This window comes from Hydrocarboniphaga sp. FW305-C-57 (assembly GCF_058783045.1).
On sequence record NZ_JBYSYG010000020.1, the window covers coordinates 1 to 57,671 of the forward strand.

Annotated in this window: 42 protein-coding genes and 1 pseudogene (1 of these 43 running past the window's edge); 26 read left to right on the top strand and 17 right to left on the bottom strand. The window is 66.9% G+C overall.

Features of this window, described 5'->3' with window-relative positions; translation table 11 throughout:
• Positions 1–276: 276 nt before the first annotated feature.
• The 3 genes and pseudogenes from AC3WUM_RS24395 to AC3WUM_RS24405 form a co-directional block, all read left to right on the top strand.
• A pseudogene (locus tag AC3WUM_RS24395) lies at positions 277–699 on the top strand (transposase); the annotation flags it as partial.
• A 66-nt stretch (positions 700–765) separates the two neighbouring features.
• Positions 766–1,041, top strand: a complete 276-nt coding sequence (locus AC3WUM_RS24400) for a BrnT family toxin (protein WP_492413830.1) — start codon at positions 766–768, stop codon at positions 1,039–1,041.
• Positions 1,025–1,273 (top strand): BrnA antitoxin family protein, encoded by a 249-nt coding sequence (locus tag AC3WUM_RS24405; protein ID WP_492413832.1) that lies wholly within the window; start codon positions 1,025–1,027, stop codon positions 1,271–1,273. The genes AC3WUM_RS24400 and AC3WUM_RS24405 overlap by 17 nt, the downstream gene beginning before the upstream one ends.
• A 273-nt stretch (positions 1,274–1,546) precedes the next feature.
• On the opposite strand, the gene AC3WUM_RS24410 is transcribed toward AC3WUM_RS24405, so the two are convergent.
• Positions 1,547–2,590, bottom strand: coding sequence for an IS110 family RNA-guided transposase (locus AC3WUM_RS24410; RefSeq protein ID WP_492413834.1), 1,044 nt, complete (start codon positions 2,588–2,590; stop codon positions 1,547–1,549).
• 157 nt (positions 2,591–2,747) lie between these two features.
• Between AC3WUM_RS24410 and AC3WUM_RS24415 the strand changes: the two genes are divergently transcribed.
• From AC3WUM_RS24415 to AC3WUM_RS24430, 4 genes are all read left to right on the top strand, one after another.
• Positions 2,748–2,993: a hypothetical protein gene (locus AC3WUM_RS24415; protein ID WP_492413836.1), complete on the top strand. Its 246-nt coding sequence runs from the start codon at positions 2,748–2,750 to the stop codon at positions 2,991–2,993.
• A gap of 94 nt (positions 2,994–3,087) precedes the next feature.
• Positions 3,088–3,573, top strand: coding sequence for a GNAT family N-acetyltransferase (locus AC3WUM_RS24420; protein ID WP_492413838.1), 486 nt, complete (start codon positions 3,088–3,090; stop codon positions 3,571–3,573).
• Between the two features lie 108 nt (positions 3,574–3,681).
• Positions 3,682–4,539 carry a sigma-70 family RNA polymerase sigma factor gene (locus AC3WUM_RS24425; protein WP_492413840.1) on the top strand — a complete coding sequence of 286 codons (858 nt, stop codon included), beginning with the start codon at positions 3,682–3,684 and terminating at the stop codon, positions 4,537–4,539.
• Positions 4,540–4,567: 28 nt separating this feature from the next.
• Positions 4,568–5,047 carry a carboxymuconolactone decarboxylase family protein gene (locus tag AC3WUM_RS24430; protein WP_492413842.1) on the top strand — a complete coding sequence of 160 codons (480 nt, stop codon included), beginning with the start codon at positions 4,568–4,570 and terminating at the stop codon, positions 5,045–5,047.
• Positions 5,048–5,117: 70 nt separating this feature from the next.
• Here AC3WUM_RS24430 and AC3WUM_RS24435 read toward each other — a convergent pair whose 3' ends face one another.
• Entirely contained in the window at positions 5,118–5,798 is a 681-nt protein-coding gene (locus AC3WUM_RS24435; RefSeq protein WP_492413844.1) for a TetR/AcrR family transcriptional regulator, read from the bottom strand.
• A 63-nt stretch (positions 5,799–5,861) separates the two neighbouring features.
• On the opposite strand from AC3WUM_RS24435, the gene AC3WUM_RS24440 reads away from it, so the two are divergent.
• From AC3WUM_RS24440 to AC3WUM_RS24465, 6 genes are all read left to right on the top strand, one after another.
• Positions 5,862–6,977, top strand: a complete 1,116-nt coding sequence (locus AC3WUM_RS24440) for an efflux RND transporter periplasmic adaptor subunit (RefSeq protein WP_492413846.1) — start codon at positions 5,862–5,864, stop codon at positions 6,975–6,977.
• Between the two features lie 12 nt (positions 6,978–6,989).
• Positions 6,990–10,043, top strand: coding sequence for an efflux RND transporter permease subunit (locus tag AC3WUM_RS24445; RefSeq protein ID WP_492413848.1), 3,054 nt, complete (start codon positions 6,990–6,992; stop codon positions 10,041–10,043).
• A gap of 164 nt (positions 10,044–10,207) precedes the next feature.
• On the top strand, positions 10,208–11,173 hold the full coding sequence (locus AC3WUM_RS24450; protein WP_492413850.1) for a helix-turn-helix transcriptional regulator: 966 nt from the start codon (positions 10,208–10,210) through the stop codon (positions 11,171–11,173).
• Positions 11,174–11,185: 12 nt separating this feature from the next.
• Complete coding sequence (locus AC3WUM_RS24455) at positions 11,186–12,142, top strand: MBL fold metallo-hydrolase (RefSeq protein ID WP_492413852.1); 957 nt, start codon at positions 11,186–11,188, stop codon at positions 12,140–12,142.
• Positions 12,143–12,259: 117 nt separating this feature from the next.
• Positions 12,260–13,294, top strand: a complete 1,035-nt coding sequence (locus tag AC3WUM_RS24460; protein WP_492413947.1) for an aminopeptidase — start codon at positions 12,260–12,262, stop codon at positions 13,292–13,294.
• Complete coding sequence (locus AC3WUM_RS24465; RefSeq protein WP_492413854.1) at positions 13,291–13,779, top strand: hypothetical protein; 489 nt, start codon at positions 13,291–13,293, stop codon at positions 13,777–13,779. Before AC3WUM_RS24460 ends, AC3WUM_RS24465 begins: the two co-directional genes overlap by 4 nt.
• A 33-nt stretch (positions 13,780–13,812) precedes the next feature.
• On the opposite strand, the gene AC3WUM_RS24470 is transcribed toward AC3WUM_RS24465, so the two are convergent.
• The 3 genes from AC3WUM_RS24470 to AC3WUM_RS24480 all read right to left on the bottom strand — a co-directional run bounded on the left by AC3WUM_RS24470 (position 13,813) and on the right by AC3WUM_RS24480 (position 15,876).
• Positions 13,813–14,220: a PGPGW domain-containing protein gene (locus AC3WUM_RS24470; RefSeq protein WP_492413856.1), complete on the bottom strand. Its 408-nt coding sequence runs from the start codon at positions 14,218–14,220 to the stop codon at positions 13,813–13,815.
• 79 nt (positions 14,221–14,299) lie between these two features.
• Positions 14,300–15,064, bottom strand: a complete 765-nt coding sequence (locus tag AC3WUM_RS24475) for a DsbC family protein (protein ID WP_492413858.1) — start codon at positions 15,062–15,064, stop codon at positions 14,300–14,302.
• Between the two features lie 8 nt (positions 15,065–15,072).
• Positions 15,073–15,876: a DsbC family protein gene (locus AC3WUM_RS24480; protein WP_492413860.1), complete on the bottom strand. Its 804-nt coding sequence runs from the start codon at positions 15,874–15,876 to the stop codon at positions 15,073–15,075.
• A gap of 166 nt (positions 15,877–16,042) precedes the next feature.
• Here AC3WUM_RS24480 and AC3WUM_RS24485 point away from each other — a divergent pair, with 166 nt between their 5' ends.
• From AC3WUM_RS24485 to AC3WUM_RS24525, 9 genes are all read left to right on the top strand, one after another.
• On the top strand, positions 16,043–16,834 hold the full coding sequence (locus AC3WUM_RS24485) for a lysophospholipid acyltransferase family protein (RefSeq protein WP_492413862.1): 792 nt from the start codon (positions 16,043–16,045) through the stop codon (positions 16,832–16,834).
• A gap of 8 nt (positions 16,835–16,842) precedes the next feature.
• Complete coding sequence (gene zapE / locus AC3WUM_RS24490) at positions 16,843–17,934, top strand: cell division protein ZapE (protein WP_492413864.1); 1,092 nt, start codon at positions 16,843–16,845, stop codon at positions 17,932–17,934.
• A 175-nt stretch (positions 17,935–18,109) separates the two neighbouring features.
• On the top strand, positions 18,110–23,893 hold the full coding sequence (locus tag AC3WUM_RS24495) for an alpha-2-macroglobulin family protein (protein ID WP_492413866.1): 5,784 nt from the start codon (positions 18,110–18,112) through the stop codon (positions 23,891–23,893).
• 75 nt (positions 23,894–23,968) lie between these two features.
• Positions 23,969–26,134, top strand: coding sequence for a penicillin-binding protein 1C (gene pbpC, locus AC3WUM_RS24500; RefSeq protein ID WP_492413867.1), 2,166 nt, complete (start codon positions 23,969–23,971; stop codon positions 26,132–26,134).
• Between the two features lie 117 nt (positions 26,135–26,251).
• Positions 26,252–26,950: a response regulator transcription factor gene (locus tag AC3WUM_RS24505; RefSeq protein ID WP_492413869.1), complete on the top strand. Its 699-nt coding sequence runs from the start codon at positions 26,252–26,254 to the stop codon at positions 26,948–26,950.
• Positions 26,934–28,433: a sensor histidine kinase gene (locus tag AC3WUM_RS24510; RefSeq protein ID WP_492413871.1), complete on the top strand. Its 1,500-nt coding sequence runs from the start codon at positions 26,934–26,936 to the stop codon at positions 28,431–28,433. The genes AC3WUM_RS24505 and AC3WUM_RS24510 overlap by 17 nt, the downstream gene beginning before the upstream one ends.
• Before the next feature lie 136 nt (positions 28,434–28,569).
• Positions 28,570–31,785 (top strand): efflux RND transporter permease subunit, encoded by a 3,216-nt coding sequence (locus AC3WUM_RS24515; RefSeq protein ID WP_492413873.1) that lies wholly within the window; start codon positions 28,570–28,572, stop codon positions 31,783–31,785.
• On the top strand, positions 31,772–32,950 hold the full coding sequence (locus AC3WUM_RS24520; protein WP_492413875.1) for an efflux RND transporter periplasmic adaptor subunit: 1,179 nt from the start codon (positions 31,772–31,774) through the stop codon (positions 32,948–32,950). Before AC3WUM_RS24515 ends, AC3WUM_RS24520 begins: the two co-directional genes overlap by 14 nt.
• Complete coding sequence (locus tag AC3WUM_RS24525) at positions 32,931–34,403, top strand: efflux transporter outer membrane subunit (protein WP_492413876.1); 1,473 nt, start codon at positions 32,931–32,933, stop codon at positions 34,401–34,403. Before AC3WUM_RS24520 ends, AC3WUM_RS24525 begins: the two co-directional genes overlap by 20 nt.
• A gap of 98 nt (positions 34,404–34,501) precedes the next feature.
• On the opposite strand, the gene AC3WUM_RS24530 is transcribed toward AC3WUM_RS24525, so the two are convergent.
• From AC3WUM_RS24530 to fdxA, 8 genes are all read right to left on the bottom strand, one after another.
• The gene (locus tag AC3WUM_RS24530) at positions 34,502–36,025 is read right to left on the bottom strand and encodes a GGDEF domain-containing protein (RefSeq protein ID WP_492413878.1); all 1,524 of its coding nucleotides are present in this window, start codon (positions 36,023–36,025) and stop codon (positions 34,502–34,504) included.
• 208 nt (positions 36,026–36,233) lie between these two features.
• On the bottom strand, positions 36,234–36,932 hold the full coding sequence (locus AC3WUM_RS24535; RefSeq protein ID WP_492413879.1) for a GntR family transcriptional regulator: 699 nt from the start codon (positions 36,930–36,932) through the stop codon (positions 36,234–36,236).
• Positions 36,929–38,431, bottom strand: a complete 1,503-nt coding sequence (locus AC3WUM_RS24540) for an efflux transporter outer membrane subunit (RefSeq protein WP_492413881.1) — start codon at positions 38,429–38,431, stop codon at positions 36,929–36,931. The genes AC3WUM_RS24535 and AC3WUM_RS24540 overlap by 4 nt, the downstream gene beginning before the upstream one ends.
• Positions 38,428–39,636 (bottom strand): efflux RND transporter periplasmic adaptor subunit, encoded by a 1,209-nt coding sequence (locus AC3WUM_RS24545; RefSeq protein ID WP_492413883.1) that lies wholly within the window; start codon positions 39,634–39,636, stop codon positions 38,428–38,430. Before AC3WUM_RS24545 ends, AC3WUM_RS24540 begins: the two co-directional genes overlap by 4 nt.
• A 9-nt stretch (positions 39,637–39,645) precedes the next feature.
• Positions 39,646–42,813 (bottom strand): efflux RND transporter permease subunit, encoded by a 3,168-nt coding sequence (locus AC3WUM_RS24550; protein ID WP_492413885.1) that lies wholly within the window; start codon positions 42,811–42,813, stop codon positions 39,646–39,648.
• A gap of 284 nt (positions 42,814–43,097) precedes the next feature.
• Positions 43,098–46,598, bottom strand: coding sequence for a UvrD-helicase domain-containing protein (locus tag AC3WUM_RS24555; RefSeq protein ID WP_492413886.1), 3,501 nt, complete (start codon positions 46,596–46,598; stop codon positions 43,098–43,100).
• On the bottom strand, positions 46,595–49,273 hold the full coding sequence (locus AC3WUM_RS24560; RefSeq protein WP_492413887.1) for a PD-(D/E)XK nuclease family protein: 2,679 nt from the start codon (positions 49,271–49,273) through the stop codon (positions 46,595–46,597). Before AC3WUM_RS24560 ends, AC3WUM_RS24555 begins: the two co-directional genes overlap by 4 nt.
• 87 nt (positions 49,274–49,360) lie before the next feature.
• The gene (gene fdxA, locus AC3WUM_RS24565) at positions 49,361–49,684 is read right to left on the bottom strand and encodes a ferredoxin FdxA (RefSeq protein WP_492413889.1); all 324 of its coding nucleotides are present in this window, start codon (positions 49,682–49,684) and stop codon (positions 49,361–49,363) included.
• A gap of 223 nt (positions 49,685–49,907) precedes the next feature.
• Here fdxA and gshA point away from each other — a divergent pair, with 223 nt between their 5' ends.
• From gshA to ruvX, 4 genes are all read left to right on the top strand, one after another.
• The gene (gene gshA, locus AC3WUM_RS24570; RefSeq protein ID WP_492413891.1) at positions 49,908–51,212 is read left to right on the top strand and encodes a glutamate--cysteine ligase; all 1,305 of its coding nucleotides are present in this window, start codon (positions 49,908–49,910) and stop codon (positions 51,210–51,212) included.
• Entirely contained in the window at positions 51,212–52,165 is a 954-nt protein-coding gene (gene gshB, locus AC3WUM_RS24575) for a glutathione synthase (RefSeq protein ID WP_492413893.1), read from the top strand. Before gshA ends, gshB begins: the two co-directional genes overlap by 1 nt.
• A gap of 120 nt (positions 52,166–52,285) precedes the next feature.
• Positions 52,286–52,846, top strand: a complete 561-nt coding sequence (locus AC3WUM_RS24580; protein WP_492413895.1) for a YqgE/AlgH family protein — start codon at positions 52,286–52,288, stop codon at positions 52,844–52,846.
• A complete protein-coding gene (gene ruvX, locus AC3WUM_RS24585; RefSeq protein WP_492413897.1) occupies positions 52,843–53,271 on the top strand; it encodes a Holliday junction resolvase RuvX in 429 nt (142 codons plus the stop codon). The genes AC3WUM_RS24580 and ruvX overlap by 4 nt, the downstream gene beginning before the upstream one ends.
• 7 nt (positions 53,272–53,278) lie before the next feature.
• Here ruvX and AC3WUM_RS24590 read toward each other — a convergent pair whose 3' ends face one another.
• From AC3WUM_RS24590 to thrS, 4 genes are all read right to left on the bottom strand, one after another.
• Positions 53,279–54,241 (bottom strand): NAD-dependent epimerase/dehydratase family protein, encoded by a 963-nt coding sequence (locus AC3WUM_RS24590; protein WP_492413898.1) that lies wholly within the window; start codon positions 54,239–54,241, stop codon positions 53,279–53,281.
• 157 nt (positions 54,242–54,398) lie between these two features.
• On the bottom strand, positions 54,399–54,863 hold the full coding sequence (locus tag AC3WUM_RS24595) for a DUF1499 domain-containing protein (protein ID WP_492413900.1): 465 nt from the start codon (positions 54,861–54,863) through the stop codon (positions 54,399–54,401).
• Positions 54,860–55,666: a M23 family metallopeptidase gene (locus AC3WUM_RS24600; RefSeq protein WP_492413902.1), complete on the bottom strand. Its 807-nt coding sequence runs from the start codon at positions 55,664–55,666 to the stop codon at positions 54,860–54,862. Before AC3WUM_RS24600 ends, AC3WUM_RS24595 begins: the two co-directional genes overlap by 4 nt.
• Positions 55,667–55,770: 104 nt before the next feature.
• On the bottom strand, positions 55,771–57,671 hold the 3' portion of the coding sequence (thrS, locus tag AC3WUM_RS24605; RefSeq protein WP_492413904.1) for a threonine--tRNA ligase. The gene runs 19 nt beyond the window's last position; the window shows 1,901 of its 1,920 coding nt (coding positions 20–1,920); its start codon lies beyond the right edge, outside the window; its stop codon occupies positions 55,771–55,773.

Below are 57,671 nucleotides of genomic sequence, written 5' to 3' on the forward strand. Positions count from 1 at the left end.
CGTCATCTCCCTGCCTTGCAGATTCGAGTTCATGGTTCTCAGGCAACTGTTCGGGTTTCAGACCATACCGCTATCCCCAACGGCCCATGCTCTCCCGCGGATTCAGATCCAGAGGGTGGTCGGGCTCGTTGGGGGGGATAAACATACAAGGGTGGCGCGACAGCGCCGGGAGAGGGGCTTGGCGTTTGTCAGTGCACGACCCAATCAGCGATCCACCTTCCTCAATTTCACATCCCCCTGCCCAACTCCATGTCACTCGATCAAAACTCAGTGCAACTCGCCCCAAACCTCGAGTCAATCGCTGTCGCCATCCTCACAGAGGTGAAACCCCGCCACGTCATCGTCGATCTGGGTTTTCGCGGACGCAAGATCGACGGCATCGACATCCTGCATCGTGGCTTGAAGCACCTGACCCGAACACAGAAGCGCTGGCTCAAGCGCCGGCAGAGCATCGAACCCGTCATCGGCCACGCCAAGGACGATTGTCGGCTGCGCCGCTGCCACTTGAAGGGCCCCACCGGCGATGCGATGCACGCCGTGCTCTGCGCCGCCGGCTACAACATTCGCTGGCTGATGCGCTGGATCGCCGCTTTGCTGCTCGCGATTTTGGCCCTGATCGGGCGAAGGCTCGATCCTCGACGCAATGCCTGCTCCCCGATGACAGATAATCCCTTTATCGGAAACCTGGCTTCGGCTTGAGTTTCGGATTCTTCAGGGAGGACTAAGGCGCCTTGACGCCACTACATGGCGTATATACATTGAGCCATGGAGTTCACATGGTCAGAGCGGAAGCGCGCAATCAACCTGAGGTTGCATGGACTTGATTTCGTTGACGCTCCGAAGGTTTTTGAAGGCGTAACCTTCACCTTTGAAGACGATCGGTTCTTCTACGGCGAGCAGCGTTTCATAACGTTGGGGTTGCTTGCCGGAATCCCCGTTTCAATTGCGCACACCGAGAGCGAGCATGAAATCCGCATCATCTCATTCCGCAAGGCCACGAGCAGTGAAGCAGAAATCTATTTCCGTGAAGTCCAAAACTAACTGGCAGCACCTGAAGACTGGCGGTGCAGAACCCACGGCAGAGCATCCCGAGGCATCCGTCGAGCGCATCGTTCGTGGGGTGGTGCGCAGAGGCCTAAAACCGCTGCCTACAAAGGCGGCGGTGTCGCTCCGGCTGGATCAAGATGTTTTGGAGTGGTTCAAGGGGCAAGGCCCCGGCTACCAGACAAAAATCAATGCCGTACTACGGGCATTTCGTGATGCATCGGTCTAACCAGAGCTACATGGACTCCTCCCACAAGGGGCAGATGAAGTAAATCGCTGACCGTGGCGTGTGAAGGTGGTTGCAGTCGTACATTCGGCTTCGTCGATGGCCCGCGAAACAGGCCGAGCCTTCATGGAAATTCGCGCCGGGAAGGCCACACGTTCAAAACGAGCTTTTCGCTCGACCTAGTTATCGGCCTTATTTCCCGGACGGTCCGACCGTCTACGCCATGATCTGCTGTCTTCTCCTGCGCAACCGTGAGAAAGGGTTGTGCTGCTTGAATCAGGCCGCAGCCGCCGCTGCCTGATTCGGATCAAACACGGTGCCGTGCCGCCAAGTCGCCCAGGCGATGCGCGCGATCTTGTTGGCCAGCGCACACGTCGCCTTGTTGTGATTGGTTCGATCCTTTAACGCTAGTGCCCATCGTTGCAAGGCATTGAGGTCGTGTCCGGCTCGCTGCATCTGCCCGGCTCGCAGTAGTACCGACCGGGCGCCGTGGACCATCAACATGCGCACGTAGCGATCGCCACGCTTGCTGATGCCCCCGAGCTTTCGGATCGATCCGCTGGAATGCTCGCGTGGTGTCAGCCCCAGCCACGAGGCCAAATGGCGGCCATCACGAAAGTGGCTCGCGTCGTTGGCGCTGGCGTAGAGCGCCGTGGCGGTCAGAAGGCCGATGCCGGAAATCTGTCGCAGATGAGAAATCACTGGGTTCTGTCTGCTGACGGCTTCGAGTTGGCGTTCGACGGCGTCGATGCGCTGTTCCAGTTCATGAATCTCGTCGAACAGCTGGCGCAGTGTGGGCGCCAGCAGCGGAGGAAGCGCTTCGTGCTCGAGCAGTTCGGGGATTCGCAACAAGGCTGCACCGGCACCCACTGGCAGAATCAGACCGAATTCGCGCAGCAGTCCGCGCAAGGTATTGATGCGTGCAGTACGCGTCTCCATCCAAGCGCTGCGACAACGATGCAAACCCTGGATCGCCTGATGCTCAGGCGACTTCACCGGCACCGGCAGAATCTCCGAATTCTTCGCCGCCTCCAACATCGCCAGGCAATCGACCCGATCGGTCTTGTTTCGACGTCGATAGACGCAGACGTAGGGCACGGGCAGCAAGCGAACACGGTGGCCGTAGGCCTGCATCAGACGCGCCCAGTGATGAGCGCCGCCGCAAGCTTCCAGCACGAACTCGGCAGGCTCGTGTTGCGCGAGGTAATCGGCGAATGCCGCCCGATTCAGCCGCAGACGCCGGACCACCTTGCCGCGTGCCGATTCCGCCACCTCGAAAACAAGCTTTGCGGTATCCACCGCGATGAGCGTAGATTCCATATCGGACTCCTCCTGTTGCTTCCGCTGATGATCAACACATCCAGCTTGGCACTCAGATGCCGCTTAAAACAGCGGGAGGAGTCCATTCCATCATTCAACCCGACATCCCGGCCTCCGCGGCTTAAGCTCGGCTGGGCTGACAAAAGCGGAGGGAGTCATGGCGTCGAAAGAAGATCTTCAAGACTGGGTGCACCAAGCCCTGAAAGCATTAGGCGGTCGTGGCTCAATCGTCGAGATCGCAAAGCACATTTGGGCCAACCGCGAAGCTGAGCTACGCAAGTCAGGCAATCTGTTCTTCACGTGGCAATACGACATGCGTTGGGCCGGCAATGCATTACGCCGAAAATCGATTATGAAAAGCCAAGAGGTATCGCCCGTTGGCATCTGGGAGCTTGCAGAGTGAGAGCTAGCCCCAACCAGGCGCTGCAGCCGACGTATTTGCCTTCGCTCCGCTACGGCAAATCCGCGGCTGAGTTCGGGCATTAAACATCTCCCGCATGGAATCCATTGTTTTCAGAAGTGCGCGCATCGCCGATGCTGATGCTGTTTGGGCCGTTAGAACGGAAGCTATTGTGCGTGGCTGTTCCTCTCACTACCCGAAGAACATTATCGATTCATGGTCCGCTGCGGCGATGCCGGAAGGCTATGGGGCCATGCTTCAGAGGGAGGGCTTCATACTTGCTATGGAAGGTTATAGGGTCGTTGGATTTGCTGGGCTCAAGGCTGCTGCACGAGAGGTTAATGCGGTGTTTGTGCATCCGGAGGTTGCAGGCCAAGGCCTAGGTGCGCAACTGCTAGAGCGTGTTGAATCCCAAGCTCGTAGCCTGGGCCTCAGGGCGGTCATGCTGCATGCGTCACTGAACGCTTTGGCGTTCTACGGCCGATACGGGTATGTAGAGCTCGGCAGGGGGTTCCACTCAACGCGCAGCGGCCTTCAAATCGCCTGTATCCACATGGAGAAGCAGCTCGATAGCGCCGCCTAGGCATAGATTCCAGCGGACGTCCCCGCCTTCGCTATCGCTCGGCAGAGTCGCTGTTGAAGCTAGGCTGTTATGCACTTCAGGACCCAGCATGATTGACTGGCACTTCGCATGCTCGGTTCGGTCGCGGAGGCCGAAGAGGTGGTGCAGGACGCCTGGCTACGCTGGCATGAGGCGCCGCGAGCCGCGCTCGATTCCACCGAAGCCTGGCTCGTGACGGTGACGACGCGGCTCGCGATCGATCGGCTGCGTCTGGCGAAAAACGAGCGCGAGGAATATTTCGGACTCTGGTTACCCGAGCCGATGCTCAGCGATGAGCCGACGCCCGAGGAAGCCACCGAGCGCGCCGATGAGGTCTCGATCGCCTTTCTCGCGCTGCTCGAACGCCTGACACCGGATGCGCGCGCCGCTTTCGTGCTGCGCGAGCTGTTCGATCTCGAATACGACGAAGTCGCACGCTGCATCGGCAAGACCGAAGCCGCGTCGCGTCAGCTCGTAAGCCGGGCGAAGACGCAGCTGCGCGAAGGCAAGCAGCGGCAGAGCGTTTCGCCCGAAGTGCACCGCCGCCTGCTCGATCGTTTCGCCGACGCGCTCACGCGTGGAGACACTGCCGCCTTGCAGGCGCTGCTCACCGAGGATGCCGAGCTGATCGGCGATGGCGGCGGCAAGGTGTCGAGCTTCGGTCGCCCGCTGATCGGCGCCTGGAGGCTCGTGAAGCTGTTCATCGCGGCCGTGCGTCGCACGGCAGGACTGCAACGCCTGGAGCCGGCACTCGTCAACGGCGAATGGGCGCTGCTGCGCATCGTCGGCGACCGCCTGCATTCGGTCGAAAGCATCGAGACCGACGGCCAGCGCGTGACCCGCATGCTCGTGCAGCGCAACCCGGACAAGCTCAGGCGCATCGCATCGAAACTCGGGCTGAGAACGGTCGATGTCACAAACGCGGAGGCTGCCCCGTCTGGTGAGTGAAGTCCTCACTCATCAACGGAGCATCACCATGTCACAGCGCCTCAACTACATGCAGCAGTCGTCGGACCTGTTCAAGAAACTCAGCACGCTGAGCATGGGCGTCAAGGCCAGCGGCATCGAAAGCGGCATCCTGTATCTGGTCGACATCCGCGCCTCGCAGCTCAACGGCTGCGCCTTCTGCCTCGACATGCACATCAAGCAGGCCAAGATCGGCGGCGAGCGTGAACTGCGCCTGCACCACGTCGCCATCTGGCGTGAGTCGCCGTTGTTCAACGAGCGCGAACGCGCGGCGCTGGCCTGGACCGAGGCGCTGACCCGGCTCGGCGAGCACGGCGTCACCGACTCCGATTACGCCGCCGCGCTCGAGCAGTTCTCGGAGAAGGAACTGTCCGATCTGACGTTCGCGGTCGGCATCATCAATCTCTGGAACCGGCTCAACGTCGCGTTCCGCAACGTGCCGGGCTCGCTCGACAAGGCGTTTGGGCTCGACAAGGCCGAGCTGGCCTGAGCGCAGGTTATGGAAACTCCGCGAAGGTCTCGGTGCTCGTAGGTGTACGGCCGATGTGCGGGGTTTTCCGCTAACGCTTGCTGCTCACTTTCGAATACGCCCGCAAGAACACGTCGACCGAAGCGTCGATGTGCTGCCGGCGCTCGGCCGCGGGCACGGCTTCGATCGCGCCGACGAGCATCTGCAGGTGATACGGCCCCTTGATCAGGCAGAAGAACTGCGAGGCCGCTTCGGCCGGATTCAGCACCTGCAACTCGCCGCTCTCGGTGGCGGCGATCAGCATCTTCGACAACAGGGCGATAGTCTTCTCGGGCCCCGCTTGCCAGAACAGGGCCGACAGCTTGCGATGACGCTCCGGGTTGCTCGCCATGAGCCGCGTGAGCTGCAGCGAGTCCTCGCCGATGATGAGGTCGAAGAAGCCTTCGGCGATCAGCGTGAAACGTTCGCGCAGGTTCTGGCCGGCAGCGAATTCGTAATGCGTGTCGGGCGTGTGCGACCGGCACACCTGTTCGACCGCCTCGCGGAACAGCTCGTCCTTGTCAGCGAAATGGCTGTACAGCGTCACCTTCGAAACGCCCGCGAGCCTGGCGATGGCGTCCATGCTGGTGGATTCGAGGCCGTCGCGGGCGAACAGCGTCTTGGCCGATTCGAGCACGGCCAGGCGCTTGTCCTGGTCCTTGGGGCGGCCGCGCGCAGGCGCTTCGCGCTCGGGCGCAGGGGGCTTGGCGGGTGGGAACGGGCGACGTGACATTCACTTAATGTACTATCAAGTTCAGAAATGAGTGGGCGGCCGCCGGCCGCAATGGGAGACCTCATGCACCGCAGCTTCGGCCCGCAAAAAGTGGCGGCCGGTTCGAGTTTCGTGTTGGCCCTGATCCTGAGCTTGAGCGCCTGCGGCGGCAAAGAAGCCCCGCCCGCCCTGCCCCGGCCGGTCGCCGTGGTCAAGCCGGCCGCGCTCGATGCGCTCGCCGGCGAAGCCTATCCGGGCACCGTGCGCGCGCGGGTCGAATCGGCGCTGTCGTTCCGGGTCGCCGGCAAGATCATCGAGCGTCGCGCCGAGATCGGCATGCACGTCGACAAGGGCACCGTGCTCGCCGTGCTCGATCCGGTCGATGCCAGGCTCAATGTCAAAGCGTCCAACGCGGCGGTCAAGGCCGCCGAGGCCGATGCGCGCCTGACCAGGAGCGAATACAAGCGTCACGAAGACCTGCTCGCCAAGGGCTTCGTGAGCCAGTCGCTGGTCGATCTGCGTCGCAACGAGGCCGACGCCGCGCAGGCCCGGCTCGATCAGGCCAAATCGCAGCTCGCAGTGATCCGCAACCAGGCCGGCTATACGAGCCTGGTGGCCGACGCGCCGGGCACCGTCACCGAACTGCTGGCCGAAGTCGGCCAGAACGTCGCCGCCGGTCAGGCGGTGCTCAATTTCGCCCGAGATGGCGAGCGCGAGGTGCGCATCACCGTGCCCGAAGGCGGCGGAGTCGCCGCGCTGCGCAACTCGCCGGGCCTGACGATCACGCTCTGGGGTGTGCCGGACAAGCGCTACCAGGGCCGCATCCGCGAGGTTTCCGCCGCGGCCGATCCGCAGCTGCGCACGCACGAGGCGCGCATCACCATCGTCGACCCGGATGACGCCATTCGCCTCGGCACCACCGCGAGCGTGATCGTCGGCGCCTCCGCGGTCGCCGGCTCGTTCCGCCTGCCGCTGACGGCGGTAACGGAGATCGACGGCAAGCCGACGATCTGGCGCGCGCAGGGTGACCCGCTAACGGCGCAGCCCGTGACGGTCGAAGTGCTGCAGTTTCTCGAGCGCGACGCGATCGTGCGCGGCCCCTTGAAGCCGGACGATCAGGTGATCTCGGCCGGCGTGCACCTGCTGCTTCCGGGCATGGCCGTGAAGGCGATCGATCGCAGCGCGCCGGTCGGGCTCTAGGGAACCGCCGCCATGCGCTTCAACCTGAGCGAATGGGCGCTCGCGAACCGCCCGCTGGTGATCTTCTTCATGGTGCTGCTCGCAGTGATGGGCGTGCGCGCCTACACGAGCCTCGGCCAGTCCGAAGATCCGCCGTTCACGTTCCGCGTGATGGTGATCCAGACCTACTGGCCCGGCGCGAGCGCCGACGAGATGGATCGCCTGGTCACCGATCGCATCGAGGAGAAGCTGCTCGAGCTCGAAACGCTCGACTTCGTGCGCAGCTACTCGCGGCCCGGCGAATCGGTGATCACCATCATCATCCGCGACGACCTGCCGCCGTCGGCGATGCAGGAATCGTTCTACCAGGTGCGCAAGAAGATCGGCGACATTCGCGGTCGCCTGCCGGCCGGCATCGTCGGGCCGCTGTTCAACGACGAGTTCGGCGACACCTTCGGCAACATCTACGCGCTGACCGGGCCCGAGTTCAGCTACGAAGAACTCAAGGACTACGGCGACCGCATCCGCGAGCGCCTGCTGCGCGTGCCGCAGGTGGCGAAGGTGGATTTCCTCGGCACGCAGGAAGAGCGCGTGTTCGTCGATCTCGCCAACGCCAAGCGTGGCCAGCTCGGCATTCCGCTGACGAGCGTCGTCAACGCGCTGCAATCTCAGAACGCGATCGTCGCCACCGGCAGCTTCGACACGCCGCTCGAACGTATCTACACGCGCGTGAGCGGACGCCTGCAATCGGTCGACGACCTGCGCAATCTGCCGATCGCGGCCGACGGGCGCAGCGTGCGGCTCGGCGACATCGCCGACATCTACCGCGGGTACCAAGACCCGCCGGCCACGCGCATGCGCGTCAACGGCGTGAGCGCGCTCGGCATTTCGGTGTCGATGGAAAAAGGCGGGCACATCATCCGGCTCGGGCAGTCGCTCGATGCCGAGATCGAGGACATTCGCGCAGGTCTGCCGCTGGGCATGGAGCTGTCGCGCGTGGCCGACCAGCCGCGCGCGGTCACGCGCGGCATCGAGGAGTTCGTGCATGCGCTCGTCGAAGCGGTCGCGATCGTGCTCGCGGTGAGTTTCATCAGCCTCGGCGTGCGCACAGGCCTGGTGGTGGCGCTGACGATTCCGCTGGTGCTCGCGGCGACCTTCGTGGCGATGCGCCAGTTCGGCATCGACCTGCACAAGATTTCGCTCGGCTCGCTCGTGCTCGCGCTCGGCCTGCTCGTCGACGACGCGATCATCGCGGTCGAGATGATGGCGGTGAAGCTCGAGCAAGGCCACGACCGGCTCAAGGCCGCGGCCTTCGCGTACACGAGCACCGCGTTCCCGATGCTGACCGGTACGCTGATCACGGCGGCAGGCTTCCTGCCGATCGCGACGGCCGCGTCGAGCACCGGCGAATACACGCGCTCGATCTTCCAGGTGGTGACGATCGCGCTGCTGCTGTCGTGGATCGCGGCGGTGGTGTTCGTGCCGCTGCTCGGCTACTACCTGCTGCCCGAGCATGCGTTCCGCAAGTCCGAGAACGCGCAGCATCACGACATCTACGACACGCGCATGTACCGCGCATTCCGCAGGGCCGTGCAATGGTGTGTCGACGCGCGCTGGACCACCATCGCGGCCACGCTCGGCATCTTCGTCGGCGCCATCGTGTTGTTCGGCATGGTGCCGCAGCAGTTCTTTCCGTCGTCGACGCGCCTGGAGCTGCTGGTCGACCTGAAGCTGCCCGAAGGCGCTTCGCTCGAGGCGACCGACGAGGCCGCCAAGCGGCTCGAAGCGCTGCTCAAGAAGCAGGAAGGCATCGAGAATTTCGTCGCCTACGTCGGCTCCGGTACGCCGCGCTTCTATCTGGCGCTCGATCAGCAGCTGCCCGCCGCGAGCTTCACGCAGTTCGTCATCAACACGCGCGACATCGAGGCCCGCGAAGCCTTGCGAGCCAAGCTGCTCGAAGAACTGCCGCTGAACTTCCCGGATCTGCGCTGGCGCGTGAACCGGCTCGAGAACGGCCCGCCGGTCGGCTACGTGCTGCAGTTCCGCGTCATGGGCCCGGATCGTGCGGTGGCGCAGCAGATCGCCGAGAAAGTCGCCGCGATCTTCCGCGCCAATCCCTACCCGGCCGGCATCCATCTCGACAGCTACGAGCCGTCGAAGGTCATCAAGGTCAAGGTCGATCAGGACCGTGCGCGTGCGCTCGGCGTGACTTCGTCCGACATCGCGCAGACCATTTCGGGTTCGCTCGACGGCGCCCAGCTGTCGGACTTCCGCGAAGAGAACAAGCTCATTCCGATCACCCTGCGCGGCCCGCTCGCCGAGCAGAAGCACCTGAACCTGCTCGGCTCGCTGGCGATTCCGACCGCGGGCGGCTCGGTGCCGCTGGCCCAGCTCGCGCAGATCGAACAGAGCTTCGAGCCTGGCATCCTCTGGCGTCGCGATCGCATCCCGACCGTGACCGTGCGCGCCGACATCTACGCCGACGTGCAGCCGCCGGTGGTCGTCAGCCAGCTGCTGCCCGAGATCCAGAAGATCGAGTTGCCGCGCGGCTATCGCATCGAAACCGGCGGCACCGTCGAGGATAGCGGCAAGGGTTCGGCTTCGGTCAACGCCGGCATGCCGCTGTTCCTGCTCTGCGTGCTGACCTTGCTGATGATCCAGCTCAAGAGTTTCTCGCGCACAGTGCTGGTGTTCCTGACCGCGCCGCTCGGCATCATCGGCGTCGCCGTGGCGCTGCTGGTGTCGACGCAGCCGTTCGGCTTCGTCGCCATGCTCGGCACCATCGCGCTGGCCGGCATGATCATGCGCAACACCGTGATCCTGGTCGACCAGATCGAGCAGGACATCGCCGACGGCCATCCACCGCAGGTCGCCATCGTCGACGCCACCGTGCGCCGCCTGCGGCCGATCGTGCTGACCGCCGCGGCGGCGGTGCTCGCGATGATTCCGCTGTCGCGCTCGGAATTCTTCGGCCCGATGGCGGTGGCGATCATGGGCGGGCTCATCGCCGCGACGCTGCTGACCCTGCTGTTCGTGCCGGCGCTCTATGCGGCCTGGTTCCGGGTGCCGCGTACCGGCACGCGCTAGTTTTTCGTGCTGGCCCTTCGATCCGGCGGGCACGGATTCGTGCGTGGTCTGTGGTATATCTAACGGTATATCTACGAATTGACCATCAGACGCCCGAAGAGCTTGGTTTAGCGCCAGTTTCGGGCGACCCGGTCTTCGAGCCACCCGCCATGCATGGACTGCAGATGAGCACGCCCGAGAACATCAGTGAGCCTCGTTTCGACGAACTGATCCACGACTTCTACGGCCGGGCCATCACCAGCGAGTGGTCCGATTTTCGTGACGGTGGCCTGTCGGCGCTGTGCGAGTGGGCCGGTGCCGCCGGCGCGGTCTGGATCACGCTGTCGCACAGCAGCGTGATCGGCGAGTTCACCGAGTTCCCGGCCGAACTCGGCATCAGCCGCTCGGCCGTGACCAGGCTCACCAAGTCCGGCGACTTCGCCGAAAAGCTGCTCTCGCCGGTGCCTTCCGAACTGCAGTCGCCCAAGCTCGCGGATGCCACGAGCGTACAGGTGCAGCGCTATTCGCATCGCAAGACCGCGCTCGACAGCGTGGTGCTGGTCTACTTCCGCGGCAACGCGCAGCCGACCGCGCTGCTGAGCCGCGCGGTCGGGCATCTGGTCGAGGCCGGCAGCCTGTCGCTGCACCAGTACATCCAGCGCGACGAGTGGCTGCTCGCGCTCGGCCGCAGCAACCGCGGCACCGCCGCGGTCATCGATTCGGGCGGCGTGATCTACGCGGCGAGCAAACGCTTCCGCGATCTGGTCGCCGCCGAGGACGGCTCGCCCGATTTCACCGAGCTGCCGTTCGCGATGCCGAACCTGGAACTCGACGGCACCGCCGATTTCGTCCACGGCCCGCTGCATTTCCGCGTTTCGCCGCTCGGCGGCGTGTTCCAGATGTATGCGCGCAAGCCGCTGCCGCTCGACGGCCTGTCGCCGCGCGAACAGCAGATCGCGCGCGCGCTCGGCAACGGCAAGACCTTCAAGAGCGTCGCGCGCCAGTACGACATCGCGGTGTCGACGGTCGCCAACCATGCCTCGCGCATCTATCGCAAGCTCGGCATCTATCGCCGCGAAGACCTGGTCGACCTCGTGCGCCGCCCGGCCGCCAACAGCGAAGTGGCGCCGCCGGCCGCCGCCGCGCGCTGAAGCCCGGCCACCATGGACCTGTCGGCGATTCGCGAGGCCGAAGACCTCGGCCACGGCATTCGTTGCATCGACACGCTGCAGGACAGGCCCGGGCTCGCCTGCTGCTATCTGGTCGAACACCAGGGCGTCGCGGCGCTGATCGAATGCGGCACGTCGCCCGGAGTTCCCGGCCTGCTCGCAACGATCGAATCGCTGGGCCTGCGCCGCGAGCAGATCCGCTATCTGATTCCGACCCACGTCCATCTGGACCATGCCGGCGGCGCCGGCCTGCTGATGCGCGAACTGCCGCAGGCCCGGCTCGTCGTGCATCCGCGTGGTGCCCGGCACCTGATCGATCCGTCGAAGCTCATCGCCGGTGCGACCGCCGTCTACGGCGACGACGTGGTGCGCGCCATGTACGGCCAGATCCTGCCGATCGAGTCCTCACGCGTGATCGAAGCGGCCGACGGCGCTCGCATCGCACTGGGTGACCGCGAGCTGCTGTTCGTCGATACGCCCGGGCACGCGCGCCATCACTTCTCGGTCTGGGACGCGCAAAGCCGCGGCTTCTTCGCGGGCGATACCTTCGGGCTGTCGTATCGCGTCTTCGACGGCCCGAACGGCGCGTATCTGCTGCCGACGACGACGCCCGTGCAGTTCGAGCCCGACGCCTGGGAGCAGACGCTCGACCGCTATCTGTCGTTCGATCCGCAGCGCATGTACCTGACGCATTACGGTTGCGTCGAGAATGTGGCGCAGCTCGCCGGCGAACTGCGGCAAGGGCTGCGCGACTACCAGGCCCTGGTCCGCAAGATTCCGGCCGGCGATGCGCGTCATCAGGCGCTCGCGGCCGCCCTGCTCGATTACAGCCTCGAGGCCCTGCGCGCGAAGCGCTCGCCGGCCACCGAGGCCTTCGCCCGCGACTGGCTCGCACTGGACATGGACCTCAATGCCCAGGGCCTCGAAGTCTGGCTCGACAAGGCTGGCTGAGCGGTCCAGGCAGGTCGGCGGTCGCCGTTACGATCGGATGCCCAGGCCCTGCGGCCGCCGGCTAAACTGCCGCCCATGCGTTCGTTCCTCGTCGCCGGCCGACTGGCCCTCCACTTGATGGTGGCCATGACCCTCACCGGCTGTACCACCGCGGGTTACTACTGGCAGCTCGCGCGTGGGCAGGTGCAGCTGTTGTCGAGCCGCGAATCGATCGCCGGCATCGTCGGCGATTCCAGGCGCGACCCCAAGCTGCGCGAGCGCCTCGGCCAGCTCCAGCAGGCTCGCCGCTTCGCCTCCGAACACCTGCATCTGCCCGACAACGGCAGCTATACGCTGTACGCCGACCTCAAGCGTGACTACGTGGTCTGGAACGTGTTCGCGACGCCGGAGTTCTCGCTCGCGGCGGTCGAGTCCTGCTTTCCGATCGCGGGCTGCCTTGCGTACCGCGGCTACTTCTCCCGGGCCGGAGCCGAGGCGCAGGCCGCCAAGCTGAAGCGCGAGGGCTACGAGGTCGAGGTCGGTGGCGTGCCGGCCTACTCGACGCTCGGCTGGTTCGACGACCCGGTCATCAACACCATGATGCGCTGGTCCGATGCGCACCTGATCGGCACGCTGTTCCACGAGCTCGCGCACCAGCGGCTCTACGTGAAGAACGACACCGCGTTCAACGAATCCTTCGCGAGCTTCGTCGAGCAGCAAGGCCGTCGCGACTATCTCGCGCTCAACGAAGTGCCCGGCATCGACGAGGCCGCCGAGCTGCGCCGGGAGCAGCGCAATCACCAGTTCGTCGAGCTGATCCTGGCGACGCGCGAGCAGTTGCAGGCGCTCTATGCCCAGCCGCTCGAAGCCGATGCGATGCGCCAGGCCAAGCAGGCCGTGTTCGACGACCTGCAGGCACGCTATCGCGTGCTGCGCGACGAGACCTGGAGCGGTTACGCGGGCTACGACGACTGGTTCGCCGAGCCGCTCAACAACGCGCGCCTGCTGCCGTTCGGCCTCTACGATCAGTGGGTGCCGGCGTTCGCCGCGCTCTGGCGCGAGCAGAATCGCGACTGGGCCGCGTTCTACGAGGCCGCCGCGCGCCTCGGCGCGCTGGCGCCGAACGAACGCCAGGCCAGGCTCGAAGCCCTGAGCGCGGAGCCTTCCGCATGAGCAAGCGCGGCAGCTTGCTGCTGCTCGTTCTCGTCGTCGTCGCCACCAGCGGCTTCGGCAGTCGCGACTCGACGTCGGAGGCGCGCCGCGACGCCAACCGCTTCGTCCTCGAAAAGCTCAATCGCCAGAGCGGCGAAGGCTGGAGCCGCAGCGGGCGTTATTTCCTGTGGAGCTATCGTTTCTCGCGCAACGGCTGCGATCTGGAGATTCGTCGCGAGGCGATCGAAGGCGGCCAGGTGGTCAGGCAGGAAGTTCCGCTGGCCGACGTGATTCCGCTCTGGATGGGCAGCGGCTCGCTGGGCCTGTACTGCCAGTCGCGGCTCAACTGCATCGACATGCAGGTAACCAACCCGGGCGATGTCGTGAGTTCGAGCAAGCTCAGCGAAACACCCGTGCTCGCGCCCGAGCCGGACGATCTGCCGAAGCTCAAGGATGCCTTCGACGAACTGCACCGGCTTTGCGACGACGCCTACGGGGCGCGCTGAGCGCAGCACGGCGCAGCCGCGCAAGCCCGGCCGTCAGCTCGCGAAGAAGAACCAGAGTCCCGCCAGCGCGCACAGCCCCACGAGGAGCAGCGCGAGCGCCCCGAGCGCGATCCGCGCGCCCGTGCCGCGCCGCTTCCACCAGGCCAGCGCACCGAGCACGATCGGCCGCAGCTTGACTTCGGAAGCGTCGAGCAGCCTGGCCACCACCAGCGATTCATGCGCGAGCATCACGAGCCCGAACGCGGTGATCAGCGTCCCAGGGCCTGGCGCCGGCATCGCAATGATGCCGACCACGGTGACGACGATGCCAGCTCCGAGGCGCAGCACGCGGCCGAAGGCGCTGCTGTGCGCCTCGCGCCGTGCTGCATGCTGATCCTGAAAGCGGTGCCCCGGCTCGCTTTCCTTGAAGCGCCGCAGGCGGTCCTTGATCCGCTCCATCATCGTCTCGTCCCCTCCGTTGCCGAACCGTAGGAGAGACGCAATGGCCGGCGACTGAATCGCCGATCGCTGCGGCCCGCGCTCAGCGCGCCGGATGCTGGTCGACCTGCTTGACGAACTCGCGCGCCTTGACGAAGCCGTACAGCACGCTGCCGTCGGGCAGGATGGTGGCGGGCGTGCCGCGCAGGCCCATCGCCTTGGCGAGTTCGTATTGGCTCTCGACCGGGTTCGGGCAACCGCCGACGGCCCGGCGCGGCAGCTTGCCGGTCAGCAGTGCGGTGCTCAGCACGCCCTGGCGATCGACGTCGCACCACACTTTCTGCGCCTCGTCGAAAGCCTCGGACGGCTTGCCGTCCTTGGAGAAGAACAGGTAGCGAACGCCGATCCCGGCGTCGTTGATGGCATCGATTTCCTTGTGCAGCAGCTTGCAGTAATGGCAATCGACGTCGGTGAAGATCGTCACCCACTGCCGCGCCTGGCCCGGCGGCGGAGCGAACACGATGGCGTTGCCGGCCTGGTCGAGCACGCTTTGCAGGCGCTCCTGGTTGCGCCGCTGATCGGTCAGGCGCGCGCCCGACTGCATGTCGATCAGGTCGCCCGACACCAGATAACGCCCGTCGGCCGTCACGTAGCCGAAGGCATGCGCCTGATGGATTTCGAACAGCCCCGGAGCCGGCGAGCGCACGATGTTCTGGCGCTGCACGTCGGGCAGGCTTTTGGCGAGCTTGTCGCGAATCTGCTCGAGCTCGGGATCGGGCTGCTGCGCCGAGACGCTCGCGCCGAGCAGCACGCCGAGCAGCACGATCGCAGGCCGCAGCCCGCCGCCGAGTCGATGCATCGTCGGCATGCCGGGAATCAGCCGGCCGGCGTCGCCTCGGAAGCCTGCAGCAGCTTGAGCAGTTCGGCCGGCTGGCGATAACCCGGAACGAGGTCGCCGTTGGCGAGGATGATCGACGGCGTGCCGCGCAGGCCGAGGTCACCGGCGGCCTGCAGCTGCTCGGCGACCGGGTTCTTGCACGAGCGGTCGCCGGCGATCGGCGCGCCGAGCTTGGCCTGCGTGAGCGCGTTCTTCTGGTCGGCCGAGCACCACACCTGCTCGGCCTTGTAGAACGAATCGGTATCGGCACCCGAGCGCGGGAAGAACACGTAGCGCACCGCGATGCCCTGATCGTTGTATTCCTTGATATGGCTGTGCAGGCGGCGGCAGAAGCCGCAATCGATGTCGGTGAACACGGTGACCGTGTATTTGGCCTTCTTGGCTTCGGGCGCGAATTCGATGAAGCCGTCCTTCTCGAGGTTCGACACCAGCGTGGCGCGCGCCACGCGGCGCGAATCCTCGGTGATCTCCTTGCGCGTCTGCAGATCGGTCAGGTCGCCCGCGATCAGGTAGCGGCCGTCGGCCGTCACGTAGCCGAAATTCATGTCGATCTGGATCTCGTAGATGCCCGGCAGCGGGGTGGCGCGCACGTGCTCGGGGTCGAGGTCCGGGACATGCGCCTTGATCGCGGCGCGCACGGATTCGATGTCTCCCGTCGTCGCCGCCGGCGCCGCGTCGATCCGATCGTCGGTGGCTTGCTGCTTGCCGGCTTCGGGCGCCGGCGGAGCGCAGGCGGCCAGGGACAGAATCAGGAGCGACAGGCAGTAGCGGAGTTTGATCACAGCACGATCCATCTGGGTGGGACGGCAAAGGGTCGGCAGCAGCCGCCGGAAGGCGGAAATGATGACACCAAACAAGCTCCGTTGTTCACGGCGATCTTTCTGCATCATCCGCGACGCCGGCCCTCGCAACGTGAGCCCGCCGGCCTTGAACCTATAATGACGCCCCATGCGCCAAGCCCCCCCGTCCCTGTTCGGCCCGCTGTTCGGGCTGGTCCATAGTGTCTACGCGGTCCTGGTGTTCTGCGTCGTCACCTTCGTGCTGATCTGCCCGCTAATCCTGGTGGTGCCGGGCGTGGAACGCCGGCGCAGGCTCGGGGCCTTCGGCACCCGGCTCGGCCTGTTGCTGATGGGCGTTCCGTTCAGCGTCAAGGGCCGCGACAAGCTGCCGCGCACGCCCTGCATCGTGGTTTCCAACCACGCGAGCTACTACGACGGCCTGCTGATGACGGCCGCGCTGCCGCCGAGCTTCTGCTTCGTGATCCAGCACGGCGTGGCGAACTGGCCCTACGCCGGGGCCGTGCTCAAGCGCATGGCGCACCTGTTCGTGAACCGCGAGGACGCGCGTGCCGGGGCGATGCAGACCCGGCAGATGTTCAAGGCGCTGCAGCAGGGCCAGTCGCTCGCGATCTTCGTCGAAGGCACGTTCAAGGCCGAGGCGGGCCTGCTGCCGTTCAAGAACGGCGCCTTCCTGCTCGCCAGAAAGGCCGGCGTGCCGGTGGTACCGGTCGCCATCCGCGGCTCGCGGCGCCTGCTCGGCGGCGGCAGCTGGCGCCCTCGCTGGAGCTGGATCGAGGTCGAGATCGGCCAGCCGATCGCCTCCGATCTCGATGTCGCCTTGCTGCGCGACGCGGCGCGCGCCCAGATCCTGTCGATGTGCGGCGAACCCGACCTGCAGCCCGCCGCCGCGGCCAGCACTCCTTCCAAAGTCCCCAAGGACGAGCCCGTCGAGCTCGTCTGAGCCTGAACATGACCGATTCGAATCTCTCGCCGCGCCAGCGCTACGAACTGGACCTCGCCAAGAGCGGCTTCGTCGCCGACGCCTCGCAAGCCGCCGCCGTCGATGCGCTCGATCAGGTGCAGCGCGCCCTGCTCGCCAATCCGCCGAAGAAGCGCCTGCTCAGCGACCGGCTGATCTGGCCGAAGGTCGAAGGGCTCTACATGTGGGGCGGCGTCGGCCGCGGCAAGACGCATCTGATGGACGCGTTCTACGACTCGCTGCCGTTCGAACACAAGCAACGCACGCACTTCCACCGCTTCATGCTCGAAGTGCACGATCGCCGCCGGCATTTCTCGCACAAGCGCGATCCGCTCAAGCTCGTCGCGCTCGAGATTTCGCACCAGGTGCGCGTGCTCTGCTTCGACGAGTTCTACGTCTCCGACATCGCCGACGCGATGATCCTCGGCAAGCTCACCGAATACCTGTTCGATGAAGGCGTCACGCTGGTCGCGACGAGCAACTGCGCGCCCGACGAGCTCTACAAGGACGGCCTGCAGCGGCAGAACTTCGTGCCGGCGATCGAGCGGCTCAAGCAGAACCTCAAGGTGCTCAACGTCGACGGCGGCGTCGACTACCGGCTGCGCGCGCTCACGCGCGTGCAGCTCTACCTCGACAGCAGCGACGCCGAGGCCGAAGCCAAGCTCGCGCAATGGTTCGGCGAAATCGCGCCCGAGCCGGGCATCGAGAACGTCACGCTGCAGATCCAGGGCCGCCCGGTGAAGGCGCGTCGCCGGGCCGACGGCGTCGCCTGGTTCGATTTCTCCGAGCTCTGCGAAAGCGCGCGCGCCGCCGCCGACTACATCCAGCTCGCCCGTGAATACCACGCGGTGATCCTCTCGCGCGTGCCGCAGCTGAGCGTCGAACACGAAGACTCCGCGCGCCGCTTCATCAACCTCGTCGACGAGTTCTACGATCGCGGCGTCAAGCTGCTGATCGCGGCCGCGGTTCCGCAGGAGCAGCTCTACACGGGCAAGAAACTGCGCTTCGAATTCAAGCGCACGCAATCGCGCCTGCGCGAGATGCAGTCGCAGGAATACCTGGCCAAGCCGCATCTGGTCTGAGGCGCGCGGCTCACCCGATCCGGCGCGCACGGCCAACACGGTCGCCCAGCGCCACGCCAAACCGCTGCCGGCGCCGGCTTGCGTGGCGCTGGCAGAGCTGGGGCCCGCCTGCCGCATACGCTATCTTGCGCTGCACGAACGAGAACCCGACAAGAACAGATTCCAGGTCAGGAACATGCGCGCAGCCCTTGCCCCAACCGCTCTGATCCTCATCGGCCTGCTGACCGGCCTGAGCCCCGCCGCCGGTGCGGCGACCGTGACCCGCGTTTCGCCGCAGGGCAGCGTCCGCGACGTCGCGCAGATCAGCATCGGCTTCGACGAAGCCATGGTGCCGATGGGCGATCCTCGCCTGCCCGCTCCGGCCGATATCCGCTGCGGCGATGCCAGGGGCAGCGGTCGCTGGGTCGATTCGCGCAACTGGGCTTACGATTTCGAAGCCACCCTGCCCGCCGGCCTGCGCTGCAGCGTCAAGCTCAAGGCCGACCTGAAGACCGAGGCCGGTGTGGCCATCACCGGCAAGCGCGAATTCGCGTTCGACACCGGCGGCCCGGCCGTGCGCCGCTCGATGCCCTACGAGGGTTCGAACGGAATCGACTCCGATCAGCTGTTCCTGCTCGCACTCGACGCGCCGGCGACACGCGAAAGCATCGAGCAGCACGCCTGGTGCGCGGTCGACAACCTGTCCGAGCGCCTTCCCGTGAAGCTGCTCGAAGGCGCCGAGCGCAAGGCCGTGCTCGATCAGCGCGAGCAGCTCGGCTACCAGTACCGGCGGCTGCTGCGCGAGAACGGCGAAGACGCCTGGACCAAACTGCCCCCCGAGCAGGCTTCCCTGCGCGAACAGCGCCTGGTGCTGCTGCGCTGCGCGCGGCCGCTGCCCGATGCCTCGGGCGTCGATCTGGTCTGGGGCTCGGGCATCGCGGCGGCCGGCGGCGCGGCGACGACGACCGACCAGGTGCTCAAGTTCGAGACGCGCTCAGCGTTCACCGCGAGCTTCTCGTGCGACCGGCTCCATCCGCAGTCCGGCTGCGTACCGGTGCTGCCGATGAGCCTGCGCTTCTCGGCGCCGGTGCCGGCCAAACTCGCGGCGAAGATTCGGATCGTCGGCGCCGGGCGGAAGATCGAACCGAAGGCTTTCGACGACGGCGAAGCGGTGGTCGAGCGCATCGAGTTCGCGGCGCCGTTTCCGGAGAATGCGAGCCTCAGCGTCACGCTGCCGGACGATCTGGCGGACGACGCCGGTCGCCCGCTGTCGAACGCCGGCAGCTTCCCGCTCGCGATCGGCACCGATGCGGCGCCGCCGCTCGCCAAGTTCCCGTCCGAATTCGGCATTCTCGAACTCAAGCAAGGCGGCGTGCTGCCCGTGACGCTGCGCGACATCGAAGACCCGGTGAACGCACTCGCCATCGGCGGCAAGAGCAAGCGCATCGACGACGAAGCGCAGATCATCGACTGGATGGCGCGCGTGCATCGCGCGGCCAATGGGCGCTGGGAAGAGCGCGCCTACATTCAGCCCGGCGTCGATTCGGTGTTCGCGGGCGACAGCGAGGTCGCGAGCTTCGAATTCCAGCGGCCGGTCGGCGGCAAGGCCTTCGAAGTGGTCGGCATTCCGCTCAAGGAACCGGGCTTTCACGTCGTCGAGATCGCGAGTCCGCGGCTCGGCGAAGCGCTGATCGGGCCGGGCAAGACGCGCTACGTCGCGACCACCGCACTCGTCACCAATCTGTCCGTGCATTTCAAATGGGGACGCGAATCCTCGCTCGCCTTCGTCACCACGCTCGATCGCGGCAAGCCCGTCGCGAACGCCGAGGTGCGCGTCGTCGATGGCTGCAATGCGAGCCCGATCTGGCAGGGACGCAGCGACGAAAACGGCATCGTGCGCATCGCCGCGACGCTGCCGAAACCGCAGACCTGGAGCAGCTGCGAGAGCAGCAGCGACAGTGCTCCACTGCTCGTCAGCGCACGTCACGACGGCGATTTCTCGTTCGTGCTGTCGAGCTGGAACGAAGGGATCTCGCCCTACGATTTCAACCTGAGCATGGGCCTCTGGGACACGCCGACCATCGGCCACACGGTGCTCGACCGCAGCCTGTTCCGCGCCAGCGAAACCGTATCGATGAAGCATTACTGGCGCCGTCACGACGCCGAGGGTTTGCGCGTTCCGGCCGAGGCTCCGGACAAGCTCATCGTCGAGCACATCGGCGGCGAGCAGCGCGTGGAATTGCCGCTCAGCTTCGATGCGCACGGCATCGCGACGAGCGAATGGAAGATTCCGGATTCGGCGCGCCTCGGCGAATACCACTTGCGGTTCGAAGGCCCCGAAAAGCCCGATGGCGAACGCATCAGCGCGGACAGCGGAAGCTTCCGCGTCGAGCAATATCGAGTGCCGCTCATGCGGGCGCTCGTCGAGCCGCCCAAGCAGCCCGCGATCGCGCTCAAATCCTTGCCGCTCGATCTCTACGTCGGCTACTTCTCGGGTGGCGGCGCGGGCGGTCTCGGCGTGAAGCTGCGCAGCCAGCTGCAGCCCAAAGCGCTCGACTTCGTTGGCTACGACGGCTATCGCTTCGGCGCGGAGCGTATCGTCGAAGGGCTCGTCGAGAATGGCGAATACGGTGACGAAGAGAACGACGAAGGCGGCAAACCTGCGAGCAGTCGCACGCAGCCGCTCGTACTCGACGCCAATGGCGCGGCACACACGGTCATCGACGATCTGCCCAAGCTCGACGAGCCCAAGACGCTCGTCACCGAGCTCGAGTATCCGGACGCCAACGGCCAGATCGCGTCGGTGCGCGGCAGCGTCGCGCTGTGGCCGGCCGGCGTGGTCGTCGGCGTCGGATCGAGCAACATCAAGGCCGGCGATGCGCTGAAGGTGCAGGCCGTGGTGCTCGGGGTCGACGGCAAACCCGCAGCCAATCGCCCGGTGTCGGTGACGCTCTACGAGCGCAAGTCGCACGGCTATCGCAAGCGCCTCGTCGGCGGCTTCTACGCGTATTCGAGCAGCACCGAAACGCGCAAGCTCGCGGCGGATTGCAGCGGACGCAGCGACGCGCAAGGCCGCTTCGAATGCAGCATCGACCCGAAGGCCACGGGCAGCATCACCATCGAAGCCGTCGCGCGCGACGACGAGGGCCGCCGCTCGCGCGCGACCAACAGCGCCTGGATATCGGGTAGCGACGACGACTGGTTCGTGCAGGGCGATTCGGATCGCATGGACGTAATTCCGGAGCAGCGCCAACTCGCACCGGGACAGAAGCTGAAACTGCAGGTACGCAGCCCGTTCCGCCACGCCACCGCGCTCGTGAGCATCGAACGCGAGGGCGTGCTCGACGCCTTCGTCACCGAAATCTCGGGCAGCGATCCGACCATCGAAGTGCCGATGCTCGACCGCTACGCACCGAACGTCTACGTCTCCGTGCTCGCGCTGCGCCCGCGCATCAGCGACTTCCGCAGCAAGCTCGCGAGCTTCCTGCGCTGGCTCGGGCTCGATCGCTTCATCGGCATCGAAGGCGGCAATCCGACCGCGATGGTCGATCTGTCCAAGCCCGCGTATCGGCTCGGCATCGCCGCCGTCGACGTCGGCTGGGATGCGCATCGCCTGCTCGTCAAGGTCAAGCCCGCGCAACCGCAGTACAAGACGCGTGACAAGGCCAGCGTGGACATCGAAGTGAAGACGGCCGACGGCAAGCCCTTGCCCGAAGGCGCCGAGCTCGCGTTCACTGCGGTCGACGAGGCCTTGCTCGACCTGCTGCCGAATCGTTCGGTCGAGGTGCTCGAAGCGATGATGCAGCGCCGCGGCATCGAAGTGCTGACGTCCACCGCGCAGATGCAGGTGGTCGGCAAGCGGCACTACGGACGCAAGTCCGCGGCGCCCGGCGGCGGCGGCGGACGCGGGGCTCCGCGCGAAATGCTCAACAGCCTGCTGAGCTGGCAGGCGCGCGTTCCGCTCGATGCGCAAGGCCATGCGAAGCTCGAAGTTCCGCTCAACGATGCGCTGACCGAGTTCCGCTTCACCGCGGTCGCGAGCGCCGGCAGCGACCGTTTCGGCGAAGGCCATGCGAGCGTGCGCACGACGCAGGACGTGCAACTGCTGTCGGGCCTGCCGCCGCTCGTGCGCGAAGGCGACGAGTACGAGGCGCTGTTCACGCTGCGCAACACCAGCGATCAGCCGCAGAGCATCGCGCTGAGCGCGTCGCTGCGAGATCAATCCGATGCCGAACTGCCCGCTCCGGCTTCGCAGCAGATCAGCCTGCCGGCGCAATCCGCGCAGCCCGTGCACTTCACGGTCAGCGTGCCTTACGGCATCAGCGGCTTGAGCTGGACCGTCAGCGCCAAGGGCGGCAGCGGCGAAACGCTCGACGCCTTGCGGGTGACGCAGCAAGTGGCGGCAGCGGTTCCGGTGCGCGTGCAGCAGGCGACGCTGCTGCAAATCGATGGCCCGCAATCCTTGCCGGTCGCGGCGCCATCCGATGCACTGCGCAGCGGCGCAGCAGAGACGCCTGCCCGTGGCGGTGTGCGCATCGCGCTGTCGCCTTCGCTGACGTCGAGCCTCGCCGGCGTGCGCGAGTGGATGCAGGCCTATCCGTACAGCTGCAACGAGCAGCAGGCTTCGCGCGCAGTCGCGACGAACAACCGCGAAGCCTGGAACACGCTCATGAGCCGCCTGCCGACCGCGCTCGACGGCGACGGCCTCGCCAAGTACTGGGCGATCGACACGCTCGAAGGCAGCGACGTGCTCACGAGCTATCTCGTGCAGCTCGCCGACACCAGCGGCTGGCCGATTCCGGACGATACCCGCGAGCGCATGCTCGGCGGCCTCGAACGCTATGCCGCGGGCCGCATCCGCCGTGGCGGCGCGATCGGCAATTCGGTGCTGGTTCCGCGCCGGCTCGCCGCGATCGAAGCCTTGTCGCGCCACGATCGCGCCAAGCCCGAATGGCTCGAATCGATGAGCTTCGATCCCACGCTGCTGCCGACCTCGGCACTGATCGACTGGATCGGCATCCTGCAGCGCGTGGACCAACTGCCGCGCAAGGCCGAGCGCCTGGCCGAGGCCAAGTCGGTGCTGCGTTCGCGGCTCGACCTGCAGGGCACGCGACTCGGGCTGTCATCCGACCGGGACTCGCTGTCCTGGTGGCTCATGGGCTCGGTCGACAGCAACGCCAATCGCGCGATTCTCGCGCTGCTCAAGGAAGCCGACTGGAAGGCCGACCTGCCGCGCCTCGTGCGCGGCGCGGTCGATCTGCAGCGGCGCGGCCACTGGGATTTGAGCACCGCGAACGCCTGGGGCTCGCTCGCGCTCGAACAGTTCGCGGGCGCCTTCGAGCGCGGCAAAGTCACGGGCAGCACGCGCGCCGAACTCGGAGCAAGCGCGCAGCAAAGCGATTGGAGCAAGCTCGCGGCGGGCGCCGATCCGGCACCGCTCGACCTGCCCTGGCCGCTCGCCTCCGCCGATTTGAAACTCACGCACGACGGCGGCGGCGCGCCCTGGGCCATCGTGCAGACGCGCGCCGCGGTGCCGCTGCGCGAACCGTTCTCGGCCGGCTATCGCATCAAGCGCACGATCACGGCCGTCGAGCAGAAGCACAAGGATCGCTGGAGCATCGGCGACGTCGCGCGCATCAGGCTCGAAGTCGAAGCCGCATCCGACATGGGCTGGGTCGTCGTCGACGATCCGGTGCCCGCGGGCAGCAGCATCGTCGGCAAGCTCGGCCGCGATTCGGCCTTGCTCGCCGCTGGCGAACAGTCCAGCGGCCAGGCCTGGCCGAGCTTCGAGGAGCGCCGCTTCGATGCCTATCGCGCCTACTACGAATACGTGCCGAAGGGGCGCTTCTCGACCGAGTACACGCTGCGCTTCAACGCCGCGGGCCGCTTCACGCTGCCGGCGACGCGCGTCGAGGCGATGTACGCGCCCGAGATGTTCGGCGAGACGCCGAATGCGATGATCGAGGTCAAGGAGCCCTAGTCCCAGTACGAAAGATCTGGCATTCCCGCGCAGGCGCGCCACACCAGCCGCTTCGTTCCGCATTTCTTCCGAACCATGCGAATTCCGAGGCTCACGTTCAAACGCTCGGCGCTCGCGCTGGCCTCGCTGCTCGCACTGATCGTGCTGCTGTTCGCCCTGCGCATCGAGCGCGACACGCGGCCCCGGCCGCTGCCCGATTTCGCGAGCCTGCGCGAGCACTACCGCTCGTCCGAGGCGCAGCTGCTCGATCGCAACGGGGTGCCGTTGCAGACGCAGCGACTCGACCTGTCGCAGCGCCGGCTCGGCTGGGTGGCGCTCGATCAGATTTCTCCGGCGCTGATCGACACGCTGATCAAGGCCGAGGATCGGCGCTTCAAATCGCATTCGGGCGTCGATGCGCTCGCGATCGCAGGCGCGATGCGCGATCGGGCGCTCGGCCGGGCCTATCGCGGAGCGAGCACCCTGCAGATGCAGCTCGTCGGCCAGCTCGATCCGGCATTGGCTTCGACGGCCCAGCGTCGCGGCCTGCTGCAGAAACTGCGGCAGATGCGCGCCGCGAGGTCGCTCGCGGCCAGTTGGTCGCGCGACGAGGTACTCGAGGCCTATCTGAATCAGGTGAGCTTTCGCGGCGAGACGCAGGGCGTCGCGGCGGCTTCGGCGCAGCTGTTCGGCAAGCCGGCTTCGGCGCTCACGCTGGCCGATTCGCGCACGCTCGTCGCACTGTTGCCTGCGCCCGGTGCGAAGGCCGAAGCCGTCGCGCGGCGCAGCTGCGCGATCGGCTCGCTGCGCGGCGACGACTGCGACGCGCAGCGGGCGCTGACCTTCGCCGCACTCGCGCGTCCGCCCGCGATCGCGCTCGAACACAATCTCGCGCCGCATCTGGCTCGCCGCCTGCTGCGCGAGCCCGGCGAACGCTTGCGATCGACGCTCGATGCGCGCGTCCAGCAGCTGTCCGTGCAGGTCTTGCAGAACCAGCTGCGCTCGCTCGTCGGCGAGCGCGTGCGCGATGGCGCGGCCGTGGTCGTCGACAACGCGAGCGGCGACGTGTTGGCCTACGTCGGCTCGGCCGGTCCGGGCAGCCGCGCGGCGCAGGTCGACGGCGCGCGTGCGCTGCGCCAGGCCGGCTCCACGCTCAAGCCCTTCCTTTACAGCCTGGCGATCGAGAAAGGCTGGCTCACGGCCGCGAGCCTGCTCGACGATTCGCCGGTCGCGCTCGAGGCCGGCGCCGGCCTCTATCGGCCGCAGAACTACGAGCACGACTACCAGGGCCTGGTCAGCGTGCGCACCGCGCTCGCGGGCTCGCTGAACATTCCGGCCGTGCGCACGCTCGTGCTCGCGGGCACCGAGGCGTTCCGCGAGCGCCTGCACGCACTCGGCTATGTCGACGGACTCACCGAATCGGGCGAGTTCTACGGCTATTCGCTCGCGCTCGGCTCGGCCGAAGTGAGCCTGCTCGAACAGGCCAACGCCTATCGCACGCTCGCCAACGGCGGCCGCTGGTCGGCGTTGCGCTATCGGTTGGACGAAGAAGCACCGCCGCCGCGCCAAGCGATGTCGGCCCAGGCCGCCTTCATCGTCCGCGACATCCTGGCCGACCGCGGCGCGCGCGCGGTGACCTTCGACCTCGAAGGCCCGCTGTCGACTTCTTACCGCGCCTGGGTCAAGACCGGAACGAGCAAGAACCTGCGCGACAACTGGTGCGTGGGTGGAAGCGCGCGCTACACGGTCGCGGTCTGGGTCGGCAACTTCGAGGGCGACCCGATGCGCACGGTCTCGGGCATCACCGGCGCGGCCCCGGCCTGGCGCGAGATTCTCGATGCGCTCGAGGCCATCGCCGCGTCGCCACGCGAGCCCGAGACGCCGCCCGCAGGCCTCGTGCACCAGCACGTGCGCTATGCGGGCGCGATCGAAGCCGAGCGCGAGGAATGGTTCACCGAGGGCACCCAGACCGCGCTGGTCGCCCCGGCGCCCGGGCTCGCGGCGCGCGCGCGCATCGTCTCGCCGGCGGCCGGCAGCTTCATCGCGCTCGATCCGGACATTCCGCTGCCGCGCCAGCACCTGCCGCTGCGCGTCGAACCGGCTTCCGCCGACCTGCGCCTGCGACTCGATGGGCGCGTGCTCGGCGACGCGGCCCGGCCACGACTGTGGACGCCGCTGCCGGGCCCGCACAGGCTCGAGCTGATCGACGCCCGCGACCGGGTGCTCGACAGCGTGAACTTCAGCGTGCGGACGCCCAGCTAGGGTGGAAACATTGACCGAGCTGCCGCTCTCTGCGTCCCGGCGCGACCGGCGTTCGCCCGGCTCGCCAAACCCGGTCGATTCGGGCTCGCTTCCGCCAGGGCCGCTATCATCCTGCCCATGATCAAGGTTCTGACGATCGAAGACGACGAGATCACGGCGCGCGAAATCATCGCCGAGCTGTCCTCGCACGGCATCAGCGTCGACTGGGCCGCCAACGGCCACGAAGGGCTGCAGAAGGCCTCGGGCACGCGCTACGACGCGATCACGCTCGACCGCATGCTGCCCGGGCTCGATGGCCTGGCCGTGGTCAAGGGCCTGCGCGAGGCCGGCGTCGACACGCCAGTGCTGATGATCAGCGCGCTGTCCGATGTCGACGAGCGCATCCGCGGGCTGCGCGCGGGCGGCGACGACTACATGACCAAGCCGTTCGCTCCGGACGAGATGGCCGCGCGCATCGAGGTTCTGATGCGCCGCCGCGGCAACACACCGACCGTGCTCGACCTCAAGGTGATGGACCTGGAGCTCGACCTCATGAGCCGCACGGCCCGTCGCGGCAGCCAGGAACTGAGCCTGCTGCCCACCGAGTTCCGCCTGCTCGAATTCCTCATGCGCAACAGCGGCCAGGTGCTCACGCGCATGATGATCTTCGAGACCGTCTGGGGCTATCACTTCGACCCCGGCACCAATCTGATCGACGTCCATATCGGCCGCCTGCGCCGCAAGATCGACCTGCCCGGACTCACGCCGCTGATCCATACCGTCCGTGGCCAGGGCTACACCTTGAGTGCGAGCGCAGCACTTGGCGAACGGCACTGAGCGCCCGCTGCGGACGCTGTTCCTGCGCGCCACCAGCACGCGCATCATCGCCGTCTACGGCCTGCTGTTCGTGCTCTGGAGCAGCGCGGTCATCAGCTTCATCTACTGGGAAAGCAGCCACTACCTACGCTCGGTGATCGACGAGATCATCGCCCAGCGCATGAGCTATCTCTCGAGCGTCGCCCCTGGCCAGCTGCCCGGTGCGATGAACGCGATCACCGCGATGGGCAATCTGACGCAAGGCGGCTTGTTCGACGAGCAGGGCCGTCATCTCACCGGCGGCCTGCGGCAGATACCCGAGGGCCTGGCGATCGACGGCAAGATCGTCGAACTCAGCAACGTTTCGACGACGGCCTATGGCAATACCGGGCCGGCCGTGATTCCGCACGTGCGGGCCGTCGCCAAGCGGATGCCGAACGGCGAACTCGTGGTGCTCGCGCGCGATGCGCGGGTGGTCGATCGCATCGGCAGCATCATCGGCGGCGCTCTGCTGTGGGGGCTTTCGCTGACGATCATTCCGGGCGTCGTCGGCGGCCTGCTGCTCGCCCGCGGTCCACGCAAGCGCATCGAGAAGATCGGCCAGACCACCGAGCTGATCATCCGCGGCGATTTCTCGAAGCGGCTGCCGGTCTCCTCGCGACACGACGAACTCGACATGCTCGCGGGCATCGTCAACCGCATGCTCGGCGAGATCGAGCGGCTGGTCGGCGAGATCAAGGGCGTCTGCGACAACATCGCGCACGATCTGCGCACGCCGCTGACGCGCCTGCGCGCCCAGCTGCACCGGCTGCGCCAGCAGACGCCGGCCGACGACGTGCGCTCCGCGACACTCGAGCGCTGCATTACCGACACCGACGCCCTGCTCGATCGCTTCCGCGCCCTGCTGCGCATCTCCGAACTCGAGTACCTGCATCGCCGCGCCGGCTTCGATGGCACCGATCTGTCGGCCACGCTGCGCCAGCTGCACGAACTCTACGCTCCGCTCGCCGAGGACAAGAGCGTTCGCTTCTCGCTCGAGATCGCAGAGCCGCTCGATGTCCGCGCCGACGCAGGCCTGATGTTCGAAGCGATGAGCAACCTCGTCAGCAACGCGATCAAGTTCACGCCGGCCGGCGGCGAAGTGCGGCTATGCGCAGCCGTCACGTCCGCCGGCGTGCGCGTCGACGTGATCGACAGCGGCCCGGGCATACCGGCCGAGGAGCGCGATTCGGTCCTGCAGCGCTTCTATCGCAGCGAGAATGGCCGCGATGTCGAAGGCTTCGGCCTCGGCCTCAGCATCGTGGCGGCGATCGTCCGACTGCACGGCTTCCAGCTCGAAATCGGGGCCGCGCACGAAGGCGGCGGAACGCGCGTGAGCCTGCGCTGCTGGCCCGAAGAGCTGGTCGGGGCGTCGCGAGCCGCCACCGAAGACGCCCGCACGGCGCTCGGCCCGCGGCTCAAGAGCGACACTTTTTCGGACCATTTCCATAACTCGTCCGAATGACCCGATAACTTCTATTTATCACGCGATCGGCATCGCATAGGCCGATCCTGCATAATAAATTTCTCTTCATGCCCGACGCCTCCGGTCGGTGCGTTAATTGCGATCCGGCAAGCTTCTTCACCGCAGGATCGGCCGCATGCTCGGCATCGTCAAGATTGCGCTGTCTCGCCCGTATACCTTCATCGTCCTGGCGCTGCTGATCCTGATCGGCGGGCCGCTGGCCTACCTGCGCACGCCGACCGACATCTTTCCGGAGATCAGGATTCCGGTGATCTCGGTGATCTGGCAGTACGCCGGCCAGCCGCCCGACAAGCTCGCGGGCTACATGACGACGGTGTTCGAGCGCTCGCTGACGACGATGGTCAACGACATCGAGCACGTCGAATCGACTTCGGTGGCCGGCTTCGGCGTCACCAAGATCTTCTTCCAGCCCGGCGTCAACATCGCGGTCGCCAACGCGCAGGTGACGGCGTCGGCGCAAAGCCTGCTCAAGAACATGCCGCAGGGCACCAACCCGCCGGCCATCCTGAACTACAACGCGGCGACGGTGCCGATCCTGCAGCTCACGCTTTCGGGCCAGGGCTTGTCCGAGCAGGCGCTCAACGACATCGGCATGCAGTCGCTGCGTCCGCAGCTCGTGACCGTGCCGGGCGCGGGCGTGCCGCTGCCGTTCGGCGGCAAGACGCGCATGATCATGGTCGACGTCGATCCCGATGCGCTCAAGGCGCGCGGGCTGTCGCCGCAGGACGTTTCGAACGCGCTCGCGGCGCAGCACCAGATCACGCCGACCGGCACGCAGAAGATCGGCGAGTTCGACTACTCGGTGCGCGTCAACAACACCGCCTCGGTGCTCGAAGAGTTCAACTCGATTCCGGTCAAGTTCGTCAACGGCACCAACGTGCTGATGCGCGACATCGCCTACGTGCACGACGGCAACGCGGTGCAGACCAACGTCGTTCACGTGGACGGTAGCCGCTCGGTGCTGATGTCGGTGCTCAAGAACGGCGCGACCTCGACGCTCGATATCGTCGACGGCATTCGCGCGCGCCTGCAGCAGATCAAGCCGCTGCTGCCCGATGCGCTCGAAGTGAACCTGATCGGCGACCAGTCGATCTTCGTGCGCGCCGCCATCGAAGGCGTGATGCACGAAGGCATCCTCGCGGCCGCGCTGACGAGCCTGATGATCCTGCTGTTCCTCGGCAGCTGGCGCTCGACCGTGATCATCGCGATCTCGATTCCGCTGTCGGTGCTCGGGGCGATCATGCTGCTGTCGGCGTTCGGCGAGACGCTCAACATCATGACGCTCGGCGGCCTGGCGCTCGCGGTCGGCATTCTCGTCGACGACGCGACGGTGACGATCGAGAACATCAACTGGCATCTCGAGCAGGGCAAGGACGTGGAGACCGCGATCCTCGACGGCGCCCAGCAGATCGTCGCTCCGGCCTTCGTCGCGCTGCTGTGCATCTGCATCGTCTTCGTTCCGATGTTCTTCCTCGAAGGCACGGCCAGGTTCCTGTTCGTGCCGATGGCGATGAGCGTGATGTTCGCGATGGTCTGCTCGTTCATCCTCTCGCGCACGCTGGTGCCGACGATGGCCAAGTACCTGCTCAGGCCGCATGCGCCACATACCGACCTGCACGGCAACGACGCCTCGCTGCCGCCCTCGCGCAACCCGCTGGTTCGCTTCCAGCGCGGCTTCGAAGCGCGCTTCGAGCGCACTCGCGCCGTCTACCAGCAGTGGCTCGCGCTGGCGCTGTCGAAGCGCAAGCTGTTCGTGCCGGCCTTTCTGGGCGTGATCGCGCTGTCGTTTCTGCTGGTTCCGATGCTCGGGCGCAATTTCTTTCCGACCGTCGACACCGGGCAGATGTTGCTGCATGCGCGCGCGCCGATCGGAACGCGTGTCGAAGAGACCTCACGCTACTTCGCGCAGGTCCAGGATGCGATCCGGCGCGTGATTCCGCCCGACGAGATCGCGGTGATCACCGACAACATCGGCCTGCCGGTCTCGCAGATCAACAACGCCTACAACAATACCGGCACCATCGGCCCGCAGGACGGCGACATCCAGATCACGCTCAAGCACGGCCATCGTCCGACCGCGGACTACATGCGCGAGCTGCGCGAGCGCCTGCCGCGTGAATTCCCGATGATGACCTTCTCGTTCCTGCCGGCCGACATCACGAGCCAGATCCTCAACTTCGGCAGCCCGTCGCCGATCGCGGTGCAGGTGCGCGGCAAGCTGCTCGAGCAGAACCTCGCATTCGCCAACGAGCTGCTGCGCAAGATTCGCCTGGTGCCCGGCATCGCCGATGCGCGCGTGCAGCAGTCGGGCAAGTATCCGACCTTCAACGTCGACATCGACCGCTCGCGTGCGCAGCAGCTCGGCATCACCTCGCGCGACGTGACCAACACGATGGTGATTTCACTCGCCGGCTCGGGCCAGGTCACGCCGCTCTGGTGGCTCAATCCGGACAACGGCGTGGCGTACCAAGTGGTCGCGCAGATTCCGCAATACAAGCTCGATTCTCTGCCAGCACTCGAAAGCCTGCCGCTCGCGACCACGGGCAAGGACACGCAAGTGCTCGGCGGCATCGGCGAGGTGCGTCGCACGATGACGCCGGCGGTGATTTCGAATCGCGACATTCTGCCGGTGGTCGACATCCTCGCTTCGCCACAGGGCCGCGACCTCGGCAGCATCGCGAGCGACGTTCAGAAGATCATCGACGAGGCGGCGAAGTCCGCTCCGAAAGGCACGACGGTGACGCTGCAGGGCCAGGTCACGACGATGAACCAGGCCTTCTCGGGCCTGCTGTTCGGTCTGCTCGGCGCAGTGGCGCTGATCTACCTGCTGATCGTGGTGAACTTCCAGTCCTGGTCCGATCCGTTCGTGATCATCACCGCGCTGCCCGCCGCGCTGGCCGGCATCGTCTGGATGCTGTTCACCACCGGCACGCCGCTGTCGGTGCCCGCGCTGACCGGCGCGATCATGTGCATGGGCGTTTCGACCGCCAACTCGATCCTCGTCATCAGCTTTGCGCGCGAACGCCTGCTCGTGGTCGGCGATGCCACGCAGGCCGCGCTCGAAGCCGGCTACACGCGCTTTCGCCCGGTGCTCATGACCGCGCTCGCGATGATCATCGGCATGGCGCCGATGGCGCTCGGCCTCGGCGAAGGGGGCGAGCAGAACGCGCCGCTCGGCCGCGCGGTGATCGGCGGCCTGATCTTCGCGACGCTCGCGACGCTGTTCTTCGTGCCGGTGGTCTTCAGCATCGTGCATGCGCGCCACGGCCGCGCCGCCGCCTCGACTCCTTCTTCAGCTCTGGCTTCAGGACATCCCCATGTCGCCCACTGACAACGCTCCCCCCAAGGCCCTGCGCAGCCTGCGCACGGTCGGCCTCGTCGCCTCCTTCGCGGCGATCGGCATCGTCACCGTCGGCGTCACCCAGCGCGCCCGCAGCAGCAACCAGCTGCGCGAATGGACCGAGGCGAACGCCATTCCGAGCGTCGTCGTCGCCGAACCCAAGAACATCGGCAGCAGCAGTGGATTGCAGTTGCCGGGCCGGCTCGAGGCCTTTTCGAACGCGCCGATCTACGCGCGCGCCAACGGCTACCTGAAGACCTGGTACGCCGACATCGGCACCGAAGTCAAAGCCGGCGATCTGCTCGCGGTGATCGAAACGCCCGATCTCGACCAGCAGCTCGCGCAGGCCCGCGCCAACCTCGTGCGCGTCGAAGCCGACGCCCGCCTCGCCGAAACCACCGCCAAGCGCTGGCAAGCGATGCTCGGCACCGACGCGGTGTCGACGCAGGAAGTGGACGAAAAAGCCGGCGACTACGCGGCCAAGAAAGCGGCCGTGATCGCGGCACGCGCGGCGGTCGACACGCTCGCGGCGACGCAGGGCTTCCGGCGCATCGTCGCGCCGTTCGATGGCGTGGTGACCTCGCGCTCCACCGACATCGGCGCGCTGATCAGCGCGGGCACCAGCAACAACGGCCCGGCGCTGTTCACGGTCGCCAACACGCGCAAGCTGCGCGTCTACGTGCAGGTTCCGCAGAGCTACATGCCGACGATCAAGGTCGGCGGCGAAGCCGAGCTCAGCGTGCCCGAGCATGCGGGCCGCAGATTCAAGGCGACCATTCAGAGCGCGGCCGGCACCGTCGATGCGCGCTCGGGCGGCGGCCTCGTGCAGCTCGTCGTCGACAACGCCGACGGCAGCCTGCTCGCGGGCGGCTACGCCGACGTCAAGCTGCTGCTGCCGGCGAACGCGAACAGCGTCGCGGTTCCGGCGAGCAGCCTGATCTTCGCGCGCGAAGGCCTGCAGGTCGCCACGCTCGGAGCCGACGGCAAGGTGCTCATGAAACCGATCCGCATCGATCGCGACATGGGCAAGTCCGTCGAAGTGACGGGCCTGCAGCCCCACGATCGTGTCATCGACAACCCGCCCGAGTCGCTCGCCGGCGGCGATCTCGTGCAGCTCGCGGCCGAGAAGAAGACCGATGTCGCCAACAAGAACTGAGCGGCTCGCCGTGCGCGCGAGCCTCGCGCTCGCGCTGTCGCTGGGCGGCTGCCTGGCTCCGCGCTACGAGGTTCCGCCGGTGGCGCTCGCCGAGCAGTACAAGGAGGCTGCGCACTATCGCGACTGGTCGCCCGCGACGCCGGCCGACGCGCTCGATCGCGGCAGCTGGTGGACGCTCTACGGCGACGCAACGCTGAGCGGCCTGGTCGCCACGCTCGATCGCAACAGCCCGAACCTCGCCGCCGCGCTCGCGCGCTTCGAGCAGGCGCGCGCGATCTACGATCGCAGCCGCGTCTCGCTGTTCCCTCGCCTGTCCGCCAACGGCCGGTACGAGCCGAATCGAGGCTCCGACCTGCGACCGCCGAACGGCTCCGAAACGCGCTACTTCGACGACAACTCATTGGGGCTTCAAGCGAGCTACGAAGTCGATCTGTGGGGCCGCGTGCGCAACACGATCAAGGCCGGCTCGGCGAGCTTCGCCGCGGCGACGGCCGATCTCGAATCCGCGCACCTGAGCCTGCGCTCCGATCTGGTCGACCAGTACCTGCAGTTGCGCGGCTACGACTACAGCGTGCAGCTGCTGCGCGACAACGTCGAGGCGTTTTCGCGCGCGCTCAAAGTCACCGAATCGCGTCGCGACGGCGGCATCGGCTCGGGACTCGATGTCGCACGTGCACGCACGCAGTTGCAGACCGCCAAGGCCGAGCTGTCGACTTCGCTCGGCCAGCGCGCCGTGCTCGAGCACACGATCGCGGCCTTGATCGGCGAATCGGCGTCGAGTTTTTCGATCGCGCCGAGCATGGACAAGATCGAGCTGCCGCAGCTGCCGCTGTCGGTGCCTTCGACGCTGCTGCAGCGCCGGCCCGATATCGCCGCGGCCGAGCGACGCACCGCGGCAGCCAACGCGAGCCTCGGCGTCGCGCGCGCGGCCTGGTTTCCGAGTCTGAGCCTGAGTGGCAGCATCGGCTACCAGAGCTATCGGGGCAGCGACTGGTTCAGGGCTCCGAACCTGTTCTGGGCCATCGGGCCATCGCTCGCGCTCGATCTGTTCGACGGCGGCCGACGCGCCTCGCTACGCGATCAGGCCAAGGCCGAACTCGACGAGGCCGGCGCCACCTATCGCATGACCGTGCTGCAGGCCTTCGCCGAAGTCGAAGACCAGCTCGCCCTGCTCGATCACTATCGCGAGGCCTCGAACGAGGAAACCGAAGCCGTCGCCGCGGCCCGGCAGGCGGTCGACCTCGCGACGATCCGCTATCGCCAGGGCGCGGTGAACTATCTCGAAGTCACGAGCGCGCAGACCGCCTCGCTGCAGGCGCAGCGCGACCTCGTCACGATCTCGGTGAGCCGGCTGCGTGCGAGCGTCGGGCTGATCCGCGCGCTCGGCGGTGGATGGTCGGTCGGCGAGCCGGTAGCGACGGTGCCCACGCCGGTCGAGGCCGCCGCTCGCTGAGCCTGGCCTTCGAGGCCTGGAACCGGCGAGACGGCCTCCTCGTCGCCACGGCCCGGCGCCGGCCAGCGGGCCGCTTTACAGGCCCGGCTCTCGAATGATCAACCCAAGCGTTTGAGAATCTGCAGAGCAGGCTCGCCGACGATCGAGTCCCGGAACACCACGCAATTGCGCCCACGGCGCTTGGCTTCGTAAAGACAGGCGTCGGCATCGGCGATCAAGGCGGCCGGTTCTCCGTCCATCGCCGAGCGCAAGCAGCTGACACCGACGCTGATCGTCACGTACGAGCCCGGCGGCGGTGCTTCCAGACGCAGTTGCTCGACACCAGACCTCAAGCGCTCGGCGAACTGCGCCGCCGCTTCACCGGAGGTGGAACGCAGGAGCACGGCGAACTCCTCTCCGCCGTAACGGGCGACAAGATCGCCGCTTCGCCGTGACAGTGCCGAAAGCTCCCGTGCCACCTCACGCAATCGCCGGTCTCCCATCGGATGGCCCATTGCGTCGTTGAGTCTCTTGAAGTGATCGATATCGATCATCAGCAGCGAGAGCTTCTGTCCGCTTCGGGCTGCGCTGCGGCATTCGCGCCGAATTTCTTCATCGAAGCGGCGGCGGTTGGCGACACCGGTGAGCGCATCGGTGCGCGCCAGTGCATCGAGCTGTTCCTGCGTTTCGGACGCGTGCACCTGGGTCACCACGCTACGCGATCCGTAGCCGACGATCGCAAAGGCGAGGCCGATGATCGCCAGTTGCAGGTGCTGCCCGGCAAGCAGGGCGGAAACCGCCAGCAGGCTCAAGGGCAGCACCAGCGGACTCGCTGCCACCACGATACGAACCAACTGGCGATTCGGCTCGGGCACATCGTCGTCGCTGCGCAAGCGCAATGCCGACGCAGCCAGCAACAGAATGGGAATGTCGATCAGCAGATCCGAGTAGCCGCCATAGCCGGCGCTCTCGGACTCGAGATGGTTGATGTAGAGCGCCGTGAGGAAGTAGACGAATGAGAACTGCGTGAGCCGCCGGAAGAATTCCCGGAGCCCCGGATTCCGGCTTGAGCGCCAGCGGATGAACGAAAACAGCAGGATGTAGAGATTCTCGATGTCGAACAGCAGCTGCAGGCTGAGCACCCCTCGCGGATCGGAATCGGGCAAGGTCGCGAATGCCTGGGTATGCACCGCAAACAGCACTCCGAGCCCCAGCGCCAGAACGCCATCGATCACACGTTCGAAGCTGCGCTCGCTCGCTGGAGCCGCGAGCACGAAGGTCAACGGAACGCCGTAGAGCACGAACAACGCCAGGCTCGCCACATGGAGCCAGGCCGCGTCATGCAGCGTGGAAACAAGATTGAGCGCCATTGCGGCAGACCACAGCGCCATGCCCAGGCCCAGCGCTCTCCATTCACTCAGAGGGCCTTGTGCATGAGCCCGCCACAGACTCGAGAGACCTGCTGCCGCCGGGAGCAGCGTCAGCATCGCCAGCGAAAGATACTGTGCTTGCGCGGGAAAGAGTCCGATGAGCAGTCCATGCACGAGCAGAATCGAAACGGCGAGAAGGAACACTGGCACATCCGTCTCCTCATCCTTGTGCGGGGAGGAGCTCGCCCCTTGGCCACTCGAGCGACTCTGCAAGCCTATGCACCCCCGTTGGGCAAAAAATAGCATGTGCCCGTCGACGTTCGTTGCCGTCCGTCACCGCGTCAGCGGGCGCTCGGCGACCGAAATAGGGGCTGGGATGCCGGATCTGTCGAACGGCCGGTCGAGGCTCGAGCTGCCTGCGCAAGCCTCGATTTCTTCGATGGGGACACCGGCGATCGCTGCTGGCTCGCCAGCATGAGGGTCAAGGCGCGGAATTCGCGAGCACCTGGCGAAACGCGGACAGAAAGCTCTCGAAGGCTTCGCGAACGGCGACCATCGCGCCGGCCGTATCGCCGGCGCGCACGCGGTCGAGGATCAGCTCATGGAATCCGATGGTCGCCGAATAATCGTTGCCGCTTTCGGCGATGCGGCGCAGCAGCACGCGCGCGCGCACGTCCCAGTGGAAACTGTCCCAGGTCGCCAGAAAGGCGCGGTTGCCGCTGGCCTCGACGAGCCTGCGATGGAATGCCAGCACCGCGGGCAGATACGTATTGTCCTTTTCGGGCGAGCCGTAACCCTGGCGAATACCTTCCATGTCCGCCGCGAGCGCCTCGCAAACCGAATCCGCGAACGGCATCGCGAGTTCGATCGAACGCACTTCGATGGTCGCGCGCAGTTCGTAGGCATCGAGCATCTCGGCGACATCGGTGCTGCGCACGCGCGTTCCGCGATACGGCTCGGCGACGACCAGGCCCATGGTCTCGAGTTCGCGCAAGGCCTCCCGCACGGGCGCCTGGCTGACCTTGAACTCACCCGCGAGCGCGAGTTCCTTGAGGTGGAAACCGGCCGGATAGACACCGTCGAGGATGCGCGAGACCAGCAGCTCGCGAATGCGCGTGCGCATGCAGGCCCGATCGAGCGTGTCGCCCGTCGCCGAAGCCCGCACGCCCGAGGAACTCACGGCGTGCCGGCCTGCGGCAGGCTCGCCTGCTCGGTCGGCGCCTTGTCGAGCTGCTCGCGAGTCCAGCCGCCGCCGGTCGCGCGAATCAGATCGATGCCCGCGACCACGCGATTGACGCGCGCTTCGAGCGCGGCGCGCTGCACGTTGAGCGTGGTGGTCTGCGTGCTGGTGACCTCGAGATAGTCGGCGACGCCGGCCGCGTAGCGCTTGTTGGCGTGGAACAGCGAGCGCGAAGCCGCCTCGTACGCCGCGTCGCTGCGCTTGGCCTGTTCGGCCAGATGATTCAGCGCCGCAAGATTGTCTTCGACTTCCTGATACGCCACGAGCACGGCCTTGCGGTAGTTCGCAACCGCCTCGTCGTAGGCCGCACGCGCGCGCCGGTTGAGCGAGGAGCGCGCACCGCCGTCGATCAGCGGCAGCGCCAGCGACGGGCCGATCGACCACAGGCGGCTCGGCGCGTCGAACCAGTCGGAACTGCGCGTGGCCTCGTAGCCGCCGCGCGCGCCGAAGCTGAAAACCGGGAACCAGGCCGCGCGCGCGACGCCGATTTCCGCATTCGCAGCCGCGACCGCGCGCTCGGCCGAGGCGATATCCGGACGACGCTCGATCAGGCTCGACGGCAGGCCGATGTCGACCGCCGGCGGCTCCACCGTGAACGCGCCCGGCGCGAGCGTGAACGTCGACGCCGACTGGCCGACGAGCACCGCGATCGCATGCTCGTACTGCGCACGCTGCAGGCGCGTGGCCGCAAGCTGCGCGTAAGTCGATTGCACCTGCGTCTCGGCCTGCGCGACGTCGGCTTCGGCCGAAATGCCGCCCGAATAACGGTTGCGCGTGAGTTCGAGCGCACGCTCGAAGGCGTGCACGCTGTCTTCGAGCAGCGCGATCGTCGAATCGCTGCCACGCAGCAGAAAGTACGTCGACGCGAGCTGCGTCTGCAGGCTCAGGTCGAGCGCCGCGAGCTCGCCCGCGCTGGCTTCGACGCGACGATTCGCCGCCGCGGTCCCGTTGCGCAGGCGACCGAACAGATCGACTTCCCAGGACAGATCGAGCGTGGCGAGGAAATCGTTGCCGATCGCCGGATCGCCGCTCATTCCAGGCGCGTTGCCGGACGTGCGGGCGCGCGTGACGCCGGCGCCCGCATCGACGGTCGGAAACAGATCCGAACGCGTCTGCCCGGCCAGCGCTCTCGCCTGCTGATAGCGCGCGAACGCGGCGCGCAGATCCTGGCTCGACGAGGCGAGCTGCGCTTCGAGCGCATTGAGCTGCGCATCGCCGAAGGCTTCCCACCACGGGCCGCGCGGAGCGGCGTCGGCCGGTTGCGCGGGCTTCCAGTCGCCGGCGTTTTCCTTGTAGCCGGAAACCTCGGGCATCACCGGCGCTTCGTACTCGGGCGCGAGCGAGCAGGCCGACAGCAGCGCTGCAAGCGCTGCTGTCGAAATCGCAGGACGCAGCATGCTCAGCGCGCGAGGCGAAAAACGAGCCGTCGAGCTGCTCACGACTTCGCGTCCTTCTGCGGTGCCTGCTTCGCCTGCTGTGCATCTTCGGACTGCGTGATGCGCACCTGCGTGCTGTCGGTGATCGAATCCGGCGGCGCGACGATGACCTGGTCCTGCGTCGTCAGGCCACTGGCGATCTCGATCTCGGTGCCGAAATCACGGCCGAGCGTGACTTTCTTCATGACCACCTTGTCGCCCGAAACGGTGGCGACGCGCAGGCCGTCGCCGCTGAACAGCAGCGCATTGGCCGGCACGCGCAGCATCGAGGCCGCGCTCTCGACGCCGAGCTTGAAATGCACCTCGGCGTACGAACCCGGCAGCAGCTCGTTGTTGGCGTTGTCGACGAGCAGCTGCGCGAGCAGGGTCCGCGAGCTCGCGTCGATCGCGCTCGAGGTGCTGTCGAGCTTGGCCTTGTAGCTTTTGCCCGGACGATCGGGGAAGAACACTTCGGCCTCGAGGCCATCGCTCATGCTCGCCGCATAGGTCTGCGGAACGCGCACGTACAGGCGCAGCGAACGTGTGTCGGCGATGCGGAACAGCTCGGCGCCCGAACTGCTGCCGCTGTTGATCAGCGCACCGCGATCGGTGTTGCGCGCGGTGATCACGCCGTCGAACGGCGCGACGATGTTCTTGAAGCCCGACAGCTCGCGCAGGCGCTGCAAATTGGAGCGCGCCGCATTGGCCGATGCGAGGCTCGCGGCCGCGGTGGCGCTGCGCTCGTCGGCCTCCTGCTGCGAAACCGAATCGGTCGAACGCAGGTCGCGCCAGCGCTCGGCGGTGACCTGCGCGATCTTGAGGTTGGCTTCGGCGTTCGCGAGTTGCGCTTCGGAGGCGTGCAGCTGCTCGTCCAGATCGGGGGCTTCGATCTCGGCGAGCACCTGCCCGGCTTTCACGGGCGTGCCGATGTCGACGAGCCAGCGCTTCAGGTAACCGGCGGTACGCGCGTAGATCGGCGCCTGGTAGTTGGCCTGCACGCTGCCCGGCAGCACCAGTGCGACTTCGCCGCCCGAGGCCTTGGGCCTGACCACTTCGACCGGCAGCGCGATCTGCGCCTGGGTGTCTTCCTCGAGTCGGGCGCTCGCGCGCTGGCGCGAGAACAGGCCCCAGGCGACGAGGATCAGCGCGACGAGGCCGATGACGATGCCGACGCGCGAGAAGCCATTCTGGGCGGAAGGTTTCTGAAAAAGATGAAAGTTGGTCTTCATGACGGCCACTTAAGCGCTGGGAGTGTGGGCCGCGTGATCGCGGCCGTGCAGCATCGAGAACAGGGTCGGAACGAACAGCAGCGTCGCGATGGTGGCGAAGATCAGGCCGCCGATGACGGCGCGACCGAGCGGCGCGTTCTGCTCGCCGCCTTCGCCCACGCCGAGCGCCATCGGCAGCATGCCGATGATCATCGCGAGCGCGGTCATGAGCACCGGGCGGAATCGCGTGAAGCCCGCGTCGAGCGCGGCCTGCACGGCGCTGGCGCCTTCGGCGAGCCGCTCGCGCGCGAAGCTCACCATCAGGATCGAGTTCGCCGTCGCCACGCCCATGCACAGGATCGCGCCGGTCAGCGCAGGCACCGACAGCGTGGTGCCGGTGACGAACAGCATCCAGGCGATGCCCGCGAGCGCGGCCGGCAAGGCCGAGATGATGATGAAAGGATCGAGCCAGGACTGGAAGTTGACGACGATCAGCAGGTAGACCAGCACGATGGCGCCCGCCAGGCCGACCAGCAGTCCGGTGTACGACTCCTGCATCGTCAGCATCTGGCCGCGCGCGACGATGCGCGTGCCCTTGGGCAGATCCTGGCTGTGCTCGGCGATGATCTCGTTGATCTGCCGGCTCACGCTGCCGAGATCGCGATCCTGCACGGCGCCGTAGATGTCGATGACCGGCTGCGCATCGTATTTGCTGACGATGCTAGAACCGAAGCCGCGCTCGATCGTCGCCAGGCCGCCGAGTATCTGCGACTCACCACTGCTGCTCGCCACCGGCAGGTTCTGCAGATCCTGCAGCGTCGCGAGCTGGTTCTGCGGCGCCTGCGTCACGATCGGATACTGCGTGCCGTTGGCGAGGTTGAGCCAGAACGTCGGCGAGGTCTGCAGGCTGCCCGACAAGGTGATGAGCAGGTTGTTGGCGACGTCGCGCTGCGTCAGGCCGAGCTGCTCGGCGCGGCTGCGATCGGTGGCGACGCGTAGCTCAGGCTGGTTGAAGGCCTGTTGCACGCGCAGATCGACGAGGCCCGGAACGCCGCGCAGCGCGTGCAGTAGCTTGTAAGCCACTTCGCGATTCTTCGGGCTGCCGCCGACCACCTGGATGTCGATCGGCGCCGGCAGGCCGAAGTTGAGGATCTGGCTGGTGATGTCGGCCGGCAGGAACGCGAAGCTCGTCGACGGGAACTCCTCGGGCAGGCGCTTGCGCAGCTCGCGCACGTAGTCGGGCGTGGAGCCGTGGCCTTCCTTGAGCGCGACGAAGACGTCGGCATCGCCGACGCCGATCTGGCCCGAGTTGCTGTACGTGAGGTTGATGCCCGAGACCGGCAGGCCGACGTTGTCGACGATGCTCTCGAACTCCTCGGGCGGAATCACTTTCTTGAGCGCCGCTTCGACGTGGTCGACGAGGATCGCGGTGTCTTCCACGCGCGTGCCGGTGGCGGCGCGAATGTGCAGCTTGATCTGGCCCGCATCGATGCTCGGAAAGAAATTCTGGCCGAGCAGCGGATACAGCAACATCGACAGCAGCATGGCGCCGAGGAACACCGATACGAACACGCCGCGGCGCGCCTGCACCGACTGCAGCAGCTCGTGATAGCGGACACGGAATTTCTCGAAGCGCGCTTCGAAGCCGCGCTGGAAGCGCTGCAGCGGACCCTTGGCCGGCTGCTCGTGCGCATGCGGATCGTGCTTCTTGAGCCAGTACATCGCGAGCGTCGGTACCAGCGTGCGCGACAGGATGTACGAGGCGATCATCGCGAACACCACCGCCTCGGCCATCGGCACGAACAGGTAGCGGGCGACGCCCGAGAGCAGAAACATCGGCACGAACACGATGCAGATCGCCATCGTCGACACCAGCGCCGGCACCAGGATCTGCCGCGAGCCCTCGAGAATGGCGGCTTCGACGTCCATGCCTTCTTCGAGGAAGCGATTGATGTTCTCGATCGTCACGGTCGCGTCGTCGACGAGGATGCCGACCGCGAGCGCCAGGCCGCCGAGCGTCATGATATTGATGGTTTCGCCGAGTGCATTGAGCGCGAGGATCGAGCTGATGATCGCCAGCGGGATCGAGATCGTGATGATCAGCGTCGAGCGCCAGCTGCCGAGGAACAGCAGGATCATCAAGGCCGTGAGTGCCGCCGCGATGAGGCCTTCGGTAACCACGCCCTTGACCGCGGCCTTGACGAAGATCGACTGGTCGCCGGTATGGGCGATGCGCGCGCCTTCGGGCAGTTGCTCGCGAATGAACGGCAGGCGCTCCTTGATCGTGCTGACGATGTCGAGCGTCGAGGCCGAGCCGGTCTTCTGGATCGACATCAGCACCGCGCGCTTGCCGTCCACGCGCACGATGTTGGTCTGTGGCGGGTGGCCGTCGTGCACGTGGGCGACGTCGCGCACGTAGACCACGGAGTCGCCGATCTGCCGCACCGGCAGGTCGTTGAGCTTCTGGTAGTCGATCGGGCTCGCGTTGAGCTTCACGTTGTATTCGATGCCGCCGATCTTCTGCGTGCCGGCCGGAATGATGAGGTTCTGGTTGCCGATCGCCGTGTTGACGTCCGACGCCGACAGCCCCAGCGCACGCAGGCGCGCCGGCATCAGGTCGACCTGGATCTGTCGCGTCGCACCGCCGAACGGAAACGGGATCGAAGCGCCCGCGACGGTCGCGAGCTGGGCGCGGATGAACGAGTTACCGAAGTCGAACAGCTCGGATTCGCCGAGCTTGGTCGACGACAGGGCCAGCTGCAGGATCGGCACCGTCGACGCGTTGTACTTGAGCACCAGCGGCGGCGTCATGCCCGACGGCATGTTGCGCAGCGTGGTCTGCGCGAACGCGGTGACCTGCGACATCGCCAGGTTGATGTCGACGCCGGGCTGGAAGAACACCTTGATGACGGTTACGCCCGGATAGGCCTGCGACTCCACGTGCTCGACGTCGTTGACGAGCGTGGTGACCGGGCGTTCGAAGTTCGAGGTGATGCGCCCCGCGACTTCCTCGGGCGGCAGGCCGGTGTAGTTGTAGACCACGCCGATGACCGGAATCTTGATGTCCGGAAAGATGTCGGTCGCCATGCCCTTCTGCATCGGCGTGCCGATGACCACCAGCGCGCCGAGCAAGGGCAGCAACAGCGCCATCACGATGAAGGTGTAGGGGCGCGAAAGGGCGATTCGGACTATCCACATACGGAAGGCGTTCCTGGCCAGGGCGCGGCGCTCGAGGCTCCGGCTAACGGCTGATCGGCACTGCGATCAGTAATTAATCGATTATCGATAATTCCAGGCAGGAACCGCAACGGCAAATCACTTACAAACGCGGCCCTGCGAAATGAATTATTTTTTAGTTACTTACATGTCGGTAAAAGCATCAGGCCGACGCAGCGTAAAGCTTCGCCCCATGCCGGCGGTGCGCCGTTCCTGCAGCGTTCTTGCCTGATCCTGCCGATCGTCGCCTTCAGCGCGGCGAGCCTTCAGCCCAGCGTGATTTCCTCGAAGCGGTCGGCCTCGGCGAAATAGAGGCCCGTGCGTAGGGTTTTTCCGGGCCTCAGTTCGCGCAGCAGGCCGAAGTAGGCCCGCAGCTGGCTGCGATAGCGCTCGACACCCTCGGCCACGTAGGCCGCCACCTGCGTGGCCTCGATCGGCCGCGCCGAGGTCTTGTAGTCGATGATCCAGAGCGTGCCGTCGTCGTCCTCGAAGCAGCGGTCGATCACCGCCGCTACCCATTGCCCGCCCTGGTAGCCGGCCAGGTGGTACTCGTTGCGCGCCCAGGGCTTCGGCCCGAGCAGCCAGCGCCCGCGCGGGCTCGCGAGCGTGCGCCCGACGAGTTCGAGCACGCGGTCGACCGCCGTCTCGACCTGCGGCTCGGGCAGGCCGAGTCGCCGGAACCCCGAAGCCAGCGCACCGCGCCGCGAACGCCCGCCGTCGTTCCAGGCCGCGAAGCCTTCGCCGGCGATGCGCTCCAGTGCCTCGTGATAGAGCGTGCCGACGAGTTGCGCATAAAGATCGCCCGGTGCGGCGACGCGCTCCTCGCGCTTGTCCTCGGCCGCGTTGAGCACGCCTTCGCTCGGTTTGAGCGTGCGGCGCTCCTGCGGCCGGTAGACGAGCGCGTCGTCGGCGTCGGCCGGCGGGCTCCAAGCCAGCGGCAGGCGCGGGCTGCGCGGCGGCGGGCTCAGCGCGTCGGCGACCACCCGCGCTTGCACGGCGATGGCAGCGCGGCCTTCGAATGCCGGCGCGAAGCGCGCCCGCAGCAGGCCGGCGAACGATTCGGCCGCGAACTCCGGCCCTTTCGGCCCCACGTCCGCGCAGGCGTAGAGCGTCAGACTGCGCTTGGCCCGCGTGACCGCGACGTAGAGCAGGCGCAGCGCCTCGTTGCGGCGCTCGGCAACGTGCTGCCGGTGCATCCAGTCGTAGAGCGCGTGCGCGGGGTCGGTTTCGTCGAAGGACTCCGGCGGTCTCGGCACCAGCAGGTGACCGTCACGCTCGTGACCGCCCTCGCCGGCTCGCCAGCTGCGCAGATGCCAGAGCGGCTTGTCCTCGGCGCGCGGCTTGCGCTCGCAGCCGACCAACAGCACGTGGTCGAACTCCAGGCCCTTGGCCTTGTGCACGGTCATGACCTGCACCTGCCCGGCGCGCGGCTCGGCATAGAGCTGGGCCAGGCTGCGATCGAGCGCCGCGACGTCGGCGATGCCGTCGCCGGCCGCCTGCCGTCGCAGCAGGCGCAGCGCGGCCTGCACGTCGGCGAGCCCGTCGGCATTCACGCAGGCCGCGCCGCCGAGCGCATGCCAGACCGCTTCGGTGCGATCGGCGAGGTTCAGCCGCAGGCCCGGATTCGCCGCACTCGCGCTCAGCGCGTCCTGCAGGCCTTGCAGGCGGGCGCGGCCTTCGGAGCTCAGCGTAAGCGCGGCAGCGGGCTCGGCAACCGCTTGCGGCGCGGTGAACAGATCGCCGGTCTCACCGGCCTCCAGGTTCTCGGCCAAGGCGACCGTCTCGACCGGCTTCAGCGCCGCCTCGATCCGGTCCGGCCAGCTCCAACGCGTGCGCCCGGCCGAGATCGCGACGAGGTCGGCCCAGCTCAGGCCGACGAACGGGGCGCGCAGCAGCAGCGCCCAGTGCAGGCGATCGGCCGGATGCCAGAGCGCGCGCGCGAGTGCGACGAGGTCGCGCACGGCCGGCTGGGTCGCCAGCGGATCGATGTCCTGGCAGGCCGGCGACAGCCCGCGCGCGCGCAGGGCGCGGATCACCGGCGCCAGATGCGTGCGAGCGCGGCCGAGCACGGCGACGCGCGCACCGCTCGCGACGAGCCGCTCGGCCTGCTCGGCCGCGGCTTCGGCGGCGATGGCGCCTTCGTCGGCACCGAACGCGGCGATGTCGACGCGCCCATCCGCGGCCGGCCGCTGCGCCTCGCTAGGCGCGAACGGCACGATGCCGCGCTCGGCGTCCGCGGTCTTCGGAAACACGGCCGAGAGCGCTTCGTTGAACCAATCGACCACCGCCGCGCTGCTGCGGAAATTCGCCGACAGCCGCAGGCAGGACAGCGGCAGGCGGCCGAGCCGGCGCTCGCCCCAGAGCTGCAGGAACAGCCGCACCTCGGCCTTGCGGAACGCATAAATCGATTGCTGCGGATCACCAACGAGAAACAGCGAGCGCCCGTCGCCGTCTTCCCAGGCCGCGGTGAGCCGCAGCAGCAGCTGCACCTGCGATTCGCTGGTGTCCTGCATTTCGTCGACGAGCAGGTGGCGAATGTGTCGATCGGCCCACAGCAGGCCTTCGCCGACGCCTTCGTCGCCGGCTTCGAGCGCGATCAGCGCCGAGCGCGCGATCTCCGAGAAATCGGTCTCGCCGCGCTCGCCGAACACGGTCAGCAGATGCGCCGACAGGCGGCGCAGGCAGCGCAGCAGGGCGCGCTGGAATTCCTTGAGCGTCGGTGGGTAATGCGGGTGCGGCAGCTTGCGCAGGCGCTGGCAGGCGGCTTCGAGCGCCTCGTCGCCGGCCAGCGATTCGAGCAGCTGCTTCATGCGCTGCGTGTAGGCCTGCTTGGCGACGAAACCGCTCCTGACGTTGATGCCGCCGGCCGAGCGCAAGCGCCCGTCCTTGGTCATCAGCAGCTCGATGAGCTGGCGGAAGATCGGCAGATGCGCGATCTCGGGCGGCGGCCAGCGATCGAGCGCCTCGGCCCAGCGCAGCAGCTCGTGCTGGCTCGCGCCCTCGCGCAGCAGGGCCACGAGTTCGCTGCCGCTGGTTTCACCGAGCAGGCGATGGAAATCGCCGAGCCCCTGCTCTACGAAGCGGCTCAGCAGCGCCGCCTCGGCTTCGTCCCAGTTCGCCTGCTCGTAGCCCACGACCGGCGACAGCCATTGCTCGCGCCGCGCGAGCAGCTCGCTCAAGGGCCCGATGAGCCGGTCGATGCGATTGCCCGCGAGCCGCAGCACGAGCGCGAGCGCATCGCGATCGGCGGCCGGCAGCTCGTCGTCCTCGAGTTCGGCGAACAGGCGCATGACCGCTTCGGAATACAGCTCGCGCGCATCCTCGGCGACGCGCACCGGACCGCCGAGCCGCGACAGCAGCGGCTGCCGGCCCGCGAGCTGGGCGTTGAAGCTGTCGATGGTCAGCGCGCGCAGCCGGTCGGGCTGATCGAGCAGGTTCCAGCCGCGACGGCGATCGTGTTCGAGCAGCTCGCGCGCGGCTTCGTAAGCGGCCGGCATGTGCTCGCCGGCTTCGCCGCGCTCGGCGGCCTGCAGCAGCTCGAGCAGGCGGAATCGGATCTCGGCCGCGGCCTTGTTCGTGAACGTGATCGCGACGACCTGCTCGGGCTGCTCGCAGCGCGCGAGCGCGAGCAGCATGCGGCTCACGAGCAGGCCGGTCTTGCCCGAACCGGCCGGCGCCATCACGAGCACGTTGCGATCGAGATTCAGCGCGGCGCTGCGCTGCTCGGCATCGGGCAGGGGCTTGCGGGTCTCGGCCGGCGAACTCACGACTCGTCCTCGTCGGACTGCGCATCCGCGTCGACGAACAGCAGCAAATCCGCATAAAAGCTGCGCGCATTGACCTTGCCGATGCCGGCCTCGCCGGCCAGGAATCCGCGCGCCGCGGCGACCAGCTGATTGCGCCAGTCCGACAGCTTGTTCGCCCAGTCGTCGCGCAAGTCCTGCAACTCGCCTTCGATGAGTTTCTGCCGCCAGTCGGTCAGCGCCGACAAGGTCGGATGACCGTCCTTGAGATGGCCGAAGCAGATGCCGTCGACACGCGGCACGCCCATGACTTCGGCCGCTGCGTGGCTCGCGTAGAGCGGCAGCTGCGGCTCGGCGAGCCGGTCGGCGCTCCAGCCGCGCGGATCGGCGTTGCGGCCGGTCTTGTAGTCGAGCACGAGCCAGCGATCGCCGTCCGGATGGCGCACGCGGTCGATGCGGTCGATGCGCAGCTTCAGCGGCAGCCCGGCGAGCCGCATCTCGACCTCGGCCTCGACGTGTTCGACCGAAAACGGATCGAGCCGCCGACGCTCGTGGCGCATCCACTGGCCGAGCACGTCGGCCTGGCGCGCACGTTCGAGCGCCACCGGCACGCGGCCGTAATCGGCCGGCGGCATGTACTCGTCGAGTGCCGGATCGAGCGCCGCGGCGATGGCGGTGGCGATCGCCTCGTCGCTGCGCCCGGCCAGTTCGGCACTCGTGCGCAGGTCCTTCCAGACCGCTTCGAGTACCGCGTGCGCGACATGGCCCTGGCGCGCGGCGTCGAGCCAGCGCGAGGGCTCGCGCAAGGCTTCGATGCCGAGCCGCGAACGCGCGAACGCGAAGAACGGCGATTCGAACCAGGCCTGGAACAAGGCCGCGCCGGCACGCAGGCGGCCGAGTTCGTCGTCGCCGACGGCCGGCACCGGGTCGTCGGCCGGCCGCACGCACTGCGGACCGTGCGCGGTACGCCGGTCGAGCCCGGAGATTGGCGCGAGCGCCGGCGCATCGACCCATTCGGTCGGGGTGCCGAACAGCGGAGACGGCGTGATCTGCGCCCCGCGCTCATCAAAGGCGACGACGTGCAGCGAGACCTCGGGCGCGAGCCTGAGCAAGTCGGCCGCCAGCTCGCGCGAACGCGCGAGCAGCAGCGCCGGCGCGGCGCCCGGCACGCCGGCCGCGATCTGCGGATCGAGCGGCAGGTAATCCGAATGCGCCTCGCCCGGGCGCGGCCGGCCCGGAAAACCGTCGGCCGACAGGTCGGCCAGATAGAGCACGTCGCAGGGCAGGCCCACGGCCTCGTCGAGCCGCAGGATCAGCACCGGCTGGGTGTATTCGACGCGCGCATCGAAGCGGGCGCTGCGCGCGAGTTCGCGCAGCCAGCTCAGGGCCTCGCCGGCGCTGACCTGGGCGAGCTGCGCGTCCATCGACGAGAAGCGCGCGAGCAGGCGCTCCCATTCGCGATACAGCTGGAAACCGGCCGAATCCGATTGCGGGGACCACGGGCCCTGCAAGGTCCGCAGGCGCTGCTGCCAGTGCTGGGCCCAGGCGCTCGGCAGCGCACGCGACGGCGCGGCGGCGATCGCGTCGCGCAGGGCCAGATAGTGCGCCTTGAGCCGCTCGGGCAGCGCCGCGATCAGGCGCTCGAAGCTGATGCGCGGCCAGCCTTCGTCGCGCAGCCGGGCGTCGGCGCGGGCGCCGAGCCCGCGGTCGAATTCGTCCCACAGCGCGGACGACAGCAGCACGCGCCCGACCAGGCCGGGCGCGTTGTCGCGCAGGCGCAGCTCGGCCAGCGCGAGCGCCGCCGCGATCGGCGGCTGGTCGGCCAGCGCCCCGCCGGCCTCCCAGCGCCAGGGCTGCGGCCGCTGGTGGCTCGCCTCCAGGCCCTGCAGCCACGGAGCGAGCAGCGGCCGGAAGATCGATTCGACCAGCTCGCGCCGACCGTCCGGATCGGGCATCGCGATGACGATGCGCGGCGGTGGGCTCGCGTGATCGGCGAACGGCAGCAGCCGGCGGCGGATGTCCGCTCCGATCGCGCGGAACTGCGCCTGCGCGTCGGCATGGCGCAGGCGCAGAAGGTCGGGAGAAAAGCCCGGCGGACGCCAGCGCTCGATGCGGCTGCCGGCAGCTTCGAGCGCCGCGAGCAGTCGTCGCTCGGCCGGGGCGAGCGTAGAACCGAAGCCGGCGAGCGCGATGCGCTGCGGAGCGCGGATGCGTCCGGCCCGCAGGCCCGCGATGACCTGCTCCGGCAGATCGGCCGACACCAGCCAGCCGCGGCGCTGCAGGCGATCGCGAAACTCGGCTCGCCAGCGCGCGAAAGCCTGGTGATCCTCGCTCTGCGGGCGCGGCAGCGAGAGCTCGTAGCGGGCGACGAGCTGTTCGGCCCGGCGCGCTTCGCGGGCGGCGGACAGCGGCGCGAGCAAGGCGGCGCCCTGGGCGTCCTGCTGGACCGCGTCGCGCCAGAGCGCGAGCTCCTGGGTCGCGTGCAGCAACTGCTCGATCGGCCAGCTCGCGGTCCAGGCGTCCTGCATCCACTGGCGCAGGCTCTGGATCGCCGGAGCCTCCCAGACCTGGGCGCCCTCGCCGCGCGCGCGCAGGCTGTGGTCCTCGCGCAGGGCGCGCGCGAGCCGATCGCTCGCGGTGAGCGTCAGCGTGCCGGCATCGTTCGCATGGGAGAGATCGTCAGCCATCGGTGTCCGCATGCTTGCGGCTCCTGTGGCTACGTGCAACGGGTCGGGTGGCGGCCGCTCTCGAGGCGACGGGCGCGGCGCCCTCGACAAAAATCCGGATCAGCGCTCGAGCAGCTTGAGCTTGCCGGGCTTGCCGTCGAATTCCTTGGCTTCCGGCAGCTGGTCCTTCTTTTCGGTGATCACCGGCCAGGTCTTGGCGAGGTCGGCATTGATCTGCTTGAACTCGCCCTGGTTCTCGGGCAGGTCGTCCTCGGCGAAGATCGCCTCGGCCGGACATTCCGGCTCGCAGAGCGTGCAGTCGATGCACTCCTCGGGATCGATGACGAGGAAGTTCGGACCCTCGTGGAAACAGTCGACCGGACACACCTCGACACAATCGGTGTACTTGCACTTGATGCAGTTTTCGGTGACGACGAAGGTCATGGCGGCGGCTGAGATTTCGTGAGTACAAAAGAGAAACAAAAAAACGGCCGGCATTGTACCCGATTGAATTTGCATGGGGTCGCCCGAGGCCACACTCCGGCCATCATCGGTCTGGATGATCGCCGGCAGGCTCGCCCGGCCTTGCAATCGGGCCGACGGTCCCCAACTGCGAATGACGCTACCATGCCCCCACCCGCCCTCGGGCCGGACCACAGGACGATTTATGACTGGAACTGCCCCCTCGCTGAGCACCGGCAACACCGCGCCGCTGCTGCGCTTCGAAACCCAGCTGCTGCAACGGTCGGCCGATATCGAGGCCTGGTTCCGCAGCCAGTGGCACAAGACCGCCCCGCCGTTCTACTGCTCGGTCGACCTGCGCAACGCGGGCTTCAAGCTCGCCCCGGTCGATACCAACCTGTTCCCGGGCGGCTTCAACAACCTGAACCCGGAATTCGAATCGCTCTGCGTGCAGGCGATCCAGTCGGCCGTCGAGCGCGTGTGTCCGGACGCCAAGAGCCTGCTGCTGGTTCCCGAGAACCACACGCGCAACAAGTTCTACCTCGAAAACGTGGCGACGCTGTTCGACCTGATCCAGAAGGCCGGCTTCCACGTGCGCATCGGCTCGGTGATTCCGGATCTGCGCGAGCCCACCGACCTGACGCTCGAAATCTCGGGCCGCACGCTGCACCTGGAGCCGCTGCAGCGCAGCGGCAATCGCGTGCATCTCGCCGATTTCGATCCCTGCGTGGTGCTGCTCAACAACGATCTGTCGGCCGGCATTCCGCCGATCCTCGATGGCGTCGAACAGCAGGTGCTGCCGCCGCAGGCGCTCGGCTGGCATGCGCGGCTCAAGTCGCAGCACTTCGGCTTCTACCGCGAGGTGGCGCGCGATTTCGGTGAAGTGGCCGGCATCGATTCCTGGCTCGTCGACCCGCTGTTCCGCAACTGCGGGCAGATCAACTTCCTCAAGCGCGAAGGCGAGGAATGCCTGATCAGCAACGTCGAGCTGCTGCTCGAGGACATCAAGGCCAAGTACAAGCAGTACGACATCAAGGAAGAACCCTTCGTCATCGTCAAGGCCGACGCCGGCACCTACGGCATGGGCGTGATGACGGTGAAATCGGTCGACGACGTGCGCGAGATGAACCGCAAGGCGCGCACGCACATGGCGAGTGCGAAGGAAGGCCGCGACGTCACCGGCGCGATCATCCAGGAAGGCGTCTACACCTTCGAAACCTGGGGGCCGGAGCATCACACGGCCGAGCCGGTGGTCTACATGATCGATCGCTTCGTCGTCGGCGGCTTCTACCGCGTCAACGAAAAGCGCGGCAACCAGGAGAACCTCAACTCGCCGGGCATGTCGTTCAAGCCGCTCGCGTTCGAAAGCTGCTGCAGCCATCCCGACCGCACGCTCGCTCCCGATGCGCTGCCGAACCGCTCCTACGCCTACGGCATCGTCGCGCGCCTGGCCTTGCTCGCGGCCGCGCGTGAAGTCGCCGCGAGCCGCATGCTCGCCAAGGCCGCCTGATGAGCGCGCGTCGGCTCGGCGTGATCATGGACCCGATCGGGTCCATCAAACCGTACAAGGACACCACGCTCGCGATCATGCTCGCTGCGCAGAAGCGCGGCTGGCAGCTGCTGTACTTCGAGATGGGCGACCTATGGCTGCGCGACGGCATCGCCTGGGGCCGCGCGCGCCCGGTCACCGTGTTCGACGACAAGAAGCACTGGTACGAATTCGGCGGTGAGGCATTCACCGTCAAGCTCGGCGAGATCGATGCGATCGCGATGCGCAAGGACCCGCCGTTCGATCTCGAATACGTGACCACGACCTACCTGCTCGAACGCGCCGAAGCCCAGGGTGCGCTCGTGGTCAACAAGCCCGAATCGCTGCGCGACTGCAACGAGAAGATGTTCACGGCCTGGTTCCCCGAACTCGTGCCGCCGACCCTGTTCGCGCGCGACGCCGCGACCTTGCGCGCGTTTCATGCCGAGCATCGCGACGTCATCTACAAGCCCGTCGACGGCATGGGCGGCATGGGCATCTTCCGTGTCGGCAGCGACGGAATGAACCTCGGCTCGGTGATCGAACAGCTGACCTTGCTCGGCACGCGCACGATCGTCGCGCAGCAGTATCTGCCTGCCATCAAGGATGGCGACAAGCGAGTCCTAGTCGTCGACGGCGAGCCGGTTCCGTACTGCCTCGCCCGCGTTCCGCAGGCCGGCGAAACGCGCGGCAATCTCGCGGCGGGCGGTACCGGCGAGCCGCGTCCGCTGACCGAGCGCGATCGCCAGATCGCGCTGGCGGTCGGGCCCGAACTCAAGCGCCGCGGCCTGCTGTTCGTCGGCCTCGATGTGATCGGCGAGCACCTGACCGAAATCAACGTGACGAGCCCGACCTGTGCGCGCGAGATCGATGCGGCTTTCGGCACCGACATCGGTGGCCTACTGATCCAGGCGATCGAAAAGCGGCTGGCCTGATCGCCACCGTAAACGAACTCGCTTCATCGGTCGTGCAGTCGTCTCGCGTTCTGATGGAGACGATCCGCTGTCAAGACTCACCGCTTGCTTCGACCAAACGGCCAGAGGAATACTCGCATCATGAGCTCCGGTGAATTCCTGAAGAACCAGTTCCTCGTCGCCATGCCCGGCCTCGAGGACGAGCAGTTCAACCACACGGTGTCGCTGCTCTGCGAGCACAACGACAAGGGCGCCGTAGGCCTCGTCATCAATCGCCCGACCGAACTCGCGCTGACCGCGATGCTCGACCAGATGGGCGTCGACCACGAGAAGATGGGCGAAGACCGCCCGATCTACTGGGGCGGCCCGGTGCAGCCCGAGCGCGGCTTCGTCGTGCATCGCGAGCCGGGCGGCTGGGAGTCTTCGTTGCAAGTGCAGGAAGACCTCTACATCACCACCTCGCGCGACATACTCGGCGCGATCGGCAGCGGTGAAGGGCCCGAGCACTACATCGTCACGCTCGGCTACGCCGGCTGGGGCGCGGGCCAGCTCGAAGACGAGATCCTGCACAACTCCTGGCTCAACACGCCGGTCGATTCGTCGATCCTGTTCACGCTGCCCGCGCGCGATCGCTGGCAGGCCGCGACGCGTCTGCTTGGCGTCGACGTCACGCAGCTCACCGCCTCCGCCGGTCACGCTTGAGCGGCGGCACTTACCTGGCTTTCGACTACGGCTCCAAGCGCATCGGCGCCGCGGTCGGCGACAGCCTCACGCAGACGGCTCGTCCGCTCTCGGCGGTCGCCATGCATGCGCAGCCCGATTGGGCGGCGATCGACAAGCTGATCCACGAATGGCGGCCCGCTGCCCTGATCGTGGGCCTACCGCTCGACGAGGACGGCGGCGAACAGGCCATCACCGAACCGGCGCGGCGCTTCGCCCGCGCCTTGCAGCAGCGCAGCGGACTGCAGGTACATTTGATCGACGAGCGCTATTCCTCGCGTGCGGCCGACTACGAACTGCGCGATGCGCGTTCGAGCGGGCGCATGAATCGCCGCGTACGCAAGGGTGATCGTGATGGCCAGGCCGCGCGCATCGTGCTCGAGCAGTGGCTCGCCGAACAGGGCTGAGCCGCGCTCAGAAATCGCTGGGCCTGGTTTGTTTCCAGTGTTCCAGCGAGCTCTTGAAGTCATAGCGGAAGTCGAAGCCCCGCTCGATCAGCCAGCCCGGCACGATGTGGGTCGGGCGCCCGACCTTGCGCACGCGCTCGGGATGAATGCCGTTGAGATTCGGGTTCACCGCCTGGATGAGCCTGGCGGCCATCACGAGCAGGCTCATCGGCGCGCGAATCAGCCGCCCCTTGCTGCCGAAGACCTCGTTGATCGTCGCGATCATCTGCCCAAGCGGCATCGTCTCGCGCTCCACGTAGTTGTAGGCCACGAGCGCTTCGGGCAACGACATCGCGTAGCGCATGCTGTCGATTAGCCCGTAGATGTAGCCGTAGGATTTCCTGATCGTGCTCGCGGTCGGCAGCACGAAATAACCGCGCCGGATCGCGCGGATCATGCGCAGGATGTTGCCCGGATCGGCCGGGCCATAGATCACGCCGGGCCGAACGATCACGAGCTTGCGCGAAGCGCCGCGCGCCAGCCATTCGCGATGCATGTATTCGGCGATGAGCTTGGAGACACCGTACGGCGTGTTCGGCAGCTTGGGCGCCTGCTCGCTCGTCGCCGCAGGCGTCGGTCCGTAAATCGAGATGCTCGAAGAGAACAGGATGCGGTCGCAGCCGATCGCATCGGCCAGGGCGCAGACGTTCTCGGCACCGGCGAGGTTGGTCTCGTAATACTCGTGCGCCGCATGGCCGGGCTCGCGGTGGATGGCCGCGAAGTTGAAGACCCAGTCGACCTGCAGGCCTGCGAACAGGCTCGCATCGATCGGCTTGCGCACGTCGCAGTGCACGTAGCTCACGCCCGGGATTTCCCGCTCGGGCGGTTTGATATCGGCTAGAACGACGCGGGTGCCGGCATCGGCGACCAGGCTTTCGGCGAGATTCGTGCCTATATAGCCGGTGCCGCCGAAGATCAGTGCGATGGGCATTCTTGTTCTGGCGTCCCTGCGGAAAGTTGGCTGGCGCTGCGTCGGCTGTATGAATCAAACCGCCAGTTTGGCAGCGCGATGAAGCGAGCAGTTTATAAAAATGTAATGGATGAATCAGGTATCGAATTCACACTAGGACAGCAGTTCTACGAGACACTCAAGGCATCGCTTCGAAGGCCCGCCTGAGCTGCTCGACCCGGGCCCGGTTGCTGCCGGCGTCGTCATAGGCGAAGCGCGAGGCCGAGCGTACGTCGACGCGGCCGTTCGCGAGCATCAGCACTTCGAGATCGTCGCGCAGCGGAAAGCCGAAGCGCTTCACCACGAACACCGCATGGATATAGCCCGACTGCTCCTGCTGGATCTCGCCGCCGAGGCGTTCGACGACCTCGTGCATGATCACGTAGTTGATGCCCATGTCGCCGGTGTAGCCGAGCGCCGCGACCTTGTGCAGATCGTCCTTGGCCATCGAGGACACGCAGCTTGGCCGCTTGGGGCAGCCGGCGAACTCGCCCTTGCTCAGATACAGGTCGGGCGGCGGCGTCACTGTGTAATAGGCACCTACCGCGAGTCCGGCGACGGCGAGCAGCAGGACCAGCACGATCATGCGCAGCAGAAACTTCATGGCTTGGCTTTTTTCGATTCTTTCTTGGATGACGTGGCCGGCATTGCGGGAACCAGGCGCTGCGGATCGATGCGTGCGTCGAGCCAGCTGATGCGCCAATCCAGATGGGGTCCGGTCGCACGCCCGGTTGCTCCGGACAAAGCCACGACCTGCCCCTGCTCCACCACGTCGCCGACCTTGGCCCTGAGCTTCGACAGATGCAGAAACGCCGAGGCCAATCCGTGGCCGTGGTCGATGATGAGGGTGCCGCCGGTGTAGTACAAGTCGGGCTCGGCGAGCCTGACGACGCCGCCGGCCGGCGCTTTCACGGGCGTTCCGGTCGGCACCGCCACGTCGACGCCGTAGTGCGGCTGCTTGGACTCGCCGTTGAGAATGCGCTGCGAGCCGTAGACGCCCGAGATGCGACCCGTGCACGGCCAGATGAAGCCTTGCAGAAAATCGGTGCGCGGCGTGTCGTGGAAGCGCGCCTCGCGCACGAGGGCGGCTTCTCGCTCGATGCGCGCGCTCACCTCGGGTGGCGCGTTGACCTTGTCCTGCGGCAGGCCGTCGATGCGCTGGATCTTGTACTGGCGCGACGCGACCGCATGCGCGCTCTTGTGCGCTCTGCCGTCAGGGTCGACGACTTCGAGTTCGACGCTGGATGGCTCATCCCGATCGAGGCCGATGATGAACAGCCCATCGTCGCCGACGTTGACGCGCTGCCCCTTGAAGCGAAGCCGCGAACCCGGGGCGACGTGACCGCGCAGCAGTTCGCCCTGCTTCCACTGGCCTTCGATCTGCGGCGGCGCAGCCGTTGCGCTCAACGCGCACGACAACAGCGCGAACACAACCGCAGGGCGGGTTGAGACCCGCCGCAGTTTGCATATCGAAAGCAAACGGCGGGTCACGACCCGCCCCGCGGACTTCATCAGGCCGGCGCCTTGGCGTCGGCGGTCAGCAGCGCGATCGCATCGGCCAGCGGTATCGTCTTCTGGTACTCGACGCCGAGACGGCGCAGCGTGACGGTCTTCTCCTCGGCCTCCTTGCGGCCGACGACGACGATCACGGGCACCTTGTGCACCGAGTGCTCGCGGATCTTGTAGTTGATCTTCTCGTTGCGCAGATCGGTGTCCACGCGCAGGCCTGCGTCCTTGAGCGCTTCGGCCACTTCGGTCGCGTAGCCATCGGCATCCGAGACGATCGGCGCGACCACGGCCTGCACGGGCGCGAGCCAGATCGGCATCGCGCCGGCATGATGCTCGATCAGGATGCCGATGAAGCGCTCCATCGAACCCACGATCGCGCGATGCAGCATGATCGGACGACGCTTCAGCGAGTTCTCGTCGACGTATTCGGCGTCGAGGCGCTCGGGCATCATCGGATCGAACTGCATCGTTCCGACCTGCCAGCTGCGGCCGATCGAATCCTTCATGTGGTACTCGATCTTCGGGCCGTAGAACGCGCCCTCGCCGGGCAGCTCCTCCCATTCCACGCCCGCCGCGCGCAAGGCGGCGCGCAGTGCGTTTTCGGCCGTATCCCAGAGCTCGTCGGTGCCGAGGCGCTTGTCCGGACGCAGTGCGAGCTTGACCGCGATGTCGTCGAAGCCGAAGTCGGCGTAGACCTTCATCGCCTGCTGGTGGAAGGCGGTGACTTCGCCTTCGACCTGCTCGGGAGTGCAGAAGATGTGGCCGTCGTCCTGCGTGAACGCGCGCACGCGCATGATGCCGTGCAGGCCGCCGGAGGGTTCGTTGCGATGGCAGCCGCCGAATTCGCCGTAGCGGATCGGCAGATCGCGATAGCTGCGCAGGCCGGCGTTGTAGATCTGCACATGGCCCGGGCAATTCATCGGCTTCACTGCGTAGGTCCGTTTCTCGGACTCGGTGAAGAACATGTTTTCCTGGTAGTTGTCCCAGTGCCCCGAACGCTTCCAGAGCGACACATCCATGATCTGCGGGCCGCGCACTTCCTGATAGCCGCTGCGGCGATAAACACCGCGCACGTACTGCTCGACCGCCTGCCAGATCGCCCAGCCCTTCGGGTGCCAGAACACCATGCCAGGCGCTTCTTCCTGCTGATGGAACAGGTCGAGCTGCTTGGCGAGCTTGCGGTGATCGCGCTTCTCGGCTTCCTCGACCATCTTCAGATAGGCCTTGAGCTCGTCGTCGGTCGCGAAGGCGACACCGTAGATGCGCTGCAACTGGGCGTTGTTCGCATCGCCGCGCCAGTAGGCGCCCGAGACCTTGGTGAGCTTGAACGCGGTGCCGAGCTTGGCCGTCGAGGCCAGATGCGGGCCGCGGCACATGTCGAGCCAGTCCTGGCCCTGGCGATAGATGCTGATCTCCTCGCCGGCTGCGATGCCTTCGCTGACCCACTCGGCCTTGAACTTCTCGCCGCTCTTTTCGAAGAACTCGATCACCTGCTCGCGCGGCCAGACTTCGCGCGTGATCGGCAGATCGCGCTTGACGATGTCGCGCATGCGGTTCTCGATCACTTCGAGATCGGATTCGCTGAAGGGCTCGCTGCGCGCGAAGTCGTAGTAGAAGCCCACGTCGGTCGACGGACCAAACGTGATCTGCGTTCCGGGGAACAGCTCCTGCACCGCCTGCGCGAGCACGTGCGCCGCGTCGTGGCGGATCACGTCGAGCACTTCGGGCTTGTCGCGCGTGACGATTTCGATCCTGGCATCGCGCTCGATCGGGCGCGTCAGATCGTAGAGCTCGCCGTCGAGCTTGATCAGCGCGGCCTTCTTGGCGAGGCCGGGCGAAATGCCCTGCGCGATCGACAGGCCGGTCGGCGGCGCGTCGTAGCTTTTGACGTTACCGTCGGGGA

Coding starts and splice junctions, on each gene's coding strand:
- AC3WUM_RS24525 (WP_492413876.1), top strand. CDS start 32,931: ATGTCGCCAACAAGAACTGAGCGGCTCGCCGTGCGCGCGAGCCTCGCG.
- AC3WUM_RS24495 (WP_492413866.1), top strand. CDS start 18,110: ATGCGCGCAGCCCTTGCCCCAACCGCTCTGATCCTCATCGGCCTGCTG.
- zapE (WP_492413864.1), top strand. CDS start 16,843: ATGACCGATTCGAATCTCTCGCCGCGCCAGCGCTACGAACTGGACCTC.
- AC3WUM_RS24420 (WP_492413838.1), top strand. CDS start 3,088: ATGGAATCCATTGTTTTCAGAAGTGCGCGCATCGCCGATGCTGATGCT.
- AC3WUM_RS24505 (WP_492413869.1), top strand. CDS start 26,252: ATGATCAAGGTTCTGACGATCGAAGACGACGAGATCACGGCGCGCGAA.
- AC3WUM_RS24590 (WP_492413898.1), bottom strand. CDS start 54,241: ATGCCCATCGCACTGATCTTCGGCGGCACCGGCTATATAGGCACGAAT.
- AC3WUM_RS24485 (WP_492413862.1), top strand. CDS start 16,043: ATGCGCCAAGCCCCCCCGTCCCTGTTCGGCCCGCTGTTCGGGCTGGTC.
- fdxA (WP_492413889.1), bottom strand. CDS start 49,684: ATGACCTTCGTCGTCACCGAAAACTGCATCAAGTGCAAGTACACCGAT.
- AC3WUM_RS24520 (WP_492413875.1), top strand. CDS start 31,772: ATGTCGCCCACTGACAACGCTCCCCCCAAGGCCCTGCGCAGCCTGCGC.
- AC3WUM_RS24440 (WP_492413846.1), top strand. CDS start 5,862: ATGCACCGCAGCTTCGGCCCGCAAAAAGTGGCGGCCGGTTCGAGTTTC.
- AC3WUM_RS24515 (WP_492413873.1), top strand. CDS start 28,570: ATGCTCGGCATCGTCAAGATTGCGCTGTCTCGCCCGTATACCTTCATC.
- AC3WUM_RS24435 (WP_492413844.1), bottom strand. CDS start 5,798: ATGTCACGTCGCCCGTTCCCACCCGCCAAGCCCCCTGCGCCCGAGCGC.
- AC3WUM_RS24410 (WP_492413834.1), bottom strand. CDS start 2,590: ATGGAATCTACGCTCATCGCGGTGGATACCGCAAAGCTTGTTTTCGAG.
- AC3WUM_RS24425 (WP_492413840.1), top strand. CDS start 3,682: ATGCTCGGTTCGGTCGCGGAGGCCGAAGAGGTGGTGCAGGACGCCTGG.
- AC3WUM_RS24445 (WP_492413848.1), top strand. CDS start 6,990: ATGCGCTTCAACCTGAGCGAATGGGCGCTCGCGAACCGCCCGCTGGTG.
- AC3WUM_RS24550 (WP_492413885.1), bottom strand. CDS start 42,813: ATGTGGATAGTCCGAATCGCCCTTTCGCGCCCCTACACCTTCATCGTG.
- AC3WUM_RS24450 (WP_492413850.1), top strand. CDS start 10,208: ATGAGCACGCCCGAGAACATCAGTGAGCCTCGTTTCGACGAACTGATC.
- gshA (WP_492413891.1), top strand. CDS start 49,908: ATGACTGGAACTGCCCCCTCGCTGAGCACCGGCAACACCGCGCCGCTG.
- AC3WUM_RS24400 (WP_492413830.1), top strand. CDS start 766: ATGGAGTTCACATGGTCAGAGCGGAAGCGCGCAATCAACCTGAGGTTG.
- AC3WUM_RS24580 (WP_492413895.1), top strand. CDS start 52,286: ATGAGCTCCGGTGAATTCCTGAAGAACCAGTTCCTCGTCGCCATGCCC.
- AC3WUM_RS24545 (WP_492413883.1), bottom strand. CDS start 39,636: ATGAAGACCAACTTTCATCTTTTTCAGAAACCTTCCGCCCAGAATGGC.
- pbpC (WP_492413867.1), top strand. CDS start 23,969: ATGCGAATTCCGAGGCTCACGTTCAAACGCTCGGCGCTCGCGCTGGCC.
- gshB (WP_492413893.1), top strand. CDS start 51,212: ATGAGCGCGCGTCGGCTCGGCGTGATCATGGACCCGATCGGGTCCATC.
- AC3WUM_RS24430 (WP_492413842.1), top strand. CDS start 4,568: ATGTCACAGCGCCTCAACTACATGCAGCAGTCGTCGGACCTGTTCAAG.
- AC3WUM_RS24470 (WP_492413856.1), bottom strand. CDS start 14,220: ATGATGGAGCGGATCAAGGACCGCCTGCGGCGCTTCAAGGAAAGCGAG.
- AC3WUM_RS24460 (WP_492413947.1), top strand. CDS start 12,260: ATGGTGGCCATGACCCTCACCGGCTGTACCACCGCGGGTTACTACTGG.
- AC3WUM_RS24465 (WP_492413854.1), top strand. CDS start 13,291: ATGAGCAAGCGCGGCAGCTTGCTGCTGCTCGTTCTCGTCGTCGTCGCC.
- AC3WUM_RS24560 (WP_492413887.1), bottom strand. CDS start 49,273: ATGCGGACACCGATGGCTGACGATCTCTCCCATGCGAACGATGCCGGC.
- AC3WUM_RS24455 (WP_492413852.1), top strand. CDS start 11,186: ATGGACCTGTCGGCGATTCGCGAGGCCGAAGACCTCGGCCACGGCATT.
- AC3WUM_RS24415 (WP_492413836.1), top strand. CDS start 2,748: ATGGCGTCGAAAGAAGATCTTCAAGACTGGGTGCACCAAGCCCTGAAA.
- AC3WUM_RS24475 (WP_492413858.1), bottom strand. CDS start 15,064: ATGCCGACGATGCATCGACTCGGCGGCGGGCTGCGGCCTGCGATCGTG.
- AC3WUM_RS24595 (WP_492413900.1), bottom strand. CDS start 54,863: ATGAAGTTTCTGCTGCGCATGATCGTGCTGGTCCTGCTGCTCGCCGTC.